The organism is Pseudomonas sp. 910_23 (assembly GCF_052850795.1).
In genome coordinates, this window is record NZ_VXCZ01000006.1 from 286,868 (window position 1) to 333,421 (window position 46,554).

The 46,554-nt window shown below is 60.5% G+C and carries 33 protein-coding genes (1 of these 33 running past the window's edge); 11 read left to right on the forward strand and 22 right to left on the reverse strand.

The window, feature by feature from the left end; all coding sequences use genetic code 11:
• A protein-coding gene (locus FW800_RS09975; protein WP_032879514.1) for a sulfite exporter TauE/SafE family protein crosses the window boundary here: on the reverse strand, positions 1-735 show its 5' portion. 30 nt of this gene lie to the left of the window's left edge; the window shows 735 of its 765 coding nt (coding positions 1-735); its start codon is at positions 733-735; the stop codon falls past the left edge of the window.
• 189 nt (positions 736-924) lie between these two features.
• Here FW800_RS09975 and FW800_RS09980 point away from each other — a divergent pair, with 189 nt between their 5' ends.
• On the forward strand, positions 925-1,815 hold the full coding sequence (locus FW800_RS09980; protein ID WP_446437506.1) for a LysR substrate-binding domain-containing protein: 891 nt from the start codon (positions 925-927) through the stop codon (positions 1,813-1,815).
• On the opposite strand, the gene FW800_RS09985 is transcribed toward FW800_RS09980, so the two are convergent.
• The gene (locus tag FW800_RS09985; RefSeq protein ID WP_446437507.1) at positions 1,761-3,167 is read right to left on the reverse strand and encodes an amino acid permease; all 1,407 of its coding nucleotides are present in this window, start codon (positions 3,165-3,167) and stop codon (positions 1,761-1,763) included. The genes FW800_RS09980 and FW800_RS09985 overlap by 55 nt on opposite strands.
• A 152-nt stretch (positions 3,168-3,319) precedes the next feature.
• On the reverse strand, positions 3,320-4,570 hold the full coding sequence (kynU, locus tag FW800_RS09990; RefSeq protein ID WP_446437508.1) for a kynureninase: 1,251 nt from the start codon (positions 4,568-4,570) through the stop codon (positions 3,320-3,322).
• A gap of 144 nt (positions 4,571-4,714) precedes the next feature.
• Here kynU and FW800_RS09995 point away from each other — a divergent pair, with 144 nt between their 5' ends.
• Entirely contained in the window at positions 4,715-5,188 is a 474-nt protein-coding gene (locus tag FW800_RS09995) for an Lrp/AsnC family transcriptional regulator (RefSeq protein WP_446437509.1), read from the forward strand.
• A gap of 131 nt (positions 5,189-5,319) precedes the next feature.
• On the opposite strand, the gene catA is transcribed toward FW800_RS09995, so the two are convergent.
• The 3 genes from catA to FW800_RS10010 are packed head-to-tail and all read right to left on the reverse strand — an operon-like array spanning position 5,320 to position 7,720.
• Positions 5,320-6,249, reverse strand: coding sequence for a catechol 1,2-dioxygenase (gene catA, locus FW800_RS10000; RefSeq protein WP_446437510.1), 930 nt, complete (start codon positions 6,247-6,249; stop codon positions 5,320-5,322).
• A 40-nt stretch (positions 6,250-6,289) separates the two neighbouring features.
• Positions 6,290-6,580, reverse strand: coding sequence for a muconolactone Delta-isomerase (gene catC / locus FW800_RS10005; protein ID WP_056845956.1), 291 nt, complete (start codon positions 6,578-6,580; stop codon positions 6,290-6,292).
• Between the two features lie 12 nt (positions 6,581-6,592).
• Positions 6,593-7,720: a muconate cycloisomerase family protein gene (locus FW800_RS10010; protein ID WP_446437511.1), complete on the reverse strand. Its 1,128-nt coding sequence runs from the start codon at positions 7,718-7,720 to the stop codon at positions 6,593-6,595.
• A 114-nt stretch (positions 7,721-7,834) separates the two neighbouring features.
• On the opposite strand from FW800_RS10010, the gene FW800_RS10015 reads away from it, so the two are divergent.
• The gene (locus tag FW800_RS10015; protein WP_032879497.1) at positions 7,835-8,710 is read left to right on the forward strand and encodes a LysR family transcriptional regulator; all 876 of its coding nucleotides are present in this window, start codon (positions 7,835-7,837) and stop codon (positions 8,708-8,710) included.
• Positions 8,711-8,843: 133 nt separating this feature from the next.
• Here FW800_RS10015 and FW800_RS10020 read toward each other — a convergent pair whose 3' ends face one another.
• Positions 8,844-9,836 (reverse strand): AraC family transcriptional regulator, encoded by a 993-nt coding sequence (locus FW800_RS10020; RefSeq protein ID WP_446437512.1) that lies wholly within the window; start codon positions 9,834-9,836, stop codon positions 8,844-8,846.
• Between the two features lie 313 nt (positions 9,837-10,149).
• Between FW800_RS10020 and antA the strand changes: the two genes are divergently transcribed.
• From antA to FW800_RS10040, 4 genes are all read left to right on the forward strand, one after another.
• Positions 10,150-11,541 (forward strand): anthranilate 1,2-dioxygenase large subunit, encoded by a 1,392-nt coding sequence (antA, locus tag FW800_RS10025; protein WP_446437513.1) that lies wholly within the window; start codon positions 10,150-10,152, stop codon positions 11,539-11,541.
• Complete coding sequence (gene antB, locus FW800_RS10030; RefSeq protein ID WP_005791362.1) at positions 11,541-12,032, forward strand: anthranilate 1,2-dioxygenase small subunit; 492 nt, start codon at positions 11,541-11,543, stop codon at positions 12,030-12,032. Before antA ends, antB begins: the two co-directional genes overlap by 1 nt.
• A gap of 18 nt (positions 12,033-12,050) precedes the next feature.
• Complete coding sequence (gene antC, locus FW800_RS10035) at positions 12,051-13,058, forward strand: anthranilate 1,2-dioxygenase electron transfer component AntC (protein WP_446437514.1); 1,008 nt, start codon at positions 12,051-12,053, stop codon at positions 13,056-13,058.
• A gap of 71 nt (positions 13,059-13,129) precedes the next feature.
• Entirely contained in the window at positions 13,130-14,530 is a 1,401-nt protein-coding gene (locus tag FW800_RS10040) for an amino acid permease (RefSeq protein WP_005791366.1), read from the forward strand.
• 83 nt (positions 14,531-14,613) lie between these two features.
• Here FW800_RS10040 and kynA read toward each other — a convergent pair whose 3' ends face one another.
• Together kynA and kynB are read right to left on the reverse strand one after the other, a co-directional pair.
• Positions 14,614-15,471 (reverse strand): tryptophan 2,3-dioxygenase, encoded by an 858-nt coding sequence (kynA, locus tag FW800_RS10045; protein ID WP_005791367.1) that lies wholly within the window; start codon positions 15,469-15,471, stop codon positions 14,614-14,616.
• The gene (gene kynB, locus FW800_RS10050; RefSeq protein WP_005791369.1) at positions 15,468-16,118 is read right to left on the reverse strand and encodes an arylformamidase; all 651 of its coding nucleotides are present in this window, start codon (positions 16,116-16,118) and stop codon (positions 15,468-15,470) included. The genes kynA and kynB overlap by 4 nt, the downstream gene beginning before the upstream one ends.
• A 369-nt stretch (positions 16,119-16,487) precedes the next feature.
• Here kynB and FW800_RS10055 point away from each other — a divergent pair, with 369 nt between their 5' ends.
• The 3 genes from FW800_RS10055 (at position 16,488) to FW800_RS10065 (ending at position 20,810) form a co-directional block, all read left to right on the forward strand.
• Positions 16,488-16,832, forward strand: coding sequence for a cupin domain-containing protein (locus FW800_RS10055; RefSeq protein WP_446437515.1), 345 nt, complete (start codon positions 16,488-16,490; stop codon positions 16,830-16,832).
• Between the two features lie 494 nt (positions 16,833-17,326).
• Positions 17,327-17,527 carry a hypothetical protein gene (locus FW800_RS10060; RefSeq protein ID WP_005791371.1) on the forward strand — a complete coding sequence of 67 codons (201 nt, stop codon included), beginning with the start codon at positions 17,327-17,329 and terminating at the stop codon, positions 17,525-17,527.
• 400 nt (positions 17,528-17,927) lie between these two features.
• A complete protein-coding gene (locus FW800_RS10065; protein WP_446437516.1) occupies positions 17,928-20,810 on the forward strand; it encodes a Mur ligase family protein in 2,883 nt (960 codons plus the stop codon).
• Here FW800_RS10065 and FW800_RS10070 read toward each other — a convergent pair.
• The 7 genes from FW800_RS10070 to FW800_RS10100 all read right to left on the reverse strand — a co-directional run bounded on the left by FW800_RS10070 (position 20,807) and on the right by FW800_RS10100 (position 33,595).
• Positions 20,807-21,703: an alpha/beta hydrolase family protein gene (locus FW800_RS10070; RefSeq protein ID WP_446437517.1), complete on the reverse strand. Its 897-nt coding sequence runs from the start codon at positions 21,701-21,703 to the stop codon at positions 20,807-20,809. The genes FW800_RS10065 and FW800_RS10070 overlap by 4 nt on opposite strands.
• A gap of 9 nt (positions 21,704-21,712) precedes the next feature.
• Positions 21,713-22,879 carry an HlyD family efflux transporter periplasmic adaptor subunit gene (locus FW800_RS10075; RefSeq protein ID WP_032803970.1) on the reverse strand — a complete coding sequence of 389 codons (1,167 nt, stop codon included), beginning with the start codon at positions 22,877-22,879 and terminating at the stop codon, positions 21,713-21,715.
• Positions 22,880-22,929: 50 nt separating this feature from the next.
• Entirely contained in the window at positions 22,930-25,113 is a 2,184-nt protein-coding gene (locus FW800_RS10080; RefSeq protein ID WP_446437518.1) for a type I secretion system permease/ATPase, read from the reverse strand.
• Positions 25,110-26,507: a TolC family outer membrane protein gene (locus tag FW800_RS10085; protein WP_050549390.1), complete on the reverse strand. Its 1,398-nt coding sequence runs from the start codon at positions 26,505-26,507 to the stop codon at positions 25,110-25,112. Before FW800_RS10085 ends, FW800_RS10080 begins: the two co-directional genes overlap by 4 nt.
• Positions 26,508-26,694: 187 nt before the next feature.
• Positions 26,695-30,246 carry a BapA/Bap/LapF family large adhesin gene (locus FW800_RS10090; protein WP_446437519.1) on the reverse strand — a complete coding sequence of 1,184 codons (3,552 nt, stop codon included), beginning with the start codon at positions 30,244-30,246 and terminating at the stop codon, positions 26,695-26,697.
• A 928-nt stretch (positions 30,247-31,174) separates the two neighbouring features.
• Positions 31,175-32,062: a 3-hydroxyisobutyrate dehydrogenase gene (gene mmsB / locus FW800_RS10095; RefSeq protein WP_005791381.1), complete on the reverse strand. Its 888-nt coding sequence runs from the start codon at positions 32,060-32,062 to the stop codon at positions 31,175-31,177.
• A 15-nt stretch (positions 32,063-32,077) separates the two neighbouring features.
• Positions 32,078-33,595, reverse strand: coding sequence for a CoA-acylating methylmalonate-semialdehyde dehydrogenase (locus FW800_RS10100; RefSeq protein WP_032879481.1), 1,518 nt, complete (start codon positions 33,593-33,595; stop codon positions 32,078-32,080).
• Positions 33,596-33,728: 133 nt separating this feature from the next.
• Here FW800_RS10100 and FW800_RS10105 point away from each other — a divergent pair, with 133 nt between their 5' ends.
• A complete protein-coding gene (locus FW800_RS10105; RefSeq protein ID WP_005791385.1) occupies positions 33,729-34,676 on the forward strand; it encodes a LysR family transcriptional regulator in 948 nt (315 codons plus the stop codon).
• Positions 34,677-34,803: 127 nt separating this feature from the next.
• Here FW800_RS10105 and FW800_RS10110 read toward each other — a convergent pair whose 3' ends face one another.
• The 6 genes from FW800_RS10110 to recC all read right to left on the reverse strand — a co-directional run bounded on the left by FW800_RS10110 (position 34,804) and on the right by recC (position 46,454).
• Entirely contained in the window at positions 34,804-35,295 is a 492-nt protein-coding gene (locus tag FW800_RS10110; protein ID WP_078822303.1) for an OmpA family protein, read from the reverse strand.
• 5 nt (positions 35,296-35,300) lie between these two features.
• Positions 35,301-36,563, reverse strand: coding sequence for a diguanylate cyclase domain-containing protein (locus FW800_RS10115; protein ID WP_032879477.1), 1,263 nt, complete (start codon positions 36,561-36,563; stop codon positions 35,301-35,303).
• On the reverse strand, positions 36,560-37,126 hold the full coding sequence (locus FW800_RS10120; RefSeq protein ID WP_446437520.1) for a YfiR family protein: 567 nt from the start codon (positions 37,124-37,126) through the stop codon (positions 36,560-36,562). The genes FW800_RS10115 and FW800_RS10120 overlap by 4 nt, the downstream gene beginning before the upstream one ends.
• Before the next feature lie 132 nt (positions 37,127-37,258).
• Complete coding sequence (gene recD, locus FW800_RS10125) at positions 37,259-39,337, reverse strand: exodeoxyribonuclease V subunit alpha (protein WP_446437521.1); 2,079 nt, start codon at positions 39,335-39,337, stop codon at positions 37,259-37,261.
• Positions 39,334-43,005 (reverse strand): exodeoxyribonuclease V subunit beta, encoded by a 3,672-nt coding sequence (recB, locus tag FW800_RS10130; RefSeq protein WP_446437522.1) that lies wholly within the window; start codon positions 43,003-43,005, stop codon positions 39,334-39,336. Before recB ends, recD begins: the two co-directional genes overlap by 4 nt.
• The gene (gene recC, locus FW800_RS10135) at positions 43,002-46,454 is read right to left on the reverse strand and encodes an exodeoxyribonuclease V subunit gamma (protein ID WP_446437523.1); all 3,453 of its coding nucleotides are present in this window, start codon (positions 46,452-46,454) and stop codon (positions 43,002-43,004) included. Before recC ends, recB begins: the two co-directional genes overlap by 4 nt.
• Positions 46,455-46,554: the final 100 nt, after the last annotated feature.

Here is a 46,554-nt window from a genome sequence, read left to right on the forward strand (position 1 = left end):
CAACGCCATGCCCGTGAAAAACCCACGTTTGAACCACAGCGCACTGATGCGTCGGCGAACCACTTGGCCCAGCCACATCCCCAGCAATGCCGGCACCAGCGCCAACACTGACGCACCGATTTCACCACCGCCCAGGGCTCCGCGCCAGGCCAGCCCGGCGGCCAGCGCCAGTGTCGACACCGTGAACGACAGCCCCAGCGCCTGCACCAACTGATCACGACTCAAGCCCAGCGCTTGCAGATACGGCACCGCAGGGATCACGAAAACACCGGTGGCCGAGGTGATGATGCCGGTAATCAGCCCACACAAGGGCCCCAGCCAGCGCTCGGTCCGGGGCGCGACCTTGAAGGTCGGCAGGAACAAGCCGCTCAACGCATATACCAGCAACGCCGCACCCAACGCGCGGACCACCCACGGCCCACCGTCCATGCCCAGCCACACGGAGCCTAGCCCGGTGCCGCAGAAAATAAGCAACAGCATCGGCCACAGGCGTTTGAGCAAGGCACTCAAATGACCGCCAAACGTTAGCTGCCAGAGGTTGGTGATAGTCGAAGGAATGATCAGCAGAGCCGCAGCCTGCGCCGGTAACATAGCCAGGCCGAGCATGCCCATGGCTACGGTGGGCAGGCCGAGGCCGATGATGCCTTTGACCGTACCGGCCAGCAGGAAGGTGGTAATGACCAACGCCGTCAAGGTTGGACCGAGGTTTTGGTAAAACGCTAGGAAGGTATTCATGCACCGATTGTGCAGGGCTGGAGAGAGGCTGAAAATTCGCCATATACTGAGGCAGCCTCTTGTTTTTTGTGAGGCTGATGCCGTCATCGCAGGCAAGCCAGCTCGCACACTTGAATGTATTCACAGTTCAACATGTGGGAGATGGCTTGCCTGCGATGACGCCCGCCCAGTCACCGGAAACCTGCAGCCATGCACTTTGACCTGATCGACCTGCGCCTCTATCTGCACATCCTCGACAGCGGCAATATCACTGCCGGTGCAGCCCGTAGTCATTTATCCCTGGCGGCCGCCAGCGCACGCATCCGGGCAATGGAGTCTTCACTGGGCATCGCGTTTCTTGAGCGTGGCCGCCGTGGCGTCACCCCAACGCCGGCAGGCAAAGCCCTGGCTCGGCATGCTCGCCTGCTGTTGCAACAGGCCGAACACCTGCAACAGGACCTGGCCGAATACGCCAATGGCGTCAAAGGCCAGGTACGCTTGCTGTGCAATACCACCGCCCTTAGCGAGTACCTGCCTGAATTGCTCGCACACTTTTTGCGCGAGCACCCCAACCTCGATATCGACTTGCAAGAATTGCCCAGCCTGCGCATCACCCACGCCTTGCGCCAGGGCACCGCCGACCTGGGGATTATTTCCGATGCCGTGGACACCCACGGCTTGCAGACCCTGGCGTTTCGCGATGATCCGCTGGTGTTGATCACGCCCCTGGACCACCCGTTGACCCGCCCGAGTTTTATCGACAGCTTGCAATACGACTACGTGGGCCTGGCGGCCAACAGCGCGCTGGCGGTTTATCTGGAAGAACAGGCACTGCACACAGGCTTTCGCTTGCAGACACGCATTCGCGCCGACGGTTTTGATGGGTTGATTCGCATGGTCGCCGGCGGCGCGGGTCTGGGCATCGTGCCGCAGGCAGCCTTGGAGCGCTGGCCGTCAGAACGCCGTTTCAAGGCCCACCCCCTGCAAGAGGAGTGGGCCTGCCGCTCGTTGCTGTTATGCGCACGCTCGTTCGAGCAACTGCCGGGTTACGCCAGGGCTTTGTTCGACGCCTTGGCCCTGCCCTTGCGGAAGAACCCGTAATACACCGCCGACAGAATCAACAGGAACGGCACGCCGAATACCAAGGTCATCTTGAACGCTTCGGTGAAATAGGTGGTGATCATTACCGCCCCCATCAGCACCAACCCCAGCAGCGTACTGTAGGGAAACAGGCGCAACTGGAACGACAACTTCGCCCCACCATGGCGCTTGCGATAGCGGCGAAAGAACAGGTGCGTGAGGAAGATCATGAACCAGGTGAAGATCGCGCCAAACATCGAGATCGCCATCATCAGGGTGAATGAGCTTTCCGGGTACACCACATTCAAAAGAGTCGCCAGGGCAATGCCCGAGCTGGACAGCAACAGGGCGTTCAGCGGGATGCCATTCTTGCTCAAGGCGCCCATGGACTTGGGCGCAAAGCCTGCGCGCGACAGGCTGAACATCATGCGCGTGGTGATGTAGAGCTGGCTGTTCATGGCCGACAGCGCCGCGATCAGGATCACGAAATTCATCACCCCGGTGGCGCCGGGAATGCCGATGGTCTGCATCACCGTGACAAACGGGCTCTGGGCCTGGCCGGCCTGGTTCCACGGCACGATGGCGAGCATCAGCGCCAGGGTCAGCAGGTAGAACACCACCAGCCGCACGATGGTAGCGCGGAAGGCTTTCTTCACCGCCTGCTCCGGGTCGGCGGCTTCACCAGCGGCCACGGCGATCATCTCGACGCTGAGGTAGCTGAAGATCGACACAATCACCGCGATCCACATGCCGCTCAAGCCATGGGGGAAAAAGCCGTCGTGGGCCGTGTAGTTCTGCACGCCATAGTCCGGGTTGCCGGAGCCGAACACCACATACACCGCCAGGATGATGAAACCGACAATGGCGCTGATCTTGATCGTCGAGAACCAGTATTCGAAGTTGCCGAAGGTCTTCACGCTGATCGCATTGAGCACAATCAATACACTGGAAAACGATACGATCCATACCCATTCCGGCACATTGGCGAACCAGTACTTCATGTACATCGCCACCGCTGTGACCTCGGCCCCCACCGCCAGCACAATCGCCGCCCAGTAGGCATACCGCACCAGGAACCCGGCCAACGGGCTGATGTAGAACTCGGCATAGGCGCCAAAGGAGCCAGAGGTGGAATGGGCCACGGTCATCTCTGCCAGGCAGCCCATCAGCAGCAAGGTGATCAAGGCGCCGATGGCATAGCTCACCAGCACGCTGGGCCCGGCATAGCCAATGGCGTAGGCGCTGCCCATGAACAGCCCGGTGCCGATGGCGCCACCGATAGCGATCATGCTCATCTGGCCGGAAGTGAGCTGGCGCCTGAGGCCCAGTTCGCGGTGGGTGATTTCTGCAAAGCCGTTGTCTGGCGTGGTCACTGGAGTGCCCCTTTATTATTGTGATGGTTGCTGCTGGCGGTGAATCCTGTGGGAGGGGCTTGCTCCCGATAGCAGTGTGTCAGTCACTGATATGTCAACTGACACACCGCTATCGGGAGCAAGCCCCCTCCCACATTGGGTGTGTGGTGCTATTAAGTAACGCTGTTTCGGACTTTGAATTGCGGCTGGTCCCAGGTGCGGCTGTCGAGGATCTCACCGAGGATTTCCACGGCGTCCCACACCTCGGTAAAGCTTGTGTACAGCGGCGTGAAACCAAAGCGCATGATCCGCGGCTCACGGTAATCGCCGATCACGCCTCGGGCGATCAGGGCCTGGATCACCGCGTAACCTTCGGGGTGTTCGAAGCTCACATGGCTGCCGCGCCGGGCGTGCTCACGCGGCGTGATCAGTTCCAGGCCATGGGCGGCGCAGCGGCTTTCAACCAACGCAATAAACAGGTCGGTCAATGCCAGGGATTTGCGGCGCAGGCTGGCCATGTCGGTCTGGGCAAAAATCTCCAGGCCGCATTCCACCATGGCCAACGAAGTGATCGGCTGGGTACCGCACAGGTAGCGCGCGATGCCGGCGCTGGGGGCGTAGCTCGATTCCATGGCGAACTGACGGGTATGCCCGAACCAGCCTGACAACGGCTGGCGCACCACATCCACCAACGCCGGGTTGACCCAAACAAATGCCTGGGAGCCCGGGCCGCCGTTGAGGTATTTGTAGGTGCAGCCAATGGCATAATCAGCGCCGGCCTGGTGCAGGTCCACAGGCACCGCGCCCGCTGAGTGCGCCAGGTCCCAAAGGCTCAGCGCGCCACACTCGTGGCTCAGCGCAGTCAGCGCCGCCATGTCGTACATGTAGCCAGTCTTGTAGTTGACGTGGGTGAGCATCACCACCGCCACGTCTGCGTCGATGGCCTGGGGCAGTTCGGCCGGGCTGTTGACCAGGCGCAGGGAATAGCCTTGTTGCAGCAGTTCGGCCAGGCCCTCGGCGATATACAAATCGGTGGGAAAGTTATTCGCTTCGCTGACGATCACCTTGCGCGCCGGGGAGCGTTGACGCTGCACACTCAACGCCGCGCTCAGCACCTTGAACAGGTTGATCGAAGTGGTATCGGTGACCACCACTTCGCCCTCACGCGCACCGATCAACGGTGCGAGGCGATTGCCCAGGCGCTGGGACAAATCCGCCCAGCCTGCGCTGTTCCAGCTGCGAATCAAGCCATTGCCCCACTCTTGGGCGATCACCTGCTGTGCCCGCTCCAGCGCTGCCACCGGGCGCGCGCCGAGGGAGTTGCCGTCGAGGTAGATCACGCCCTCGGGCAGGGCGAATTGGGCACGCAGGGGTGCCAAAGGGTCCTGGGTGTCGAGGGCTTGGCAATGGCTTCGAGTGGTCATGGGTCGTCCTGGTTTTTATCAGTGAGGATGGACCAAATAATGAACGAACTTTTAGAGAATTTTCGTGCAAAGTGGTGGGCAAACGGCTATTTAAGCTGTAGGAAATTCGAATTTAATCTCAAAATACGCGGATATCTTCCAAGCATGATTCTCGACGCCACCGACCTGCGCCTCCTGCATTTTCTGCAACAGGATGGCCGTATCAGCAACCAGGAACTGGCGGAAAAAGTCGCGCTGTCACCCTCTGCCTGCCTGCGCCGTTTGCGTTTGTTGGAGAGCGAAGGAATCATCAGCGGCTATCGCGCGGTATTGAATGCCGAACAGTTGGGGGTCGAACTCGAAGCCATCGTGCACCTGTCGCTGCGCCAGGATATCGAGGACTGGCATGAGACCTTTATCAAGAAGGTGCAAGGCTGGCCAGAGGTGGCGAGCGCCTATGTGATCACCGGTGCCAGCAACTATGTGCTGCGGGTGCAGGCACGCAACCTCAAGCACTTTTCGGACTTTATCGTGAACCACCTGAACCGCACGGCGGGGGTGATGGATATTCGCTCTGAAATTGTGTTGCAGAAGATCAAGGATCGGGATGAGGTGCTGGATCTGGTCCTGCGCAAGTAACCCATCACTACAGATCAAATGTGAACTAAATGTGGGAGGGGGCTTGCTCCCGATAGCGGAGGATCAGTTAGTAAATAAGTGACTGACACACTGCTATCGGGGGCAAGCCCCCTCCCACATTCTGCCCGCGCTCAGTCCTCGAGAGCCCGTGTGCGTTGCATGCGCTTTTGCTCGACCGGCGCATCAGCCACCTGCAACTCAAAGTCAAAATCAATCTGCGCAAACCGCCCTTCCACGCCAAATTCCCGCGCCAGTTGCGGATCGTCGCTGAAGCGGATCTCGGCAATCAGTTCATCGCGGGTGGCATAGGCAAAGTCATCATGCAGGTACGGGTCATCCGAGAGGTTGATCTGGGTGGTCAGGTGCCGATGCCCGGGCGCCGAGATGAAAAAGTGGATATGCGCCGGCCGTTGCCCGTGGCGCCCCAATTGATCGAGCAACTGCTGCGTCGGCCCGGTCGGCGGGCAGCCGTAGCCCGAGGGTACGATGCTGCGAAAACGGTAGTGGCCCTGGGCATCCGTCTCGATACGTCGGCGCAGGTTGAATTCAGACTGGTTCGGGTCGAACCACGAATAAGTACCGCCCGTATTGGCCTGCCACACATCGACAATCGCCCCCGCCAATGGCCTGCCCTCGGTATCGCGCACTTGCCCGCGCATGAACAACGGTACCGCGCCATCCTTGCCATCATCCAGCCGGGCCTCGTATTTGGACAGCGGCGCGCCGGCCACGTACAGCGGGCCTTCGATGGTGCGCGGTGTACCGCCGGACTTGCCCGCCTGCTCATCGGCGGCGTCCATCAACAGGTCCAGGTAATGCTCCAGGCCCAGGCCAGCGGCGAGCAGGCCGGCTTCCTGGTTTTTACCCAGATCATTGAGGTAGTTGACCGCCTTCCAGAACTCCTCGGGGGTCACTTCCAGGTCTTCGATGATGTTCACAGTGTCGCGCAGGATCCGGTAGATCAGCGCCTTGGCGCGCGGGTTGCCCGCGTCATTGAGGTTGCCGCTGGCTTCTTCGAGAAAGCGTTGGGCGTGGGCAGTCTGGGACAGGCGGATGGACATGGTGCACTCCTCATCTTGTAATTATCAGGTTGAAACCGGCTTAGCGGTCGTCCGCATGGATGGACGACGGGTGCCGGCACAGCGCATTCACTTCGATAGCCATGTAAGGAAACAATGGCAGTTGCATCAGCAGGTCATGCAGGTCCTGCACGCTGTCGACATCGAACACGCTGTAGTTGGCGTAGTGCCCGGCGATGCGCCACAGGTGGCGCCACTTGCCCTCTTGTTGCAGGCGTTGCGCCAGGGCTTTCTCTTCGGCCTTGAGGCTGTCGGCACGCTCAGGGGGCATGTCGAGGGGCAGGTTCACAGTCATTTTTACGTGGAACAACATGGCAGGCGCCTCTTAGTATTTGTCACGGCTAAAGAACGCCAGACGCTCTTCATCGAGCGCCAGGCCCAGGCCCGGTGCGGTGGAAACATGCAGCTGGAAATCGCGGTACACCGGTGGCTCGGCAAGGATGTCTTCGGTGAGCAACAACGGGCCGAACAGCTCGGTGCCCCACGCCAGTGTGTTCAGCGTGAGGAAGGCATGGGCCGACGCCAGGGTGCCGATACCGCCTTCGAGCATGGTGCCGCCGTACAGGCCGATGCCTGCCGCCTCGCCGATCGCTGCCGTACGCAGCACGGCGCGGGGGCCGCCGTTCTTGGCGATCTTGAGGGCAAACACCGAAGCCGCGCCTTCACGCGCCAGGTTGAACGCATCTTCGACACACTCGATAGACTCATCGGCCATGATCGGCACCGGGCTCGACAGGTTGAGCCGGGCCATACCGCCACGGTTGTTGCGTGAGATGGGTTGCTCGATAAGGTCGATACCGTTGTCGCCGAGCACCTTGCACGCCCGCAGCGCCATGGCCTCATCCCAGGCCTGGTTGACGTCGACACGCACACTGGCGCGCTCGCCCAGGGCTTTTTTGATCGCGATCACATGGGCCAGGTCGCGGCTGACTTCACCGGCGCCGATCTTCAATTTGAAGATGCGGTGACGGCGCAGGTCGAGCATTTTCTCGGCCTCGCTGATGTCCTGTTCGGTATTGCCGCTGGCCAGGGTCCAGGCCACCGGCAACGCGTCACGCACACGCCCGCCCAGCAGTTCGCTGACCGGCAGCCCCAGCCGTTTGCCGAGGGCGTCGAGCAAGGCGCTTTCGATGCCGGACTTGGCAAAGGTGTTGCCGCGAATACTGCGCTCCAGGCGCAACATGGCCGCGTTGATGTTGCTCGCATCCTGGCCGATCAGCAGCGGGGCGAAGTGGCGGTCGATGTTGACCTTGATGCTGTCAGGGCTTTCATTGCCATAGCTGAGGCCACCGATGGTGGTAGCTTCGCCGATGCCTTCAATGCCGTCGGTGCACCGCAGGCGGATAATCACCAGGGTCTGGTTTTGCATGGTGTGCATCGCCAGCTTGTGCGGGCGAATGGTGGGGAGATCGACGATGAGGGTGTCGATCGACTCGATGGTGCAAATCGGCATGGCAATACCCGTTGGGTTCTTTATAGATTTGCGTCGATTCTGTTCCGCATTTTTTCGGGCTTCCAATATAGAATTGGTCTTGTGCGATACCCTCAAGGTATGAAAGGAGTCGATATGGAACTGCGTCACTTGCGCTATTTCCAGGTGCTGGGCGAGACCCTCAATTTCACCCGGGCTGCCGAACGCCTGCACATCGCCCAGCCGCCCTTGAGCCGGCAAATCCAGCAGCTGGAGGATGAACTGGGGGTGCTGCTGCTGGAGCGTAGCCGACCGTTGCGCCTGACCGAAGCCGGGCGGTTTTTCTATGAACACGCCAATGTGCTGCTCGAACAGCTGGGCACGGTTTGCGACAACACACGGCGCATTGGCCTGGGCGAAAAGACGTGGCTGGGCATCGGCTTTGCACCCTCGACCTTGTACGGCGTGCTGCCGGAACTGATTCGCAGGCTGCGCAATCACGAGGCCCTGGAGCTGGAGTTGGGCTTGTCGGAGATGACTACGCTGCAACAGGTCGAAGCGCTCAAGGCCGGGCGCATCGATGTGGGTTTCGGGCGCATTCGCATCGACGACCCGGCCATCGTCCAGCGCGTATTGGTGGAGGATCGCCTGGTGGCCGTGCTGCCCAGCGGTCACCCCTTGCTGGGTGCCCCTGCCACCCTCGCCCAGTTGGCCACCGAGCCCTTTGTGCTCTACCCAGGCAACCCGCGCCCCAGTTATGCCGACCATGTGATCGCGCTGTTCGACGCCCACGGTTTGAGCCTGAAGGTGGCGCAGTGGACCAACGAGTTGCAGACCGCCATCGGCCTGGTAGGCGCCGGTATGGGTGTAACGCTGGTACCGGCGTCGGTGCAGGTGCTGCATCGGGCGGATATTGGCTATACGCCGGTGGTGGAGGCGACTGCGACCTCGCCGATCATTCTGAGCCGACGGGTGAATGACCAGTCGCCGGGGCTGACTCATTGCCTGCAACTGGTGGAAGAGTTGATCTGAGATTCCATATGCACCACAAATCCAGTGTGGGAGGGGGCTTGCTCCCGATAGCTGTGGTTCAGTCAACTTTTTCAGTGCCTGACACACCGCTATCGGGAGCGAGCCCCCTCCCACATTTTGATCTTCATCAGGTTCAAGTAATGCGCAGGCGCTTGCGCTGCTGTGTCTGACTGGGCGACTCATCAAACAACTTGCGGTACTCCGCCGAAAACCGCCCCAGGTGAGTAAAGCCCCAACCCAACGCAATTTCAGAGATAGTACGCACCGAGCCCTGTTCAAGAATCTCCTGACGCACCGCCCCCAACCGATGCTTCTTCAGATACGCCATGGGCGACAAGGCGAAGTACTTGCGAAACGCATCGAACAGCTTGAACCGCGACACCCCGGCCGCCGCTTCCAGGTCTTCCAGGTGCAGCGCTTCACGGGCGTTGTCGTGGATGTACTGGCGCGCACGAATCAGGTAGTGCGGCAGTTTTACCCCCAACACCTCGCGCAATTCTTCAGAATAGTTATTCGGCTGGGCCAGGATCAGCCCTTTGATCAGCGAGCTTTCCAGGTCCCGGGTAAATGCGGCCTGCTCGTACAACTCGCTGCTGCATTCCAGTTCGGCGATGAAATATCGTGCCATGCGCCACCACGAAGCCGGGGCGCCGTCCACGGCATCCATCACCGATTCAAAGCGCAGCGGCGCATCAATGGGCCGTTGCAGCAAACCTTCCAGCGACTCGCTCATCGCCGCACGGGTGATCACCACCTGCAACTTGCGACAGTCACCGGAAATCGCCAGCACCTGGTGCTCGTTGGGTGAAATGATCACGCCCTGGTCGCGGTTGGAACTGAGGCGTTCACCGTTCTTGCTCAGCTCCTGTTCGCCCACCAACGGCAGGCTCAGGCTGTAGCTGCTGAAATGCTCGGCGTCTTCGATGTCGATAGTCACGTCGGTGCCGTACTCAATCACACCCAGGGTGGTGGCGCGGGACTTGAACACGTTGGCGCTGTGGTGAAATCGCAGGCGCTCGGGGGTAGCCGTCGCCAGGCGATGGGGCCCGCAGATGCCGGACATCCAGCTGCGGGCACCTTCGAGGTCAAAGCGTTGAATATGAATATCGTGTGTCTGGCTACTCATCGGGCTGCACCCACGGCGGTTAGGCGTTTGCGCGCTCTGGCGGCGCGTCGTTGAACATCGACAGCAAGTTCCAAGCCACGTCGGCGCCGTTGCAACCACGTGGATAGCAACCGTCGACTATGTGGATAAATTCAGGTTTTCTGCGACCGTCACCTGCAATGACAGTAGCCCATTGCGTCACCGCGCCGCACCGTGTTGAGTATTTGCTGCCCAACTTTGCGGCCCATCTTCCCCCATTAAGCGGATAGCCCACCGCCCTTCTGCAGCGCCTTAATGGCTCACCCGTTTTAGCCATTATCAAAAGGTGCCTCCCATGAGTGGTGCAAGAACCGTCGAGCAGTGGAAAACCTTTATCGAAAGCTGCCTGGACTTTCGCCCGGCAGATGAAGTGTTCCGCATCGCCCGCGACATGTTCACCGAACCCGAGTTGTTCGACCTGGAGATGGAACTGATCTTCGAGAAAAACTGGATCTATGCCTGTCACGAAAGCGAACTGGCCAATAACCACGACTTCGTGACGATGCGTGCCGGGCGCCAGCCGATGATCATCACCCGCGACGGCGAAGGCCGGCTCAACGCGCTGATCAATGCCTGCCAGCACCGCGGCACCACCCTCACCCGGGTGGGCAAGGGCAACCAGTCCACCTTTACCTGCCCGTTCCACGCCTGGTGCTACAAAAGCGATGGCCGGCTGGTCAAGGTCAAGGCGCCGGGGGAATACCCGGAAGGTTTCGACAAAGCCACCCGCGGCCTGAAAAAGGCCCGCATCGACAGCTACAAAGGCTTTGTCTTTATCAGCCTCGACGTAAACGGCACCAACAGCCTGGAAGATTTCCTCGGCGACGCCAAAGTGTTCTTCGACATGATGGTCGCGCAATCGGCCACCGGAGAGCTGGAAGTGCTGCCGGGCAAGTCGGCCTATACCTATGACGGCAACTGGAAGCTGCAAAACGAAAACGGGCTGGACGGTTATCACGTCAGCACCGTGCACTACAACTACGTGGCCACTGTGCAGCACCGCCAGCAGGTCAATACCGAGAACGGCGCAGGCGCAAGCACAACGCTGGACTACAGCAAGCTCGGCGCCGGTGACGCGAATACCGATGACGGCTGGTTCGCCTTCAATAACGGCCACAGTGTGTTGTTCAGCGACATGCCCAACCCCAGCGTACGTTCCGGCTACGCCACCATCATGCCGCGCCTGGTGGCCGAACATGGCCAGCAAAAGGCCGAATGGATGATGCACCGCCTGCGCAACCTGAACATCTACCCTAGCCTGTTCTTTCTCGACCAGATCAGTTCGCAGCTGCGCATCATCCGCCCAGTGGCCTGGAACAAGACCGAGATCATCAGCCAATGCCTGGGGGTCAAGGGTGAATCCGACGCGGATCGCGAAAACCGCATTCGCCAGTTCGAAGATTTCTTCAACGTCTCGGGCATGGGCACGCCGGACGACCTGGTGGAGTTTCGCGAAGCCCAGCGCGGTTTCCAGGGCCGCCTGGAACGCTGGAGCGATATATCACGGGGCAGCCACCGCTGGGAGACCGGACCCACGCCTAACAGTGAAGCCATAGGCATTCAACCGGCCATGACCGGCACTGAATTCACCCACGAAGGCTTGTACGTCAACCAGCACCGCAATTGGCAACAGTTTCTGCTCAAGGGTTTGGCCCAGCGGGCCCTGAGCCTGCGGGAGGTGAAGTGATGAATGCGCAATTGCAGTACCGGGTCGAGCAGTTTTTTTACCGTAAATCCGAACTGTGCGACGCCCAGGACTGGGACGCCTACGTGCAGTTGTTCGACCCCCAGAGCGAATTCCATTTGCCGCAATGGGACTCGGAACACGTCTACACCAAAGACCCAAAACGTGAGATGTCGTTGATCTACTACGCCAACCGTTCGGGCCTGGAAGACCGCGTGTTCCGCCTGCGCACCGGCAAGGCTGCCTCGGCGACGCCAATGCCGCGCACTCTGCACCTGATCAATAACCTGCGCATTTCGGAGCAGGCTGACGGCACGTTGGAGGTGCGCTTGAACTGGCACACGTTGTTCTATCGCCTGGCCACGTCCGAGCAGTTCTACGGGCATGCCACGTACCACCTGAAGCCTGCGGGCGACAGCTGGCTGATCATGCGCAAGCACGCCTTGCTGCTCAACGACACCATCAACTCGGTGCTGGATTTCTATCACCTATAGGCACCGGGAGTTTTTCCAATGAATCACAAAGTGGCCTTCAGCTTTGCCGATGGCAAGACCTTGTTCTTCCCGGTGGGCGCCAATGAAATCCTGTTGGATGCAGCCCTGCGCAACGGTATCAAGATCCCGCTCGATTGCCGCGAAGGCGTGTGCGGAACCTGCCAGGGGCGTTGCGAATCCGGCGAGTACACCCAAGACTATGTCGACGAAGAAGCGCTCTCCAGCCTCGACCTGCAGCAACGCAAGATGCTCAGTTGCCAGACTCGGGTGCAGTCCGACGCCACCTTCTACTTCGACTTCGATTCAAGCCTGTGCAATGCATCCGGGCCAGTGCAGGTACGCGGTACGGTGAGCGACGTGCAGCAGGTCTCCACCAGTACGGCGATCTTGCAGGTGCAACTGGACCAGCCACTGGATTTCCTGCCCGGCCAGTACGCTCGTGTCGCGGTGCCCGGCACCGACAGTTGGCGCTCCTACTCCTTCGCCAATCGGCCGGGTAACCAACTGCAGTTCCTGGTGCGCCTGCTGCCGGATGGGGTGATGAGCAACTACCTGCGCGAACGCTGCCAGGCGGGCGACGCGATGCTGCTGGAGGCACCATTGGGGGCGTTCTACCTCCGGCATGTCACCCGGCCGCTGGTGCTGGTGGCGGGCGGTACCGGGTTGTCGGCGTTGCTGGGTATGCTCGATGAACTGACGGCCAACGGCTGCTCGCAATCGGTGCACCTCTACTACGGCGTGCGCAGTGCCGAGGATTTATGCGAAGCGGCGCGTATCCAGGACTACGCGAGGAAAATCCCGGGCTTTCGCTACACCGAAGTACTCAGCGATGCTTCATCCGAATGGCCCGGCAAGCGCGGCTACCTCACCGAACATTTTGACCTGGCCGAATTGCGGGGCAGATCGGCGGATATGTACGTGTGCGGCCCCCCTCCAATGGTCGAATCCATTCAACAATGGCTGGTGGATCAGGCACTTGATGGCGTTCAGCTGTATTACGAAAAGTTTACGCAGAGTAATATCTGACCCTCAGCAGTTCTGAGGGGCCGATGCGGCGTGCAATCACCCTTGAGAAAAACAAGTAGAAGGGAATGTTAATGGCGGATGACATGGTAAACCCGGTGGGCCTCAAGCGTGGCCTGAAGAACCGGCACATTCAGCTGATCGCCTTGGGAGGCGCGATTGGTACAGGCTTGTTCCTCGGCTCGGCCGGGGTACTCAAGTCGGCGGGGCCGTCGATGATCCTGGGCTATGCGGTGGCCGGCTTTATCGCGTTCCTGATCATGCGCCAGCTCGGCGAGATGATCGTCGAAGAGCCGGTGGCCGGCTCCTTCAGCCACTTCGCGCACAAATACTGGGGCGGCTACGCGGGTTTTCTGGCGGGTTGGAACTACTGGGTGCTCTACGTGCTGGTGGGCATGGCCGAGTTGACGGCGGTAGGCAAGTACATCCAGTTCTGGTGGCCGGAGATTCCAACCTGGGTCAGCGCGTTGGTGTTCTTTGTTGCGGTGAACCTGATCAACACCCTGAACGTGAAGTTCTTCGGTGAAGCCGAGTTCTGGTTTGCGATCATCAAGGTGGTGGCGATTGTCGGCATGATCGTGCTCGGCTGCTACCTGCTGTTCAGCGGCACTGGCGGCCCGCAAGCGTCGGTCAGCAACCTGTGGAGCCACGGCGGGTTCTTCCCCAATGGCGGCATGGGGCTGCTGATGTCCATGGCCTTTATCATGTTCTCGTTCGGCGGCCTGGAACTGGTCGGCATCACCGCCGCCGAAGCCAGCGAACCGCGCAAGGTCATCCCCAAAGCGATCAACCAGGTGGTGTACCGCATCCTGATTTTCTACGTCGGCGCGCTGACCGTGCTGTTGTCGCTGTACCCGTGGGATCAATTGCTGCAAACCCTCGGCGCGTCGGGCGATGCCTACAGCGGCAGCCCGTTTGTGCAGATCTTCTCGCTGATCGGCAACGACACCGCCGCCCACATCCTCAACTTCGTGGTGCTGACCGCGGCGTTGTCGGTGTACAACAGCGGCGTGTACTGCAACAGCCGCATGTTGTTCGGCCTGGCCGAGCAGGGTGACGCGCCCAAGGCGCTGATGAAGCTCAACAAACAAGGCGTGCCGCTGCGGGCCCTGGCGATTTCGGCGTTAGTGACGATGCTGTGCGTGGTGGTCAACTACGTCGCGCCGCACAGTGCGCTGGAGTTGCTGTTCGCGCTGGTGGTTGCTTCGTTGATGATCAACTGGGCGCTGATCAGCCTGACCCACATCAAGTTCCGCAAGGCCATGGGCGAGCAAGGCGTGACACCGTCGTTCAAGACCTTCTGGTTCCCGTTCAGCAACTACCTGTGCCTGGCGTTCATGGTGATGATCATTGGCGTGATGCTGGCGATTCCGGGGATTCGCGAGTCGGTGTATGCGATGCCGGTGTGGGTGGGAATTATCTACATCGCCTATCGGTTTCGGATCAGAAACGGGAAAGTTGCAGTAACCCAGTAACCTCTGTGGGAGGGGGCTTGCTCCCTCCCACATTTTTAGCTGCATTCCAAATGAAAAGCCCCGGAGATCCGGGGCTTTTTTGTTTAGAGCGTGGAACGTACTCGCCAGAGTTCAGGGAACAGCACCGTGTCGAGCATCTTGCGCAAATACCCCACGCCCTCTGTGCCGCCGGTACCCGGCTGGAAGCCGATGATGCGCTCCACCGTGGTGACATGCCGGAAGCGCCATTGGCGGAACGAATCTTCCAGGTCGATAAACTTCTCGGCCAACTGATACAGGTCCCAGTACCGATTCGGGTCGCGATACACCTCGCGCCACGCCGCCTCCACGGAGTCGTCATGCACTGTGGCCGCCGTCGGGTCGCGTTCGGCGCGCTGCGGGTCAATCGCCAGTCCGGCCTTGACCATCAGGTTGACCGCTTCGTCATACAGCGACGGCGTGGCAATTGCCACCTGCAATTGCTGCAGCAAATCCGGGCGATGAGCATGGGGCCGCAGCAGCGCCGGGCTTTTGTTGCCCAGGATGAATTCGATCTCACGGTACTGGAACGACTGAAACCCCGACGACTGCCCCAGGAACGGGCGAATCGCCTTGTACTCCGACGGCGTCATGGTCGCCAGCACGGCCCAGGCGTGCACCAGTTGATCGAAGATCCGCGACACCCGCGCCAGCATCTTGAACGCTGGTGGCAGCTCACCCAGGCGCACATGTTCGCGGGCAGCCTTGAGTTCGTGAAGCATCAGCTTCATCCACAGCTCCGAGGTCTGGTGCTGGATGATGAAGAGCATTTCGTTGTGGTCTGGAGAAAGCGGGTGCTGGGCGCTGAGGACTTTGCCCAGGTCCAGGTAATCGCCATAGCTCATGGACTCGGAAAAATTCAGTTCGGCGTTATGCCATTCTTCCGGCGGTTGGTAATCAGCTGAGAAAGGACATTGGCTCATCGCGTGGGCTCCTTGAGCGGGCGGAGAATGGCGCGGACCGGGCTGGCATCGAGATGGGCAAAACGTAGCGGCAGCGCGATCAGTTCATAGTCGCCCTCCGGCACTTCATCGAGCACGATGCCTTCGAGGATTGCCATGCCATGGCGCGCCACGGCGTTGTGGGAATCCATGGTCTTGGATTGTTGCGGGTCCAGGGACGGCGTATCGATACCGATCAGGCGCACACCCAGGCCGGCGAGCAGCTCAATGGTTTGCGGGGCGATGGCAGTGAAATTCGAATCCCATTCAGTCAGTGGCGCTTGTGGATAAGTACGCAGTAGCACGCGCTCCGGCAGGTTATCCACACGCCCTTGCAACTGATGCGGCTGCACCAACGCGCCGCTGCCCAGGCAATGCAATACCCGGCACGGGCCCATGTACACATCCAGCGAAACCTCGCCAATCGGCGCGCCATCGGCGCTGTAATGCAGCGGTGCATCCACATGGGCACCGGTGTGCGGCGACAGGGTTACGCGGCCCACATTTACCGGACACTCCGGGCCGAACTGCCACACGCGCTCTTCCTGGAACGGCGTATCGCCCGGCCAGGTCGGGGTCGCCGTGCTCAAGGGCGGGCTGATATCCCACCACGTTTTTATTGGGTTCATTGCAAGGCTCTCACTGGGTACTGGGGTGAATGATACGAGGGCCAGCTCTGAATTTTCTTGCGAATTCTGGCGTGAGATGGGAAATGTTTCGCACTTACTGCGAGAAAATGGTCAGTTACTGCACAAATCTTTCGTTTAGACATGCCCCTTGTGGGAGCCGGGCTTGCCCGCGATGACGATGGCGCAGCCAGCCTCTTCATTGCCTGACACTCCGCTATCGCGGGCAAGCCCGGCTCCCACAGGGATGGGGGTGATTTCCAGTTCATCACATGACCTGCGCTTCTGGACATCCCGATGTCGAGTTCAGACCACTGGCGCAGCGCCCAAGGCCTTAGGGTTGAGCTTTCCCTTCCCTGCCTCGGAGTCATCATGTCCAAGCCCATCACCGTACTGCGCGACACCCACCCACTGCCGGTCCTGGATGCCTGCAAATGGGAAAAGCTTGAAGGCGACCCGCACACCGTCAACCTCAACGCCTATACCAGCGAAGACGACAGCAAGATCATGGGCACCTGGATCTGCACGCCGGGCAAGTGGTACGTGGAGTACGTGAAGTGGGAATACTGCCATTTCCAGGAAGGCTACTGCGTGATCACACCTGAAGGCATGGCGCCGATCCATTTGCGCGCTGGGGATATCTTCGTGGTGGAGCCAGGCATGAAAGGCACATGGGAAGTGGTGGAGACCGTGCGCAAGTACTTCGTTTTTGCTTGATCCCGCCACCTGAAAAAGGGTCACCCTGGCCCTTTTTGCTTTAACACCCCCGACCTCGCCCCTACGTCCCAACCACAAAAATCAAAAGTAAACAACAGCTGTTTTTTCGAGCTGTATTTTTCGGCGAAACGCTGAAAAAAAAACCGGCATAATGCGAAAAAATCGCCTGACCACATTTATCAGCGCGCCTATACACTACTTTAGTTATAGATAGTATTAATTTTGACAGCCCCCACTACTTCGTATAATTTCATTGGAGCCTTGTTAGTATACAGGCTCATTGGATTACAATCGCATGATAATAGGGATGTTGATAAAAGGTGCAGGAGCTCACATTATCTCAACTTTCAATCACCCTCTGTAGAAAACACCAGGAGAGTTGAATTAGAATCCCTGTGTACTGACTGCACGGTTCAAAGGCTCCAACACTTCTCGTATCACTTGCTGCCCGCGGCAGTTGAGACCGCGCTTTTGTATGTAAAAGGACTAGAAAAATGCCTGATAAAACTACGCGCCTGACCATCCTCATCGACGCGCCGACCAAACAACGGCTGGAATCCTTGTCCAACGACGTTGACCTTACTATCTCTCAGGTCATTCGCAAACTGATTCGCGATCACCTCCAACAGCACGAAAACCTCGTGGCTTCACCTGTCCGAGAGCCTGCAAAGGAAGACTCTTCGATGTATTCCTGATATATAAATTCGAACATCAGCCTACGTACGGACAATAACTTCTGCCGCGAGAAAGTTTGCATTTCTTGACGTACCCAGCGTCAATTAATAATAACCGTCGGCAAGTTATGATGCATGGAGAGTTTCGCCTGTGAAACAGCAACTGCTCGCTTGCTACACTCTTTTGAGCAAACACGCTAACGAGCTGACTGTCTCAACAGCCGCCCCGCACACCTGCACTTTATTTTTTTCAATAAGTGATAGTACCTACCGTGCGGTGGTTTTTCATATTACCGCTGACAACTTCGAAACTGCTTGGCAATTGGGTGAGATTGAACTCGAACGTCTCTGCTCCCACGCTGCACGCCAAGGGACTGATAAAACCGATCGTTCATGGATCCGCGTCGAACGTGCGTTCAACGTGACGCCAATAACCTGGGAGCAGTTCAGTGAACGCCTCAGGCGCCACAAGCGCAACTACTTCAGGCACGGCCTTGCATTCGATGCCGATATGCAGCTGGCAATCACCGAACAGGAATTGAATGCCAATGCCATCCTGTACGGCGGCAGCGACATTGCCCACGCGACCTTCAACACCAATAACTTCGTCACCTATGCCAAGCGGCGGTTCAGCGGCTCACAGGCCGCAGCCATCGTGGCAGCGCTTGCCCCCGAAACCCGCGTGTTCACCTTCAACACCATCGGTGTGTTCTGCGCCGAAGATGGCGTCGCCCACCCCCTTAACAGCAGCGGGCCGCAAACCGGCTGGCGTGCCCTGGGAGCGCTCGCACCTGATGATGTTCGGGCGTGTATAAACAGCGCATCCAGCTACCTGAGCACGCAGGTGCAAGACAGCGGGCAATTTATCTACGGCTACTTCCCCTGCTTTGACCGAACCATCAAAAACTACAACACGCTACGCCACGCAAGCACCACTTACTCGATGATCGAGGCCTGGGCACTGACCGGCGATGAACAGCTCAAGGCAGCGATCGAGCGCTCGCTGACTCACCTCGCCGAGGTACTGATCAGACCCTCGTTGCTGCCCAATGGCAGCGTGGCGGCGTTTCTCATCGACACCGACAACGAGATCAAGCTGGGCGGCAATGCGGTGTGCCTGCTGGCACTGGTCAAGTACAGCGAAGTCACCGGCACTCGCCGTTACCTGCCGCTTCTTGAAGCCCTCGCCAACGGCATGGCCTGGATGCAGGATCCTGTCAGCGGGGCGTTTGTGCACGTTTTGCATGCCCATGACCTGAGTGTCAAAGAGCCCTTCAGGATTATCTACTACGATGGCGAGGCCGCTTTCGGGTTGATCCGTCTCTATGGGCTGACCCGCAACGAGCGCTGGCTGGCCGTGGTGGAAAAAGCCTTCGACTATTTCATCGAGAAAGAGCACTGGCGCGAGCATGACCATTGGCTCAGCTACTGCGTGAACGAACTGACCCGCTACCGACCTGACGAAAAATATTTTCGCTTTGGCCTGAACAACGTCGCCGGCTATCTGGGGTTCGTCCAGCAACGCATCACCACCTTTCCGACGTTGCTGGAGTTGATGATGGCAGCGCAGCAGATGCTGACACGCATCGCCCAGCAACCATCACTGCGCCACCTGCTTGAAGAGATTGATCTGCACGCGTTCTACCGCGCGCTGCATCATCGCGCGCGCTACCTGCTCAATGGCTATTTCTGGCCGGAACTGGCGATGTATTTTGCCAACCCGGCGCGCATCGCCGGGGCCTTCTTTATTCGTCATCACGCGTTCCGGGTACGGATCGACGATGTAGAACACTATCTTTCCGGGCTGATCGCTTACCACCGTTATCTGCTTGATGGTGCCCCTCAGGTCAGTTGGGTCCAGGCCGCAACCGGCGTGGATCGAGCCTGGAACGCAGATACCCTGGCGCAAGTCACCCAGGGCACGTGGGCAACCCCACCGCCGCCCGGCTGGCGCGCAACGGGGCTGACGCCCTCCATGCAATTCTTCAAGCCGCAGCGGATCCTCAGTCGCCATCCCAGCCGGGTCGGCCCCAATGAAGCGCAATCGGCGCAACGCTGGGCCCAGGCCAAACCCGAACGTCGACCGTCAGCCTTCCTGTGTGTAGACCCCACCCCCTACCTGAGCAGTGGGCTGCCGGTATTGCAGGTTGCCGACACCAGCGAGGCCATGTTGCAGATGGGCCGCCACGCCCGGCAGCACTTCAGTGGAACAGTGTTTGGCGTTACCGGCAGTTTCGGCAAGACCACTGTGGTGGCAATGCTTGCCCAGGCGTTGAAACCCTGGGGCAACGTGGGCCAGACCGAAGCCAACGCCAACCTGCCCCACGGCATTGCCTGGAACCTGGCGAGCATGACCGAGCCGGCAGAATTCTGGGTACTGGAAATGGCCGTTGGGCGTATGCCGATCAACTCGGCGCTGGTTCGCCCGCAGATCGCCGTCGTCACCGGCATCGCACCGGCGCACTTGGAGTATCACGGAACCCTGGAAAACCTGGCGCGCAAAAAAAGCGCAATATTCGCCTCCATGGCCCCGGGTGGTCACGCGGTACTCTGTCGCGATATGCCTTACTACGAGCTGTTCGCCGAAGCCGCCGAGGTGGCCCACTTGCACGTGATCAGCTTCGGCGAACACCCCGAAGCGGACCTGCGCTTGCTGGATTGGAACAGTGAAGTCCATCAAGTAAACGTCAACGCACTCCTTGCCGGGCAACCCTTGAATTTCAGTCTGAAGGCGCGCGGCAGGCATATGGTAATCAACGCGTTGGGAGTACTGGCGGCCCTGTCTGCACGCGGGCTTGCGGTCGAGCAGGCGCTGGAAACCCTGGGCGCGTTCATGCCCGTCGAAGGCCGCGGCAATACCCTGTCAATTACCTGCACAGGCGGCCATTTCCAACTGATCAACGATGCCTACAACGCCAACCCTGGCTCGATGAGTGCCGCGCTGCGCTCAATGACCGATCTGCCTGCCCCACCGCAGCACCGTGTGCTGGTGCTGGGGGATATGCTCGAACTCGGGGCCGACGCCCAACGTTATCACCTGGAGATGGCCGAGCCTTTGCGGGCTGTGGCGCCACGGCATGTGGTGCTGTGCGGCCCGTTGATGCACGCGCTGTACCTGTCGTTGCGTGACGAGCTGCCAGTGCAATGGTTCGAGAATGCCAAGGCACTGAACCAGGCACTGGCGAACGACCCGCAACCGTGGTTTCAGCCTGGCGATTGGGTCATGGTCAAGAGCTCGGGCGGGACGGGGCTGTCGCAGCTGTGTGATTGGTTGACCTCACGCGAACAGGCGGTGCCGGTCTAGCCCGCGCACTGCGCCGCCGTCTTCAGCCCGATGTCATGGCGCAACTGGTGAAAGGCCGTGGGCACGCCCTGGGCCTTGATCAAATGCGCCTGGTGCCCGGCCCGCTTCAGGGCCTGGAAGAAAGCTTCCTGCAGGGCGAACGGTGCGACTTGATCGTCCGGGCTGCCAATCACATACAACTGCCGTGCGGGTGCGACGGCGATACCATCGATGTGCCGGGCCGGGTCATAAGGGTGCAGCAACCCATTGGTGTCACGCCCAGGCCTTGAAGGCAGGCCCTTGCTCTGGCGGATCATCTGCGCCCGCTGCACCAGCGAGAAAGCACCGGAGGTCATCACCGCGCATTTCACGTCGGTACGGCCCAGCGTCAACAGTGCAGCGGCAACCGTAGCGCCGCCACTGTGCCCGAGCAACACGAACTGCCCAATGCCATAGCGCTCGCGCAACTGATCCAGCGCCCCATTGAGCGCAATGAACTCCTGCGCCTGACGCCGTTGCCCGTGGTTGCCGCTGGAACCGTAGGTGCCGGGGCGCGCTACGATCACCAGGGGCACACCCGCGCGCTTGGTCAGCATCGTGGCCTGGCTGACTTTGGCGGCCAAGGTGTTGCCGGCAATTGCCTGCGGCGCACGATGCATCTCGCTCGTACGATCACCGTGGAACATCACAATCACCACGGGCGCACGCTCCAGGGCGCCGCCAGCGAAGTAACGAATGCAGGCATCACCTCGGACAATCTCGACCCACAGCGCCGAACCTGGCTCAGTGCAGGTAGCGCGGTCGGCGGGCGCATTCCAGCGCAGTGGGGTCGTCGCCTCATCGAACGCCTGCGCCCAAGACGTACAGGCCATCGTCAGGCCCAACAGCACACCGATGCCGAACGTTCTACCCATCCTGCCTCCCTAGCGTTCTCGCAACGCTTCGCGTGCCCGGTTCATCGGTTTGATCAGGTAGTCGAGCACGGTTTTCTGACCGGTCTTGATGTCTACCGAGGCGATCATGCCGGGCACGATCGAGAACGTCTTGCCGGCCTTGTTTTTCAAGGTGTCGGCATCGGTGCGGATAAACACCCGATAGTAAAAAACTTCCGGTTTGACTTCGTCCTGAATGGTGTCCGGCGAAATGGTCACTACCTTACCGTCCATGCCGCCGTAAATGGCATAGTCATAGGCCGTGATCTTGACCTTGGCCATCTGGTCGGGATGGATGAAGGCAATGTCCCTGGGCGAGACTCGCGCCTCGATCAGCAGCTGTTCATCCAGCGGCACAATCTGCATCAGCCGACCATTGGGAGGGATGACGCCGCCGATGGTCGTGACCTCGATATCCTTGACGATACCGCGCACCGGCGAGCGCAAGGTCAGGCGGGTTACCGAATCCGAACGCCCGCGCATCACCGACGAGAGCGTCTGCACATCCGCGTTGACCTTGGCCAGGTCCTCACCGGCGCGCACCAGGTAATCGGAGCGCGCCTGGCTGAGTTTCAATTCCAGCTCGGCCTTCTGGCGCTTGAGGCGCAGCACCTCGACATTGCTGGCAGCCCCAACCTTGGCCAGGTTTTCGGTAATCTCCAGCTCACTGCGCACCAGCCCCAGGGAAGAGCGCACACCGGCCAGGGATTCCTCAAGGCCTTTGCGCCGGGTGTTGAACAGATCGGTTTCAGCGCTGATCAGCGCCGGGTAACGTGACAGCTCCGCCGGGAATGCCAACGGTTTGCCGTTCACTTCCGCCTGCAACCGCGCCACGCTGGCCAGGGACGCACGGTACTTGGAAGCGCTTTCATCGAAGTTGGATTCGGTCTTGGTCGGATCAAGCCTGGCCAGGACCTGCCCCTGTTTGACGATATCGCCCTCCCCCACATTCAGCTCCGTCACGATCCCGCCTTCCAGGGACTGAATGATCTGCTCGCGGGAGGTGGGAATGACCTTGCCGCTGCCGGTGGACACCTCGTCCACTTCAAACACGTAGGCCCAGGCGCCAAACGCGACAAGCATGACGGCCACCCACGCCACCACCCGTGTAGCGCGCAGCACCGTACTGTCATCCACGCCCGCGTGGGGGCGGCCGATGTGTTCGTCTTCACTGGCAAGCAGGGGGATTGTTTTCAGCGCATGGGTTTTCACTGGTTTTTCCCCTTGGGTCTGGATAGCCGTGCAATGGCGTTGTCCTTGCTGTCATCGACGATGACCTGGCCGTTGTCGACCACAATGATGCGGTTGACCAGGCTCAATACACTCATGCGGTGGGTGGCGATGATCAGCGTGCGATGGGCCGCCCAGCGATCCAGGTTCTGAATCAATTGGCGCTCGGTAGCTTCATCCAGGGACGCGGTGGGCTCGTCGAGCAAGACAATATGCGGTTGGCGAATGATCAAGCGTGACAAGAGCAACGATTGGCGCTGGCCGCCAGAGAGGCCGAGCCCGCCTTCGAGGATCAGGTGGTCCATGCCGTCGGCGAATTTGCCGATGAAGTCGGCGGCGCCGGTTACCGCCAGGGCCTGGAGGATTTCCTCATCCGATGCATGGGGCGCCCCCATGATCAGGTTGTCACGCAGGGTGCCGTGGAACAGACGCGAGTTTTGCGTCATCAACCCCACATCCCGGCGCACGTCCGCCGGGTCGAGGTGGCCCAGGGCAACCCCGTCGAGGCTGATGTTGCCGCTCTTGAGGTCGAGCATCCCGGCCAGGGCCTGCAGCAAGGTCGATTTGCCCGCGCCGTTACGGCCGAGAATGGCGATGCGCTCGCCCGGCTGGATCTGCAGATCCGCCACCAATAACGCCGGCACCGGCGCTTCGTCGCAATACTGGAAGGCCGCCTGTTTGAGCACGTAGTGACCGCGCACCAGCGGTAAATGCACGCGCTTGCTGCCTTCAGCGTGGTCCACCGGCAATTCCATGATGCGGTTCAAACTCTGCAATGCCACCTTGGCCTGCTGCCAGCGCGTGAGTACCTGAGTGATCTGCGACATCGGCGCCATCATGCGCGAGGCCAGGATCGAGGCGGCCACCAGGCTGCCGGTGGTCATATCGCTGGCCATGACCATGGGCGCCCCGAATACGACGACCACGGCAAACACCGAGCCCTGGACGTTGTTGCTCCATGCCACCAACTTATTGGTGAGCAGGCGCAGGCGCAGGCTGGCATCGCCACAAGTGGCGTTGTAATGGTTCCATTGCTGCGAAAAACGCTGCTCGGCTTGCAGGGCCTTGATGTCGTCGAGGCCTTGTACGGTTTCAACCAGCATCGCGCTGCGCAACGCGCCTTCGCGCATCGACTCAGTGGCCAACGCCGCGAGTTTTTTCTGCGCCAGCAGGCCCGGCACCACCAGAAACAGCACGGCCACCAGGGGCACAGCGACCAACGGACCGGCGATCAACCAATAGATCACCAGAAACAGCAGGAAAAACGGCAGGTCTGCCAGCGCGGTCGCCGTGCTTGAGGTGATCAGTTCACGCAGTTGTTCCAATTCCTTGAGTTGGGAAATGAACGAACCGGTGGACTTGGGTCGGGCGCTGTTGCGCAGGCGGATGGCGTGCCCGAACACCAGGTCGGAGACGCGCAGGTCGGCGCGTTTGCCGAGCATGTCGGTGATGCGCACGCGGGTGATGCGCATGATGAAGTCAAAGACCAGCGCCAACATCACCCCGCCGAACAGCACATACAGGGTGGGCATGGATTCGGCGGGAATAACGCGGTCGTACACCTGCATCGAAAAGAGCACCCCGGCGAGGCCGAGTACGCTGGTGACCAGGGACGCCAGCATCACGTAGCCATACGGCCGCAGGTCGCGCAGCACGATGGCACTGAACCAGTTCTTTTGGTACGGCTTGATGTAATCATCGACGCGAGTGTCGCGCACCGCGCGCATTGGCCGCAGAATCACCGTCTTGCGTGCCTGCTCAAGCAATTCGCGGCGGCCCAGACGGCTTTGCAAACCGCCATCACCGCTGTAGGCGATGCCGATGCTGTCATCCTCACCGATGAGCTCCAGCACACCGACCTGCCCATCTGCAAACTGCACCACCAGCGGCAACTGGCGTTGCATCAGGGTTGCGGCGCTAAAGTCGCCGATCACGCAATTCAACCCGGCCTGACGCGCCATACGCCGCACCACGTCTTCCACCGACGCGCTGTCGGTCCATTGGGCTGCCAGGCGCACGCTTTGCGCTGAACACTCCAGGCGGTAATGGCGGGCCACCCCCAGAATTGCCTCCAGCCATACCTCGTAATCAAAGGTCGGCGGCGGTGTGTGCTGTGTGGGCGCTGCACTCAAGTCGTCATCCAGTTTCACGGCTTCATTCATGGCCGAATCTCCACACCCTGCAGGGTGCTGTTGTCCAAATGGAACGCCGTGCGAAGCCCGCCCGTGTTGTAGAGGCAATCGATATTCAGGCGACGCAGGTCTGCCGCCGTGTTTTCCCGATCCATGCGCGCCTGGTGGATTTCCTGCTCGGCATTGAGCAAGTCGAGTAACGGCCGCGTGCCCAGCTCAAGGTATTGCTGGCGATAAAGGTCACGGGTTTCGGAGATGCTGCGCTCACGAAAATCCAGGGTCGACAGACGTTGCGACAAGCTTGATATCTGGTCGCGGGCTTCGAGCAAACCCTGGCGAACCGCAAGCCGTGCGGCGTCGTTGGCCGCCTCGGCCGAGCGCAGCGCCTGCTGCGCCGCGGTTTTGCGCGCGGTGATTGCGCCGCCCTGGTACAGCGGCATCTTCACGTTGAGAAACACGCCGTAGCGGGTGCGATCGCGGCCGCCGGGCAGGTTGCTTTCATCGTTGTTGTCCAGGTAGTGCGTGATGGACGGGTCCAGCGACACCGTGGGCAAGGCTTCGGCACGCGCCTGTGCAATCAGTGCCAAGGCATCGACCCGCTGGGCCTGGGCGATCAGCAACGTCGGGGTGACGGCGGCATCGGGCACCACGCCCACGCAGGACTGTTCCAGGCTGGCAGGAAAGCCGCTGGCCACGTTCACCGGCGACTGGGCCCCCAGCAAACTGCTCAAGGCGCTGCGCCAGCGGTTGAATTGCGCGGTGAACTGCATTTGGGTGGCCATTGACGCCTCGACCCGCGAACGGGCCTGGATCAAATCGGAACGGGTGCTGGCGCCCATGTCGCTGCGTTTTTTGGCCAGTTCGGCAATCGCCGAAATCCCCTCGATCTGCTCGCGGGCCACAGTCACCAAACGTTGCGAGCGTTGCAGTTCGATCATTGCAAACGAGGTGTCGCGGGCCACTTGGTCAATCGACAACAGGATCGCCGCCTGGCTGCCGCTGACCCGCGCCAGTGCGCTGTCCACTGAGCTGGAAACCTTGCCGAAGTCATAAAGCATCTGCGACGCCGACAACGAAAACGCTCGGCTTTGGCCATTGCCACTCAAGCCGCTGTCATAGCCCGAATTGAAGCCACCACTGACTTGCGGGTAATACCCGGACCGGGCGATGTTCACGTTCTCGTTTTGTTGGTACAGCTGGCCGATCGCCTCGGCAATCGCCGGGTGCCACTCTACGGCCAACTGAATGGCGCGCATGAGGTCGAGGTTGCTCGGTATGTTGCGCTGGGGTGCCACCGGTGCGCTGACGCCCGCTGGCCCTCCCGGTAAATTCGTGCCCAGGTTGCTGGGGCTGATGATGTTGACGGGTTCTTCATCGTCGAAAAGCGACGTGGCCATGACCGGCTCAATCCCTGGCGCGATCATTGCGACTGCCAGAACCGTGGCAGACAGTTGGTTGGCCAAACTCTTATGCCTCACTGCAAGTCACCTGACTGTTGTCAAACCGGAGGGGGACAACAACGAACCGTGACTGGCATCAGTCACGGCCCATCGCTGCAAGCTTGTTGGTAAGGAAAACCGGGCATTGCGGCCCGGTTATCGGGAAGTGGCGTTACACCACGTTGATGCCGCTTTGTACCCAAAGCTGATGGGCCTGATCTTCCGCACTGGTGTAGATCACGTACTCCAGACCGTTCTCTACTTGCGTCACACCGCCAGTCCAGTCGCCGGTCAGGTGCACACTGTCCTGATCGTCGCCCTGAATCATCAAGCGATCCGACTCAGGCCCGGTGATGGACACCAGGTCTTCCAGGCTCAACGTCAGGTCAACGGCGCTGATATCGTTCAGGTCGATACTCTGCACATCGCTGACTTTGCCGATCAGGTCGGTGAGGTTGATGGCAGCATCCCCCCCTTCCCACAGCAACCCGTTTGCACCCGCGCCCGCATCGACGTGGGTGAAGTCGGTGTCATCAACCACCACCGCATCGTGGTGCTGAGCATCAACGCTGGCGGCGTCATCCGCGGTCTGATCCACCGCCCCCAGGGCCGCGGCAAAGCCGACACCCTCAGTGCCAGGCGCGCCCGGATTCGCGTCGTCCCAGACCAGGTCACGGTCTGGCGAGTCGATGCGGATGTACACGTCTGCGGTCTCTTCCTGACCCGTCGGCGTGGTGAGTTTGTAGGTGAATTTATCCACCTGGCCAATCTCATCCAACGTCAGGCCGGCATTCGGCGTGTAGACGTATTTGCCATCGGCAAAGACGGTCAACGTGCCGTGCTCACCGACGACTTGCGCCCCCGTCTGCCCAGGCACCACATAGGCCCCGGCTACCAGCACGCTCAACACCGTCAATGGCGAACCGAGCACATCCGGTCCGGCCAGGCTGCCAGCCAACAAGTCGCCGGTGGCGTTGGTCATTTCACCGGCCACAAATTGCGTGGTGAAGGTGGTAGTCAAGGTCTGAGCCACCGTGATGGTCGACAATGACAGCACCGAGCCTGTGGATGCGGTGACCCGATACGAACCGGCGTCCAGCCCGGTGAACGTATGCGACGACTGGGTGGTGGTCTGTTGCGTTTCCCATTGGCCTGCAATCAGTTTTTGCAGATTGACGGTGGTGGACGGCAACAGGGTCAAGCCGGAAGCGCTGACATCGACCTTCAACACAGCCGTAGAGTCGGCCGCGACGACTATGACTTGGCCCGTACCCGAGCCCGTGCCGATCGCCGGCAGGTTGTAGGTCAAGGCCGGCGCGTCGCTCTCTGTCACCAGGTTAACGATCGCTATCTGCGCCGAGCCCAGATCATCGTTCGCTACCGGGCTGACCGTGCCTGGAGCCGATGGGTCTGTTGCGTTCCAGGTCACGTCGACACTTGGGCTGTCGATGCGCACATACAAGGTAGCGGCGGCAGAACCACCCGCACCATTGACCAAGTGGTATTCGAACGCATCCACTTTGCCGATGTTGGCGACATCGCCGTTCGGGGTGTACTTGTAGTCACCATTGGCAAAAATAGTCAGTTGACCATATTGGCCTTGCAGCACCGTGCCGGTAGTGGCGTCCGCATCGACGAATTCACCGCCGACCTCGACCTGCACCTTGACGGGCCCGCCGTTGCCCGGCACATCCGGAGTGCCTCCCACACCAGGGTCGGTGATGACGTTGCCGGAGACTTCGGGACCGGCTTCGCCAGTGAAATCAGTCAGGCTGTTGTTGGTGACGCTCAATACCGCCGTCGCCCCCGCACCGATGCTGACCAGGTTTGGGTCCAGCTGGAGGGTGAAGCGGTATTGCCCGGCCTGCAGCCCTTCGATCTCGGCAGTGGTGCTTTGACCGAACAGGCCCAACAGATCCAGCAAGCCCGAACCGTTACTGCCCTGCTGAACCGGCAACCAGCCACCCGCGCCGTCGCTCACCTCCAGGACCGCAGTGAAACCGCCTCCCAGCAGCGAAACCAGATCCGCCTGGGCAAACTGCAGATTCAGCGTGCCGCTGGAACCTTCGGCAACCGTGAACTCCTGCGCCTTGGTGTGATCGCCCAGGATGATCCCGCCAACACCCAGCAGGGTGAAGACACGCATATCCGCCAGGTTGGTGTTGGATGTAACGGGTTTGATGGTCACTTCGCTTGTGGCGAGGTCGTCGAAGGCTTCTAGGTCGGCGTCGGCGTCGGCGTCGGCATCGGCGTCAGCATCGGCATCGGCATCGGCATCGGCATCGGCATCGGCATCGGCATCGGCGTCAGCATCGGCGTCCGCATCGGCATCGGCGTCAGCATCGGCGTCGGCGTCGGCATCGGCATCGGCATCGGCATCGGCATCGGCATCAGCATCGGCGTCGGCGTCGGCGTCGGCATCAGCATCAGCATCCGCATCAGCATCGGCGTCGGCGTCGGCGTCAGCGTCGGCATCCGCATCTGCGTCCGCGTCGGTATCATCAATATCAACGGCGACCACGTTAGTCGGGACAGACTCATTCCCCGCAGCGTCCGTCAAGGTGACGGCAAGCGTTTCACCGTTAACCTGAGGCGTGTTCAAGGTAACCTGGAAGGTGCCGTCATCTCCCACTGCCCCGGTGCCGATTACATTGCCATCGGTATCCTTTATGGTCACCGTGGCATTGGGTTCGCCTTTACCGCTGAGCGTTGCGCCGTCGGTGCTCAACGCCAGGTCGGTCGGTGCGGAAGGTGCGGTGGTATCACCCGCCACCACAGGGCTGGCAGGGGATTCATTGCCGGCAGCGTCTTTGAGAATGACGCTCAGCGTTTCGCCGTTAGTCTGCGGCGTGTTCAAGGTGACCTGGAAGCTGCCGTCATCCCCCACCGTGCCGGTGCCGATTACATTGCCATCGGCATCCTTTATGGTCACCGTGGCATTGGGTTCGCCCTTACCGCTGACGGTCAAACCGTCAGGGCTGACCTCCAACTCTGAAGCGGCGGCAGGTGCCGTGGTGTCACCGGCGACAACGGTTGCAGGCGGCGAGACTTGGCCCAAGGCATCCTTGAGGGTGACTTGCAGCGTTTCACCATTGGTTTGCGGTGTGCCCAGGCTGACCTGGAAATTACCGTCTGTACCAACGGTGCTGGTGCCGAGCACATTGCCCGCGGCATCTTTGACCGTTACCGTCGTACCGCCCTGGCCTTTACCGGTGAGGAGCGTGCCCGCACTGTTGACGGCCAGACCGCTCGCGGCTCCTGGAGCGGCGGGTGGCGAATCGTTACCTCCGCCTCCGCCGCCGCCGCTCATTGCCGCCGCAGCACCGCCCACGGCGAGTAGCCCCAGCCCCCACAGCACCCAGCTCGGGATGGAACTGTCTGCGGCAATGGCGGCCACACCCAGCTCGTCGAGGGTCGAAATTTCAGTAAAGGTGAAGCCCGAATAAGGCGTGGAATAGTTGCCAAGCAACAAAGTACCGTCTTCACCCTCCAGCACCAGTTGGTTTTTCGCACCGTCGGCGCCCACCACAAAAAAGTTCTGAACCGTGACGGTCTCACCTGACTTCAGCGTGACTACCAGATTCTGCCCGGACTGTTGAAACGACTGAACGCTTTCCGGCCCGAAGGGCAACTTTACAATGCTGGTACCTTTGAGGCTGGTAGTTCCCAAGGCATGTTCCGTCGCCGTCCCCGTCGCCTTGTCGACAATTGTTATATTTTTCATCTCTCACCCGTTTCAATTTATGGACACACAAAGCTCAGCGCGAGCGAATGCCCACGACAGTGATTACCGTCGAGCGCTAAATTTGTTTTTGCGTTATTGGTGAACTGTTCGGACTAAGTGGCGATCACCCAACGCCCGTTTCTTCACGCAGTCGCGCGTTGATGGGCTCCGACTCGCGACTCACAGGCGGCAATTGATGTGACAGGCAGGTAAGCCTGGAAGGCGCCGCCACCGGCAATGAGTGGGTACGCCCGCAAGCCCACAACTCAAGCAATCGGGAGAGATGGAGAGCCATGAGACTGGCCTTGTCGAGTCCCTGACCGGTGTGGGCCAAAGCAGCTGATCGCTCGGCAACACTCGCTGTCCGCTTCCTTTCGCTAGCCATTTTTAAGGCACCTGCACAACTTGGAAAAAGTAAAACACTGCAGTGAAAACTGTGGAGGCATACCCAACTGAAAACGCCCTCCAGCCAGATACTAGCGAGGCAATAGCCGACATCAAAGGGAAAACTAAACAGGTATTAAGCACGCCTACTTAACGAACATGCCCATCACATATATGACGCCCATCAATTATTTTTTTATCATCACACCATGATAATTAATCACTCCACACATGCGATCTACATGATGAATCAATGATCAAAAACCGAGAAAAACCATCAAACCTTTCCAAGTTGTAATAATTTATTTCAAGGCGGTACACACCTCAAACAGGCTCATGCGAACCAGTTAGTTGATTAGTAATAAAAACGCATATAGCTGCGAAGCTCGCGTAATGCGAGGCAGCAAAAGTTGTTAGTCACGATGGGGACAGGTATTAGGGGATATATCGAGGGGGCAGGTGCACAAGGCGCCTGAAATGCTGCGAACGCATAGACAAGCCAACCTCCGAGAACCCACCCAAAGGGGGCTCTCGGAACTTGCCTTTATTGAGGTTTGCGATAGCTATTGATGATGGCCGAGAAGTCTTTACCCCCCTCCCCGCGCTGGCTCATCGACTGGTACAACTGCTGGGCCACTGCGCCGAGGATCACCGGCTGATGCGCCTGGCGTGCGGCTTCCGTGGCCAGGCCCAAATCCTTGAGCATCAGGTCGGCACCAAAGCCACCGGTATAGCCACGCGATGATGGCGCGGTTTCGATCACGCCCGGCCAGGGATTATAGGTATCGGAACTCCAGCAGCGCCCGGTGGAGCTGTTGATGATGCCGGCCAGCACTTGCGTATCAATGCCGAGCGCATCGCCCAGGGCCATGGCCTCACTGACGCCGACCATGCTGATACCCAGCAGCAGGTTGTTACAGATCTTGGCGATTTGCCCGGTGCCGACATCGCCGCAGTGCACGATGTTGCGGCCCATCTGCGCCAGCACCGGTTGCAGGGTAGCGAATAATTCCGGGTTGGCGCCGACCATAAAGGTCAGCGTCCCGGCCTGGGCACCGCCGGTGCCACCGGAGACCGGTGCATCGGCCACTGCCACGCCCTGTTTCGCTGCCGCTGCCGCTACATCACGGATGGTTTGCGGATCGATGGTGCTGCAATCCACCGCTGGGACGCCTTTGCCGATGCCCGCGAGCACACCGTCGTCATTGAGCCATACGCTGCGCACGTGAGCAGCGGCCGGCAGCATGGTAATCACCAGTTCTGCGCCCTGGGCCGCATCACGCGGTGAGCTGCTGATGGTGCCGCCCAGTTCGGCGAGTTCCTTGAGTACCGCCTGGTTCAGGTCGAACAGGTTAAGCGCGTGCCCAGCCTTGATCAGGTTGCGGGCCATGGGCGCGCCCATGTTGCCCAGGCCGATAAATGCAATCTTCATGGTCGTCTCCCAGGTTCAGCGCAGGTTGATGGTGGTGTTGACGCCATCGTTGACCGTGTCGTCATCGAACCAGCGGCTGGTGACGGTTTTGGTCTGGGTGTAGAACTGCACCACTTGCTTGCCGTACGGGCCCAGGTCGCCGAGCTTGGAACCGCGCGAGCCGGTGAAGCTGAAGAACGGCACTGGCACCGGAATCGGAATGTTGATGCCGACCTGGCCCACATCGATTTCGCTCTGGAATTTACGCGCCGCCGCACCACTTTGGGTGAACAGGCCCGTGCCATTGCCGAACGGGTTGGCGTTAACCAGGGCGATGGCTTGGTCGAGGGTGTCGACTTCCAGCACTACCAGCACGGGGCCGAAGATTTCCTCGGTGTAGATGCGCATGTCGGTGGTCACGCCCGAGAACAGAGTCGGGCCGACAAAGTTACCTTGTTCGAAGCCCGGCACCTTGATATCGCGGCCATCCAGCTCCAGCTTGGCGCCTTCTTTCACGCCGCTTTCGATCAGTTCAAGGATGCGTGCCTTGGCGCGCTTGGAGATCACCGGGCCGACATCCGTGCCGGCTTCGCTGCCAGCATTGACCTTGAGCTTTTGTGCCAGAGCCTTGAGATCCGGCAGCCACTGCTTGGACGCGCCCACCAGCACCACCACCGAGGTGGCCATGCAACGCTGGCCCGCCGCGCCGAAACCGGCGCCGACCAGGGCATTGAGGGTGTGTTCACGGTTGGCATCCGGCAGCACCACGGCGTGGTTCTTGGCGCCCATCATCGACTGCACGCGCTTGCCGTGTTTGCCGGCCAGGTCGTAGACATGGGTGCCGACGGCGGTGGAACCGACGAAGGACACGGCCTTGATATCTTTATGAGTACAGAGTGCATCCACCACGTCCTTACCGCCATGCACCACGTTGAGCACACCGGCCGGTACGCCGGCTTCCAGCGCCAGCTCCACCAGCAGCATGGTCGACAAAGGGTCTTGCTCGGAAGGCTTGAGGACGAAGGTATTACCGCAGGCAATCGCCATCGGGAACATCCACAGCGGAATCATCGCCGGGAAGTTGAACGGAGTGATGCCGGCGCACACACCGATAGGTTGGCGCAGGGTGTAGGTGTCCACGCCACCGGCCACGTTTTCGGCGAATTCGCCCATTTGCAGGGTGCCGATGGAACAGGCGTGTTCGACCACTTCCAGACCACGGAAAATATCGCCCTCGGCATCGGCAATGGTCTTGCCCTGCTCGGCGCTGAGGACCACGGCGATACGCTTGGAGTGTTCACGGATCAGGGCTTGCAGCTTGAGCATGATGCGCATCCGCGCACCGATCGGCGTCAGCTTCCAGGTCTGAAAGGCGCGATGGGCGGCGTCGATGGCAGCGTTGACTTCATCGGCAGTGGCAAACGGGACCTTGGCCAGCACTTGTTGGGTGGCCGGGTTGACGATGTCTTGCCACTCGGTGGTCTTGGATTCGACCCACTCGCCGTTGATCAGCAACTTGACCTGTTGCACGGAAATATCGGCAGATGCGTTCATGTGGTCTCCAGAATCTTGTAGTTATGCAGAGAACCAAGGCGTTGAATCGCCTTGAAGAATGAGGCGTTCGGACTGTTTTTGGAGTATAGATGTGCAAACTTCTAATAAGAACGCACATAAAAGCCGGTCCAATATGCAAAAAAACATCACCTCCCTGGGCGCCCTGAACTGGGATGACCTGAAGTTTTTCCTCGAAGTGGCGCGCACCCGCAAGGCCAGCGTGGCCGCCAAGCGCCTGGCGGTGGACTACACCACCGTGTCGCGGCGCATCAGTTCACTGGAAGTGTCGCTCGGTACGTTGCTGTTCGAAAAATCCCGGACCAGCGGCTTCGTGCTCACCACCGAGGGCCAGCGTTTGCTCGGCTACGCGGAGTCCATCGAAAGCACCCTGCACATGGCCTGCGAACAAGTCTCCGGCTCCGGCGTGGCGCTGTCCGGCCATGTGCGCATGGGCTGCACCGAAGGGTTCGGCAGCTTCTTCGTCACCCCGCAGTTGAGCCATTTCGTCGACACTTATCCCGCGATCTCGGTAGACATCCTGCCCCTGCCCCACTTCATCAGTCTGTCAAAGCGCGAAGCCGACATCGTCATCGCCCTGGAGCGCCCGGAACACGGGCCGTATGTGTGCTGTAAACTGTGCGACTACAAACTGCAGCTGTACGCCACCCAGGACTACCTCGACCAACACCCGCCAATCCGCAAACCTGCGGATTTGGCCGAGCATCCGTTTATCAGCTACGTGGATGACCTGGCCTTCAGCTCGGAGCTGCTGTACCTGGCCAACGTGGTGCCCGGCGCCAGCGCCAGCCTGCGCAGTACCAGCGTGATCGCGCAGTACGTGGCGGCGCAGCAGGGCCGGTCGATGGCGATATTGCCGTGTTTTCTGGCGGCGCAGGATCCGCGCTTGTTGCCGGTGCTGGGAGAGCAGATTGCGATTACGCGGCAGTTCTGGATGTATTGCCGGGAGGATTTGAGGAAGTTGAAGCGGATTACGTTGTTGTGGGATTACATCAGAGAGGTGACTGAGCAGAATCAAGGGTTGTTGATGGGGCAGACGCGGGAGATGCGTTTTGCGGACTGAATGTGGGAGCTGGCTTGCCTGCAATAGCGGTGTATCAGCAAAAGCTATATCTACCGATCAACCGCCATCGCAGGCAAGCCAGCTCCCACATAGTGAATACATTTCAGCTGGGGGAAGGAGAACCCGCTTAGTCTGCGATCACAACAATCGACACCCGGCGATTCTCGGTGCGGCCTGCTGTGGTCGTATTCGGCGCCACCGGCTCGCTGCTGCCCAAACCGCGCAGTTGGATGTTTTCTTCTTTCATACCCACGCGGGTCAGCACCTTGCCCACGCTCTTGGCGCGGCGCAGGGACAGCGCCACGTTGTAGGGTTCTTTGCCGGAGGCGTCGGTGTGGCCGTCGACACGTACACGCTCGATGCCCGCGCCTACCAGGGCCTGGCCGATGCGTTCGACGATGTCGGTGCTGGGTTTATTGAGGGTTTCGACGTCGCTGCCAAACAGGACCTTGCCGGACAGGCCGAAGGCCCAGCCCTCGTCTGTCAGCTCGAAGCCTTGCTGCTTGAGTACGGCGACTTGCGCCGGGGTGAGCCCCTTGGGCGGGGGCGTCTGGCAGCCGCTGAGGGCCAGGAAGGCGACGAGTAAGGAAATAAATAAAACGCGTGTGTTAGCGAACAAGGGAATCAACTCCTGTGTTGAACGTTGACGACGGGATGCTCCGACTCCGCCGTTTGCTGGCCGCCTGAAGACAGGCGTTTGGCCTGGTACATCGCCGCATCGGCGGCGTTGAGCAAGGTGCCGGGAGTGGCGCCATGATCGGGATAAATGGCAATGCCGATACTGAGGGAGGTCAACACCTGGGTACCCCCTGGCAGCGAAATCGGCACGTCCATGCTGGCAATGATTTTATCGGCGATGCGATGGGCGTCTTCGGCCTTGTGCAGCGGCGCCAGCAATACCGCAAATTCATCGCCGCCCAGGCGTGCCACCAGGTCATCCTCGCGCAGTTGCGCACGCACGCGATCGGCAACAGCCACCAACACGGCATCGCCAGCAGCGTGACCGAAGCTGTCGTTGATGTCTTTGAAGCGGTCGCTGTCGAGAAACAGCACCGCCACCCGCTCGTTGACCTTGGCGGCACTACGCAAGGCGCGAATAAGCCGGCCTTCGAAGAACGCGCGGTTGGGCAGGCCAGTGAGGCTGTCATGGCTGGCCTGGTGGGCCAGGGTTTCGTTTTCGCTTTGCAGGTGGCTCTGCCAGGCCTCCATCTCGCCGAGCAGGGCGTTGAAGTCGCTGCCCAGGCTGTCGAGTTCGGCGATCTGCGCCGAGGGTACGCGGCGGTCAAAGTCTCGCTCGCTGCGCGCGGCGTGAGCGACGGCGGCCAGGCGTTGCAGTGGCACGGTGATGCCATTTAACAGACGCCGCGACAAGTGCAAGGCCACCCAGGCGCTGAGGGCGGTGCAGATCAGAATCCCGATCAGGCCGCTGAGCAAGAAGCGCAACAGGCTGCCACCGTGGCCGACCAGATGGATGCTGCCGACGGTTTGCCCTTGGCGCAGAATCGGCTGGCTGATGGGCTGTTCGAGCAGGGCGTGCGCTATTTGCAACTCGACCCGTGACAACATGCCGGTTTCCGGGCGAACCCAGCGCGCCAGCAGCTTGCCGTTGATATCGAATACTTCTGCCTGGGCCACTTCTTCGGTGGAGGCGATCAGGCTCAGGGCTTCGGTGGCCGCCGCGCTGTCGTTGAACACTACAGCCGCTTCCACGGTGTAGTTGATGGAGCGGGCGATCAGGTGCAGGTTGTGCTCGGCGTAAACCCGCAGGGCAAGTACGCCGAGCAGGGTCAGGGACACACTGGCCAGGGTGACCGCCACCAGCGCCAGAATCATATGCCCGCGGGCAATCACCGAGCGCAGGGTCGGCCGCACTTTATCGCGGCTCATGAGCCAGGCGCTCGACGGCGAGACAACTGCAACACACTGGGATGGATACGCACGCCGCTGCGGGCGACGGAATCCAGGTTGACCTCGAACGACACCTGCTCATCGCTGACGCGCAGGCAGAACAGGCTGCCCACCGTGCACTGGTCGCCCCCTTCGCTAATGCTGAGTACAGGGTGGCCAATCAATGAGGTAAACAGGCGGTTGCGTTCGTCGGGGGTGATTTTGCCGATGTAGACGGCATCGCAGGCATTGACGATATCCGGATGATCGACCAGCAGGCGCCGTACCAGCACTGGACGACCGGTGGCCTGGGTGGTGCCTTTGACCAGGTCATCGGTGTACTGAGTCGGCCCCACAACACACAGCCGCAATTGCGCAGGCTCCACCGGCCATCGCGCATAACTGAGAATGCCCAGGACGACCTGGGTGACCGCCTGGGCGCGCTGCTCGGCGAGGCTCGGCGTCTGCGCCCAGATGCGCGGTGCGAGCAGGCACAGAACCGCCACCAGCAACATCCGTCTCCAGCTCAAACTGCGCTCTGTGGGCGAGACAGCCACGTTCATGCAGCACTTCTCTCAGGTATTTTCCAGGGTGATGCCGCAACGATAGCACAGCGGCGGGAAACCCCATGCCGCACGGCTGACACGAGGCCTACTATTTTTTCAGAAAAATCAGACATCTGAATCAGAAATATTTCATGACCTATCAGTCAGTTTTTCAGGCACGGCGTCCAACTCCAGCATCAACCCGCTCAAACGCTTGACCTTGCGCCGTACCGCCTCCTCAAACACCCCACCGCGGGGCTCGATCAAGCTGAACCAGCGCTTGGCGCGGGTAATACCGGTATAGATCAACTCCTTGGTCAACACCGGGTTCAAAGCGTCCGGAAGGATCAGCGCCGTATGGGTGAACTCCGAGCCCTGGGATTTGTGCACGGTCATCGCATACACGGTTTCAACATCATTCAAGCGGCTGGGCAGCACAAAACGTACGCCGCCTTGGCCATCGTTACGTGGGAAGGCCACCCGCAGCACGTGGGAGCCGCCCTCGTTTTCGGGCAATTTCAACGCGATACCGATGTCGCCGTTCATCAGGCCCAGGCCGTAATCGTTACGGGTCATCAGTACCGGACGACCTTCGTACCACTGCTCGTCGCCTTCGATCAGGCGTACTTTGCGCAGGGCCGCGGTGATGCGCTGATTCAACCCTTCAACGCCCCAAGGGCCTTTGCGCACGGCGCAGAGCAGTTGGAACGCATCGAAGGCTTGCAGCAACTGTTGCGCCCAATGCGTCCAGGCCGGGTCATCACGTGGCGTATCCAAGGGTGGACGTGCCGATTGCAGCAGATTCAGGTAGTAGCGATAGCCTTGGGCGCCGTCGCCCTGGCCGTCTAGCACCAGGCGCTCAAGGGCATAGTCATGCTCGCCCTTGAGGCTGACGCAAAACAGGTCGTCATGACGACCTGCGGCCAACAGCTGACGTGCCTGTTCGGCATTTTGCTGGTTGACCCAGCGCGCCAGCTGGCCGATGCCGCTGCCTTCGCCGAAACGACGTGAATAGCGCAGCATCACCACCTGCTGGGCCAGGGGATGGCTACCGTCGAGGTCTTCTTGCAGGCCGCTGGCACTGAGGTCTTCGCCGCTGACGGCTTGCAGCCATTGCCGAGTGTGCGGGCTGTACCAGCCGTCTTCGGCATCACGACACAAATCACCGAGTACCGCACCCGCTTCCACCGACGCCAATTGGTCCTTGTCGCCCAGCAATACCAGACGCGCATGGGATGGCAAGGCGTCGAGCAGGTTGGCCATCATTTCCAGGTCGATCATCGAGGCTTCATCCACCACCAGCACGTCTAACGGCAATGGATTACCGAGGTGATGCCGGAAGTGGCGAGTACCGGGACGACTGCCCAGCAGGCGGTGAACCGTGGTGACCTGCGTCGGGATTTTTTCCCGCACGCTGTCGGGCACTGTCAGCGACAGCACTTGCTGGCTGATGGATTCGGTCAGGCGCGCAGCGGCTTTACCGGTGGGCGCGGCCAGGCGAATGCGCAACGGGCTGCCGGACTCCACGGCGGGCGCCTGCAGCAACGCAAGCAGGCGCACTACGGTGGTGGTCTTGCCGGTGCCGGGGCCGCCAGTGACGATACTGAATGCGCCGCGGGTAGCCAGCGCACAGGCAAGTTTTTGCCAATCAATCACCCCATCCGGCGCCGGTTGGTCGAACAGGCGGTTGAGGCGTTGTGGCAAATCGGCAGCTGCGGGCTCCACGCTCGCGAGGCGCAGGCGCAGGGCGCGATCGATACGTCGCTCGTAGGTCCAGTAGCGGCGCAGGTACAGGCGTTTGCCGGACAACACCAATGGCCGGCTCTGGGCCACGTCGCTGCCATCGACCGCCAGCGCGACCAGTGGGCTGCCCGCCAGGGCATGGCACCAATGGGCACCGTCCAGGCCGTGCAGCAACTGCGACGGCAGCAGCATGGCGCCGGTGTGCAGGTCGCCTTCGGGCGGCAAAGACAGGGCGAAGTCCGGCGTCTTGAGGGTTTCGAACAGGTCCAGGCAGACGTGGCCATGGCCCAGTTGATGGCTGGTCAACGCGGCCGCCAGCAGCACCAAGGGATCGGCCTGGGCATCAAGCTCGTGCAGGAAGCCGACGAAGGCTTTGTCCAGGGCCCGCAACCAGCCACGCTCGACCCAACGCTCAAGCAACTGCACCAGGTCAGTGGCGTGACTCAGCGGTGCCAGCTCCTCCAGCGGTAACGGCGACAGGCTCATAGCAACACTCCTTGTTCCCAGACGGGCTCGACCTTGGGCGCAATTGGCTTGCCCTGGAACAACAGGTCCAGGCTTTCGATCAGCTCACGGGGCGGCCGGGTGAAATACGCCCCCTGGCTCACCGACTGGGTGCCACGCAGGAACAGGTACAAGGCGCCGCCGACGTGCTGGTCGTAGTCATAATCGGGCAGGCGTGCCTTGAGCTGGCGATGCAGGGCCAGCAGGTAAAGTACGTATTGCAGGTCGTACCGATGCTCAAGGATCGACTGCTCCATGGCTTGCTGGGTGTAGGCCGAATCGTCGGGGCCGAGCCAGTTGGATTTGTAGTCCGCCACGTAGTAGCGCCCCTCGTGTTCGAACGTCAGGTCGATAAACCCCTTGAACATGCCGTTGAGCAGCACCGGCTCCGCGGCCACACGGGAAACGCCGCCGTGGGTGTGCCGGCACACCAGCTTGTCGAGGGCGAGCACATCGACTGTGTGACTGGCGAACCAGAACTCCATTTCAATCTGGTACTGCTCAAGACCGCTGAGGGTCACGTGGTCGTTGTACAGCGGCAACGGCGTTTGCAACAGATGCCCCAGCCAGCCGCTGAGGGTGACGATCCAGCCTTCCCAATTGCGGCGGTTACAGCGTGCGCCCACGGCCTTTTCGATGGCCTCGAGCGTCACGTTGAAACCCTCTTCACCGGCCCACTCCAACAAGCCGTGGAGGAAGGTGCCTGGATTAGGCCCGCGTGGGAAACGGTGAATATCACCGCCGGACGCCACCACTTCCCGTGGTGCATCGGGGTCGAGGCGTTCGTCATCGAACAGCTTCTGGGCCTGCGGGCTTTCCGGCGCTTCGAGGCTGGCGGCGCTCATGCTGTCGCCAATGCGCAAAGCACTGTAGGAGGCAATCCACCAGTTTTCCGCAGCCTTGCGTTTGGGCAGCAACGGCGCAAGCAACGTCGCTTCATTGCGCGGCGGGTGAAACAGGATGTCCTGGATATTCGGCACAAGGCCATAACGGATGGCCGGGCAACCTTCCTGTAAATCCAGCAACCAGCGCGCCAGGCCGGTGGACTCGCCCAACGACGTCCCGCCCCCCAGCAAATACCCCAATGCCGACAGGTGCAAGACCGAGCTGCTGTTATTGCCGCGCTTGAGGTCGGCAATGCCCAGCCAGCACGCGTGTTTGGCGCGGGTCAAGGCCACGTAGAACAAACGCAGGTCTTCGGCCAGGCGCTCGTCATCGGCTTGGGCGATCAGCTCGGCCGTTGGCCGCAGGCTCACTTGGGACTTGCCGTGTTCATCGTGGTAATGCAGCGGCAAGCGACTGCCATCCACCGGTTTGGCCGAGCAGATGAAGGGCAAGAACACCAGGTCGTATTCCAGGCCCTTGGATTTGTGGATGGTCACCACCTTGACCAGTTGCTCATCGCTTTCCAGACGCAGGATCTGTTCTTCACCGGCCTGGCCCGACAGTGCCAGGTGATCGGCCAAGTGGCGGATCAACGCCTGTTCACCATCGAGTTCCGACGCGGCTTGTTGCAGCAACTCACTGAGGTGCAACAAGTTGGTCAGCACGCGCTCGCCATCACTGCGGGCGATAAGGGTTTGAGGCAGCTTGAAGTCGTGGAGCAGGCGACGCAGCATCGGCAGCACGCCTTGGGTGCGCCAGATTGCGCGGTAGCCACGGAACTGCATCACGCGCGATTCCCACGCCAATTCGTCCTGGTTCAGACGCTCCAGTTCCGCCAGGGACAGGTTCAAGGTGACGCATGCCAGGGCGGCGCGCAGCGGGCGCTCGACATCCGGCTCGGCGCAGGCCTTGAGCCAGGCCAGCAGGTCGTGAGCTTCCTGGGCGGCGAAAACCGAGTCCTTATCCGACAGGTACACACTGCGCACGCCACGGCTGGCCAACTCAGCGCGCACGGCCTGGGCTTCCTTGCCGTCGCGTACGAGGATGGCGATGTCTGACGGCAATACGCCCTTGAGGCTGCCCTCTTTTACAAAACCTGCTGTGCCTTGCTGCCCACCATTGAGCAACGCGACGATCTGTGTGGCGCAGGCCGCAGCCAAGTGCTGACGGTAAACCGCGGTGGAAATCGGCTGGTCGGTAGGCAGGTGCCACAGGTTCATGGCCGGCAACGGTTGGCCGTCAACCTGCAGGTGCTCGCTGCGGCCCTGGGAGAGCACCGGGTGAAACGGCACCGGGTTCTCGCCGTTGGGCTCGCGGAACAGGAACGCACCACGGCCGGTTTCCGCACGCTGGAACACGTGGTTTACCGCTTCGACCATCGCATGGCTGGAGCGGAAGTTGGTGCCCAGGGTGTGATGGCGGCCGGTGGTGGACTGCCGGGCGCGCAGGTAGGTGTAGATGTCGGCACCGCGAAAGGCGTAGATCGCCTGCTTCGGGTCGCCGATCAAGAACAGGCCACTGTCCAGGTGGTTTTCGTCGATGCGGTAGATGCTGTCGAAGATGCTGTATTGCACCGGGTCGGTGTCTTGAAATTCATCAATCAGCGCCACCGGAAATTGCTCACGGATCACACTGGCCAGGCGCTCGCCACCGTCTGCCTGAAGGGCCGCGTTGAGGCGGATCAGCATGTCGTCGAAGCCCATTTCAGCGCGGCGACGCTTCTCTTCTTCGAAGCGTTTACCCACCCAGCCAGCCGCATGTTGCAATACCGCGGCGTCGGGCGTTGGCAATGCATCGAGGCTGGCTTTGAGACTGGCCATGGCCTCGATACCGGGGTGCTGTGGCGGCTCACCTTTCCAGGCTTCGGCCATGCCGTCGGGCGTGAGACGGGTGAAGCCGGTACCGATGTCCAATTGCTCCAGGGTTTCATCGGCTGCCCAGGCACTGATCTTTTCGAACCAGGGTTCGAAGTAGCGCGCTTGCATCTTGCGCCCATCGACCGTTTTGGCGGCGACGGCTTGCAGGCAGATATCGCGCAGCTCGGCGGCCCATTGTTGCCAGGGTGCCTTGAGGGTCGTCAGCGCGGCGCGACGCTCTTGCAAACAAGCGTTGATCAGTTCGGCCGGTTCGCGACTTTCGTCGGTGGGCCGCTCGCTGCCGAACAGCGCACGCACCCTTGGCATCAGCGCCGCGGGGCCGCCCCAATTGTTGCGCACCCAGTTGAGCGCATCGTCGTGCATCGGGTAGCAGAACAATCGCCAGTAATCGCGCAGCACTTCGCCCAGCAGGTCGCTATGGTCAGTTTCCAGGGTCTGGGTGAACAGGCTGCCACTGTCGAACGCATGTTCACGCAACATGCGCTGGCACCAGCTGTGGATAGTCGAGACGGCGGCTTCATCCATCCATTGCGCTGCGATGTCCAGGCGGTTGGCGCAGGCCGGCCATTGCTGCGGAGCGTATTGCTCGCGCAGGTCGGCGATCAACGCATCGGGCTGCTCGATCTCGTCGCGAAAGAAGCGCGCAGCTTCGGCCAGGCGGATGCGGATGCGTTCACGCAACTCCTTGGTCGCCGCATCGGTGAACGTGACGACAAGAATTTGCGGCGGCAGCAGTTCGCGGCCGAAGCCGGACTCATCACCACCATGGCCGAGCACCAGACGCAGGTATAACGCGGAGATGGTGAAGGTCTTGCCAGTGCCGGCACTGGCTTCAATCAACTGGCTGCCTTTAAGCGGGAATGCCAGGGCCAAGGGTTTGCCGATCATGCGCTGGCCTCCGCGCTGGAAAGCGATCGCCATGGTGCGTTGATGAGCGGGCGATACAGGGTTTCGCACCAGCCTTCGAATTCCTCACTGGCGACCAACGCCGCGTAGTCGGGAAATTGCCGCGTGAGAGCAGGCGTTTCGCGGCGTTCGCCGTCAGTGGTGATGCCATCGCCTTCGTAAGCTTTGCTGGCCGCGGCTTGGGCCTTGGCGGGGTCAGTTTGGCCGAGCCAGGCGAAAGCGGTTTTTACTGCAACGGGCAGCGGTGTGCTCATACCGGTGTGCCAAGCCAGCAGCAGGTTGCCGAGGATTTCCTGGGCAGTAGGTTTATCCAACGGCTCGAGCAGCAAGGTGTCGTCACTTGCTACCAGGCCGGTACTCAATGGCAGGCCACAGGCGCAGGCCACCACATGGTTGACCCAAGGGCGGATCAAGCGATGCCACTTGCGTGTCTTGATCGAGCCAATGCTGTTGGGGATGGTGGTAACGCTTAACAGGCCGCCATCGCTGCGGCGATGCAAGCCGCTGATCCAACCTTCCAACTGAATGCCTCGATACTCAAAAGTGATAGGTTCAACGCCGGTATGTGGGGTCGGCCACAGCGCCAGAAGCTGTTGATAGCGCTGCACCAGATCCGGCAACGGCTCGATCAACTCCTTACGCAGGCACTCACCGAAACCGACCATCGGCAACAGGCCACTGCCCTGCAAACGCAGGGCTTGGGCGTTGAGGGCCTGGTCGAGGTGATCGGGGTGGGTCAGTGCAGCATTTAGCAGACTGTCGCTGAGGCTATAGCGCTGCAGTGCGTCGAGGACGAAGGGTTCTTCGTCAGCCAGAGGCACTTCTGCCGCTTCGAAGAATACTTTCAGACGCTGGCTGAAAAAATGTTTGACTGGGTTGCGCAAGAAGTCCTGCAACTGACCGAGGCTCAGGGGTTCTTCCTGTTGATGCTGCAGCAATACATTCGCTGGGGGCATGACATCCCGCGCTTCATGCAGCAATTGCCATTCGCGGGCGTAGCTGAACAGTGGATCGCCTTCATGGAAGTAGCGGGCGCTGAAGGGTTGGAGCGGGTGTTCCTGGGTCATTGCGTCGATCGGCGGCTTATCGCTGCCGGCGTGCTGCCAGCCGCTGGCGAGGTGGTCGCGCAACTGGCCGATCAATACCGAGGCAGGGCGATCGCTGTTATCGCGGATGCTGCGGCCAACCCAACTGATATAGAGCTGGTCGCGGGCCGAGAGCAGCGCTTCGAGCAGTAAGTAGCGGTCGTCTTCGCGGCGCGAACGGTCACCGGGACGGTAGTCGCTGCCCATCAGGTCGAAGTCCAGCGGCGGTTGTGCTCGTGGGTAGTCGCCGTCGTTCATGCCGAGCAGGCAGACCAGCTTGAACGGGATCGCACGCATGGGCATCAGGGTACAAAAATTGACAGCTCCGGCGAGAAAGCGCTGGGACAAGCGACCCTGATCCAATCCGGCCAGCCATGCCTCACGGACGACCGTAAGCGGTAACTCGTCCTGCAAGCCAACGGATTCGCAGGTTTCCAGCCAGGTCTCTCTCAGTTGCTCAAGCTGGCCCAAGAGGTAGTCATCGTGCTCGCTGCTGGGCAGGAAGAACAGCTGCATCAAGCGTTGCAATCGCTCGCCCCACACCCTGGGAGCAGCCGGTTGTGATAACGCCTGATGGGCATCATTCAAGGCATCGAGCAGGGCGACCAGCGGGCCGATCAATGCCGCATCGAGGCCGCCAATTTCGTCGTAGGGCTCAATACCTTCACAGGCCATGCCAGTGCCGACTGCATAGCCCAGTAACATACGGCGCAGGCCGAATCGCCAGCTGTTTTGTTCCAGATCTGTGGGTAGACCCAAACCGACACGTTGTTCGGCGTTCAGCCCCCAGCGGATACCGGCACCTTCGATCCAGCGATGCAGGGTGGGCAGGTCGCGCTCTTTGATAGCAAAACGCTCACGCAGGGCGGGAACGTCGAGCAGGTCGAGGATTTCACTGACGGGGAAACGACTGTCGGGAAGCTTGAGCAGATGTTCGACGGCGATCAGTAGCGGGTCGCGGCCGCGTTGGCCTTGGTCTGTCAGGGTAAAGGGGATGAAGCGTGGGTCATTTCGCTCAAGCTGGCCGAAGACCGCGCGGATGTGCGGCGCGTAGCTGTCGACGTCGGGAACCATGACGATGACGTCCCGAGGGCGCAACGTTGGATCGGCGCTGAAGCGTTGGAGCAATTGGTCGTGGAGGATTTCCACTTCGCGCTGGGCGCTGTGGGCGATGTGGAACCGGATGGACGTATCATGCTCCAGATCAACAGCGGGCCACAGTTCGCGGGTTTCATTCAGCGGGCGCAGTTCGAGGATATCGTCCTGGAGCTGGTTGAGCAGCGTGGTGGGTTCGCTGTCACTGAACAGATCGATGCGCCCATCGCGAAATGCGGCGCGGTAGCTGTTGGGGTCATCGTAGCTGTCCAACAAACTGATGTAATCACGGCCCTGCTTGCCCCAGGCTGCCAGTAGCGGATGGGCGTGCTGGTGCAAGGTTTGGGGATCGATAGTGACCGGCATACCGGCTTTGCGCGCCTGGCGCTTGTATTCATTACGCAGTAAATCCTTGTCGGCGACGATGTCGGACCAATGATGGCGGCAAGGGTTATGTACACAGAGCAGGACCTGGCTGAAACGGGCCAGGCCAGCGAGGGCTTCCAGTGCTTGGGCCGGCAGTGATGAAATGCCGAATACAATCACCCGGGAAGGCAAGCCGGGCGGCGCTTGCTCAAGACTGTTGATGCGCTCGATGAAGCGCTGGTGAACGCCAGCTCGGCTTTCAGCCATGCCCTCCTCTCCTACATCCAGCAGCAGTGCACGCCATAACTCGGCTTGCCAGCAGTTGGCAGGGTTGAGGGGCTTGGATTCGCCTCGACCATTGCGCAGTTGGTGCCGACCTGCGGCCCAGTCTTCCAGCCAATCAGCGCGGTAGACCTGGTATTGGTCGAACAAATCGGCCAGGCGCTCGGCAAGTTGGTAACGTTTGCGCAGGTCGGTGTCTTGAGTCAGGAAGCGCTGTAGGGGCTCAAAATACGGCTGGCCAATCAGTTCGGGTAACAGGCGCATAAGACGCCAGGTCAGCGGGGCTTTATCGAGCAGGGACTTGGGTGGAATTTCATCACGGCCCAGGACCATGCGGTAGAGCTGCCACATAAAGCTGCCAGGCAGTTGCACGTCGATTGCTGCGGCAATGCCGCAGCCGCCCATATCATCTTCTTGCGGATCTTCAGCCAAGGCCAGCTTGAGCCATTGGGCGATGCCGTTGCTTTGTACCAACGCGATTTCGTTTTCCAAAGGCGCCAGTGGATAACGGCGCATCCAGCTGACCACCAGGCTGCGCAGTTCGTCCAGGCGGTTGCCGTGAACCACCATGAATCCAGGGCTGAGGGACGTCGCGTCCGGCATAACGGCTTCCTTGGGAAAAGCAAAATCGAGGGGTGGACTTTAGCACTGTGGTGCATGGGGCGGACACAGCCTGACAGGCGTGCGCACACAGGGTGGACGC

Bases quoted from the DNA above. Each gene is read 5' to 3' on its own strand.
- FW800_RS09980 (WP_446437506.1), top strand. From the start codon at position 925: ATGCACTTTGACCTGATCGACCTGCGCCTCTATCTGCACATCCTCGAC.
- kynU (WP_446437508.1), bottom strand. From the start codon at position 4,570: ATGACCACTCGAAGCCATTGCCAAGCCCTCGACACCCAGGACCCTTTG.
- FW800_RS09995 (WP_446437509.1), top strand. From the start codon at position 4,715: ATGATTCTCGACGCCACCGACCTGCGCCTCCTGCATTTTCTGCAACAG.
- catA (WP_446437510.1), bottom strand. From the start codon at position 6,249: ATGTCCATCCGCCTGTCCCAGACTGCCCACGCCCAACGCTTTCTCGAA.
- catC (WP_056845956.1), bottom strand. From the start codon at position 6,580: ATGTTGTTCCACGTAAAAATGACTGTGAACCTGCCCCTCGACATGCCC.
- FW800_RS10010 (WP_446437511.1), bottom strand. From the start codon at position 7,720: ATGCCGATTTGCACCATCGAGTCGATCGACACCCTCATCGTCGATCTC.
- FW800_RS10015 (WP_032879497.1), top strand. From the start codon at position 7,835: ATGGAACTGCGTCACTTGCGCTATTTCCAGGTGCTGGGCGAGACCCTC.
- FW800_RS10020 (WP_446437512.1), bottom strand. From the start codon at position 9,836: ATGAGTAGCCAGACACACGATATTCATATTCAACGCTTTGACCTCGAA.
- antA (WP_446437513.1), top strand. From the start codon at position 10,150: ATGAGTGGTGCAAGAACCGTCGAGCAGTGGAAAACCTTTATCGAAAGC.
- antB (WP_005791362.1), top strand. From the start codon at position 11,541: ATGAATGCGCAATTGCAGTACCGGGTCGAGCAGTTTTTTTACCGTAAA.
- antC (WP_446437514.1), top strand. From the start codon at position 12,051: ATGAATCACAAAGTGGCCTTCAGCTTTGCCGATGGCAAGACCTTGTTC.
- FW800_RS10040 (WP_005791366.1), top strand. From the start codon at position 13,130: ATGGCGGATGACATGGTAAACCCGGTGGGCCTCAAGCGTGGCCTGAAG.
- kynA (WP_005791367.1), bottom strand. From the start codon at position 15,471: ATGAGCCAATGTCCTTTCTCAGCTGATTACCAACCGCCGGAAGAATGG.
- kynB (WP_005791369.1), bottom strand. From the start codon at position 16,118: ATGAACCCAATAAAAACGTGGTGGGATATCAGCCCGCCCTTGAGCACG.
- FW800_RS10055 (WP_446437515.1), top strand. From the start codon at position 16,488: ATGTCCAAGCCCATCACCGTACTGCGCGACACCCACCCACTGCCGGTC.
- FW800_RS10060 (WP_005791371.1), top strand. From the start codon at position 17,327: ATGCCTGATAAAACTACGCGCCTGACCATCCTCATCGACGCGCCGACC.
- FW800_RS10070 (WP_446437517.1), bottom strand. From the start codon at position 21,703: ATGGGTAGAACGTTCGGCATCGGTGTGCTGTTGGGCCTGACGATGGCC.
- FW800_RS10080 (WP_446437518.1), bottom strand. From the start codon at position 25,113: ATGAATGAAGCCGTGAAACTGGATGACGACTTGAGTGCAGCGCCCACA.
- FW800_RS10085 (WP_050549390.1), bottom strand. From the start codon at position 26,507: ATGATCGCGCCAGGGATTGAGCCGGTCATGGCCACGTCGCTTTTCGAC.
- FW800_RS10090 (WP_446437519.1), bottom strand. From the start codon at position 30,246: ATGAAAAATATAACAATTGTCGACAAGGCGACGGGGACGGCGACGGAA.
- mmsB (WP_005791381.1), bottom strand. From the start codon at position 32,062: ATGAAGATTGCATTTATCGGCCTGGGCAACATGGGCGCGCCCATGGCC.
- FW800_RS10100 (WP_032879481.1), bottom strand. From the start codon at position 33,595: ATGAACGCATCTGCCGATATTTCCGTGCAACAGGTCAAGTTGCTGATC.
- FW800_RS10105 (WP_005791385.1), top strand. From the start codon at position 33,729: ATGCAAAAAAACATCACCTCCCTGGGCGCCCTGAACTGGGATGACCTG.
- FW800_RS10115 (WP_032879477.1), bottom strand. From the start codon at position 36,563: ATGAGCCGCGATAAAGTGCGGCCGACCCTGCGCTCGGTGATTGCCCGC.
- FW800_RS10120 (WP_446437520.1), bottom strand. From the start codon at position 37,126: ATGAACGTGGCTGTCTCGCCCACAGAGCGCAGTTTGAGCTGGAGACGG.
- recD (WP_446437521.1), bottom strand. From the start codon at position 39,337: ATGAGCCTGTCGCCGTTACCGCTGGAGGAGCTGGCACCGCTGAGTCAC.
- recB (WP_446437522.1), bottom strand. From the start codon at position 43,005: ATGATCGGCAAACCCTTGGCCCTGGCATTCCCGCTTAAAGGCAGCCAG.
- recC (WP_446437523.1), bottom strand. From the start codon at position 46,454: ATGCCGGACGCGACGTCCCTCAGCCCTGGATTCATGGTGGTTCACGGC.